The sequence below is a fragment of the Natrononativus sp. DTA114 genome, assembly GCF_059736515.1.
This window is the reverse complement of the sequence record NZ_JCASSN010000004.1, coordinates 170,841-227,196: the sequence shown is the minus strand read 5'-3', so window position 1 is coordinate 227,196 and position 56,356 is coordinate 170,841. Positions and strand designations below refer to the sequence as shown.

The following is a 56,356-nucleotide window of genomic DNA, read 5'->3' as shown; positions in this document are numbered from 1 at the left end:
ACCCACGATCTGCTCGTTTCTCAAACTGGTCTCACTAGACACTGACGGGCCAGCGGCACTGTCTAGCTCGGCCCCTCCGCCAGCATCTGTCCGTTGAGGGACTTATGTGGCCACCACGTGTTATAGTAGTTCCCAATCTACTCAAGATTCTTCAGGTAATACCCTGACTGCTCACTCACGAGTTATGGAAGCAGTCACCGCCAATCTTCAGCGTTTGAACCCTTGTTTCGATGAGGTTTCGGTCGCAGTAGTCGACCTGACCGCTCACCCCCAACCGGGTGAGGAAAGCCAAATAGCCGTAGCCATCGACGAGAAACACAGCGTCGGAGAGATCGTGTTTCTTGGTGATTCGATGCAGGAACACAGCGACAGAATCGGCACCTCGTCGTCCGAAGATTACGACATTGAAGATCAACTGTGAGTCATAATTATTGTGTAATTAGTACAATATAAACTACCGTGTATCTTGGCAGCGACCTTACCAAAAGCGACCTGGGACGACAAATCGTCCTCAGAACGATCCGCGTTCTGATGGCCGTACAAGAGCTTCGCTCTTGTGAACGTCGCAGTCCGCTCTCGCACCCAGTTCCGTTTCGAATTGCGAGTTGCGTTTCCCAGACGGCGATACTCCTCTCGGTCCCAGGCATCAACGGCCGACGGTCCTTGCCCCTGTTTTCCAGCGACCGAGCCACTATCTTTTTACTGAGAGATGTCGGTGATGAGGGCATGGGACGGTATCAACCGGGAAACCACGATTCGTATATCAAGTGTGAAGCGCCCAGATGTGGGGCAAACAACGCTCCGGAGGGGTCTCCCGAGTACGAGACCGAGTGTTGGCGGTGCGGGGAATCACTTGGTGGAAAACCACAGGTAGGCGATGAAGTAGTCGTCGACATCGTCGACGAGAAACCAGACGGAACCGCCGTGAGTAAGACAGACGGTGGGTTTGTGCTCTTTATCGATGAAGAAGTGTCGTCACTGCGAGCGACGGTTCGAGTGATCGACGTCGATGCGACACACGGGAAAGCGGAAGTAGTTACGTAGAGAGACGGGCTCAAGAAGGGTCTCGGTGCTGGTCCTGAACTGTATCCATCTTACACTGAACACAGAGATCGTCGAAAACACAGGCGATGTTGTCGTAGGGACAGTCGTGTTCTTCGACGGTGACGGACAGACTCCGCTTTGCGTTCTCCCACTCGAGGGCCCACTCTTCGATCCGCATATCCGCAGAGGTGAACACTACATCGCCGTCCCGATCGATGATCTTTACAGCGGTAACCGAGGGTTGCGTCTCTTTCACCAGGTCGATCGCCTCGTAGAACGACGAACAGCGAACTTCCTCGGTCCCGGAACGATCGTCCAGCAGTCGGACGATGATCGAACCATCGTACGTTTCGGTCGGGTCCAGGCCACCTGCCATTGTGCTGGCGTTGTGCTATCGGCCCAAAAGCACTGTGTCTCGCTGTCCCCTAGGACGGATTCCATATGCGGAATCCGCTGTCGTCCGCGATCGGCCTCTATCAGGAGTAGAAGACCGTGGGACGACGTTCGCCCCCGTACTCGTCCGGAAGGTGCGCTTCGAGCGCGTCTCGGTCACCGCGACCGAGGAGGTGCTCGAGGACGTCCACTGCGGATTCACGAAGCAGCGGCATATTGTCGTTCCCGCAGTTTTCGTCGAACGTACAGGCCGGACAGCCGTTGGGCTGCCCACACTGACAGTGTGCGAGCTGGTCGCGCGCTCGTTCAGCCAGCGCTTCGAAGTTCTGGTAGATGGCGCGTGCGAACCCGAGGCCGCCTTCGACACCGTCGTAGATGAACCACCCCGAGGAGGGCTGTCCGTCCAGCACCTGGGTCCGCTGCTCGAGCGCCGCCAGGGCGGCTTCGTAGGACTCACCCACTGAATCGGCGATCGAGTCGTACTCGTCGTGGGCGTAGTGGGTGTCCATCACGAGGGTCGCCAGCCCACCCAGGTCGTTCTTGTCGACTCTGAGCTCGAGCGGGGCGGTCTGGATCGTCGCGTGTTCTGCAGCGTGGAGCCCCGCGATGTAGCCCAGGTGTGCGATGGTCGTGTCCTCCGGATCGACGCCGGTTTCAATTCCGTACTCGCGGTATTTTCGGACCAGCGCCGCTTCGATGGCCTCCGGCACTTCGACCCAGCACAGTTGTGTGTCCATCAGGATGGGGGGCGTCTCCGTGGGGAGTCGCTGTTCTTTCGGGTCGCTGTTGCTGATGTACAGCTGATCGTAGGAGTGGTGATGAACGAGTACCGTTCCGCGACCGAAGTGGAGCGTGAAGCCGTTGACGTCGCGAGTTTCCTCGGACTCGGCGTCCAGCACGTTGACCCGGTTGCTGGTTCGGGTGTAGTACTCGCACTCGGTCGGCGCGAGTTCGATCACGGGTTGTGGCCGATTTTCGTCGAACGTGACGACCTCGAACTGCTGGCCGTTCTGGAGGCGAACGGCCCCTTCGTGGTAGTCTCGGTACGCCCGATTTCGCGCGACAGGCTCGAGGTCGAGGGTCTCGGGGAGATCCCAGCGCTCGCGGTCGACGTCGGGGGCGAGTCGCAACTGGAAGTCCATCTCCGTATTCCCGTAGAGGTTGACCCGAGTTTGGGGCCGCCCGGAACCACAGTAGTGGACTGCGCCCTCGAGATGACCGTCGACGAAGCCGGCCGCTCGCCACATCTCGACGGCCGCCCGGAGTCGGTCGGCTTCGGCGAACGTATCCAGGTCGGCCTCGTCGAGGGCGATTTCGTTGCTCGCACAGAGGACGTGGGTCGCGAAGACGGCGTTGTTCGACGTGTCGACGACGGCGTCCTCGACGTCGGTTTCGAGCAGGTACTCCGGGTGGGTGAGGACGTACTGATCGAGCGTGCGGTGATCGCCGACCATGACCGCGAGGCTGTGACTGGCCCCACGGCCCGCGCGACCGATCCGCTGCCAGAACGACTGGCGCTGGCCGGGATACCCCATGAGGACGGTCGCGTCCAGACTCCCGATGTCGATTCCGAGTTCGAGCGCCGACGTCGTCGCCAGCCCCGACAGCGCGCCCGTCTTGAACCCCTGTTCGCGTGTGTACCGCGTCCGCCGACCCAGCCCCGCGTTGTACGCTTTTCTGCCCGGCGTGCTGGAGCCGGCGTACTCCCGCCGATTACGCTGGTAGTGGTCGTCCGCTCGCTGGATACTCAACTCGGTGAGCTTGCGACTCGGACAGAACAGCAGCGTGCGGATATCGTGTGCAGTGAGGTGGTTGAACACCTTCGGTGCCTCGACGCTCGCCGGGACGCGGTCAGCGACCCCCTCGGAGTCGTCGCCAGCGTCGTCGTCCTTGTCGTCGGTCTCGAACGGGGCTTCGTCGGGGACGACTCGAGTCCTGTCCCGTGGCGGCGGGTTCCACAGCACGATATCGCGCGGTCCCCGCGGTGAGCCGTCGTCGTCGACCACCGTGACGGGGCCGTCGATAAGCGCCGTGGAGTGGTCGGCGGGATTGCCGATCGTCGCCGACGTCAGGATGTACTGGGGATCGCCGCCCCAGTAGTCGGCGACGCGGCGCATCCGTCGCAGGATCCACGCGACGTGCATCCCCTCGATGCCGGTGTAGGTGTGCGATTCGTCGATCGCGACGAGATCGAGGGCGCTGTAGAACCGACTCCACCTGTCGTGGTGCTGGAGGTAGACGTTCAGCCCGGCGAAGTTCGTGAGGACGACGTCCGCCTCCTCCCTGATCGCGCGCCGGTCGCCGGTCGTATCGCCGTCGTAGATCCGGACGCGGATCTGGAGCCCGAGTCGTTCGTACAGTTCCTCGAGTGACTCCCGCTGGTCGTTCGTCAGCGCCTTCATCGGGTAGACACAGAGCGCGGTCGACGCGTCGTTCTGGGCTGTGGCCCGGCTGCCGTCGGCGTTGAGCACCCCCGCATCGAGGAGGTTGCGGGCGATCTGCAGCCCGTAGATGTGGGTCTTCCCGCTCGAGGTCGACGTCGTAACCGCGACGTCGTCGTCGTCCGCGAGGGCCTCGAACGCCGCCGCCTGGTGGCTGTACAGCTCGTAGGGATAGGGGTCGGCGAGTTCGGGGCGCAGAACGTCAGTTGCGGGAACGCTCGCAGCCGGCCTCGCGGGCAACTGGATCGTTTCGACGTACTCGGAGTCGGACGTGAGCCCCGTTCGCGGGAACGTGTCGACGAGGCGCGGGCCGTCCAGGGCGATTCCACCGTCAGTGTTGTGAGGGTCGTTATCCGTCATGCTCAAAAGTCAGTGAGACCGGCCTGCTGGCCGTCGGCGCCACCGGCGCCGCTATCGGTCACGTCCCGTCGCGGCGCGTCGGTGACGGCTTCGTAGATGCACCAGAGCGCTCGACAGTCGTCTTCGCAGTAGCTCTCGTGTCGATCCCAGTCGGGTTCGCTTTCCGGCGTCTCCGGATTGCGCATGAACTCCCGGTAGGCGGCCGCCGTCTGGGCGCCGGTCAACCCGGTCCCCGCAGCGTCGTACCCGAGCGCACGGGCGACGTGATCGAGTTTGTTCGTCCGGCCCGGAAGAAGCGCGTTCCCGTCCCGAACCGCCCACTTGTACAGGTCGTACGTCCAGACGTCGTCCCACGCCTCGACGTACTCGGGCAGGTACTGCCGAAGGAACTGCTCGATACACGGATAGTCGAAGCCGTAGCCGTTCCAGGTGAGGACGGTTCGATCGCTGTGGGTGGCGAGAAACCAGGTCACGAACGCCTCGAGCACGGGCTTCGGGTCGTTCGGCGTTTGCCGCTCGATGAACGACTGGTGGCGATCAGTCGCGGGGTCGTACACACCGACCTGCCAGATGATCGTCGGGGTGAGCCCGTCCGTCTCGATATCCAGACAGAGCGGCGGCCGCCCGTCGCGGGTCTTGATCGGCGTCTTGTTCGTCAGGACGAGCGGGTCGCCCGAGTCAATGACGTCGGCGTGGGCGTGGATGGTTTCGGCTGTCGTCCGCCCGATACCGGGGAGGTCGGCGAGTTCACGAACGGCGATGTCCCGGACGTCGCTCGTCGTTCGACAGCCCGCCTCGCGGAGCCGGTCTGCAGTTGTTGCCCCGACCCCGGTCAGCGCTCGCAGCCCGAACTGATCGGCACGCACCGCCTCCGCAGCCACGGTTCCCTGCGGTGTGCAGGTGTACCGCGCGACCATCGGGTCGCCTCCACCGGTCGCCCCGAGTCCGGCGACCGGGACCGTGACCGACGAGTGGTCGGCGGGTAGGTCCCACTCGTGAGTGTACTCCACCGGCTGGCCGCCGGCGAGAACCGTAACCGGTTCCGGAACCGTCCGACAGATCCGCGCAAGGTGGTCGCTACAGGGAAGCGTCGCCGAGAGCGAGGTCGTATCCCACTCCACCGAAAGCTGTGGAACGATCAGAAACGTCGCCGCCTCGCGTCCAGTCGATCGCTCAGTGCTCTCGAGTTGTGCCTGCAGACGAGGGAGGATTTCGGTGTTCTGGACGGCGATGACGTCGATCGTCTCCGGCGGTGGCGCAGTGTCGGTCGTCTCGTGAACCCCTGTGTCTGCCCGGTACCGGTAGTGGCGAATCTGATCCCGGGTGCCGCCGAGTTGAGGATGTACGACCGGAATCTCTCGAGTCGCACTCCGGGCTGTGGCGTGGGCGACCGCACTTCGCGGGCCCGGAACGACGGCGAGGTGCGCCCCGAAATAGTGAGCGATATCGCGAATCGCCGACTGAGAGAGTCCCTCGAGGACCGGAGACGGAAGCGACAACAGCCCAAGCGTGTGCTCGTTTGCCATTCCTCTGTTCTGTTCGGAGTTGCGCCGGAGTTGGCATAAGAGTGGTCGTAGCACGGTGAAAGTGAAGCGGATCGCGAGCAGTTTGGAGACGTCGCGTGAGTACCCGGTGAGCCGTTCGAAGCCGACCTCGAGAAGCGGTGAATGTGGGGTCTTCGACGAGACGCCACTGATCGACCTCTCGAGAGCCAACACACTCCCCGTCACAGAGGCGCTCTACAGACAGTGCTCTATCTCCCAGCAAATCTACGACGAGATCGTGAGGGGGAGCCCGAACGAGACCGTGTCATCGAACGCGACGGGTTCGGGGGATTCGGCCCCGGTGTCGACAACGAAGAGCCCGGCGAGAAGTGCGACACAGACGGTCGCCACGGTTGCCTACCCAGGCGACGTCCGGATCACGCTCGTAACCTGAGCCAACCGCTGTAGACGGTCTGGGTTGGCTCTCGAAGAGGCAGCGTCGGCGGCCCGCCGAGACGAAACCCATTACCTCGTCGGGCCGATAGCTCGAGACAAGGATCGGATCATGGACCCCCTCACCCTCCTCGGCGTCGACGTGGCCCTGTTCCTCCTCATCGGTCTACTTGCCGGCGCACACTGCATCGGGATGTGTGGGCCGCTCGTGACCGTTTACGCCAGCCGGATGGATGAGGGCCCGTCGACCGGGAGACGCGAAACACATCTGACGACCTACGAGGTGCGCCAGCACGCGCTGTTCAACCTCGGTCGGACGGCCAGTTACACCCTGATCGGTGCCGTCTTCGGTGCGTTGGGCGGACTGCTGTTCGTCACGACCGAGTCGCTGACGCCTCTCGTCGAGCCGATCCGTGGCAGCGTCGGACTGCTCGTCGGCGGCTTCGTCATCACGACCGGCGTCTACTACCTGCTGGGCCGGACGACTGGCGGCGTTCATCTTCCCGGCCTCGAGCGCGTTACAGGCTGGCTCATGACCCACGTCGACCGGCTCGCGAACGGCCCCGGCATCGTCGGCCTCGGCGCGGTCCACGGACTGCTTCCGTGTCCGGTCCTCTACCCGGCGTTCCTCTACGCGTTCGCGACCGGCTCGCCGGCGGGTGGCGCACTCGCGCTGGCCGCACTCGGCGTCGGGACGATTCCCGCCGTCTTCGTCTACGGCACCCTCATCGAATCCGTCGACATCGTCCACCGCCAGCGGGTCCACCGCCTGCTCGGTGTCGCGTTCGTCGTACTGGGCTACGTCCTGTTCGCGCACGGGCTGATGAGCTTCGGGATCCACCTGCCACACCCCGAACTCCCGTTCTACGACGGGATCGACGCGCCGGGTGCGGGCGCCCACGATAGCCACTGACTATGTCCGACCACACCCAGACCGGCTGCACGCTGTGTGAACTCCCCGTCGAGGGCAGCGACGTCACCGACGGCGCGGGGAACCGCTTTTGCTGTATCGGCTGTCGCGACGTCCACGACGCACTCGGGGACGTCGACGACCTCGAGGCCGAAGACGTCCGTCGCGAGCGAAGCGCGGAGGCAGAGCGGGACGTTCCCGATCATCACGAGGCGACCTACCTCGAGGTCGACGGGATGCACTGTGCGACCTGCGAGACGTTCATCGAGGCGGCCGCGACTCGGACCGAGGGCGTCAGCGACGCCAGTTCGAGCTACGTGACCGACACGGTCCGGATCGACCACGATCCCGACGTCGTCTCGCAGGCCGCCCTCCAGGAGGCCATCAGCGGGTTAGGATACAGTGCCTACGACCGCGACGACATCTTCATGCGGCGCAAGGCCGACAACTGGATGATAGGGCGGATCATCGTCGGCGTCCTCATGGGGATGATGGTGATGATGCAGTACCTGCTCATTATCTACCCCACCTACTTCGGCGGACTGTTCTACGACGAGCGAACCACGGAGTTCTTCACCCAGGCGCTGGCGAGTGACCTCGCGACGCCGTTTTATCTGACGATCGCCGCGGTGACGACGATCATCCTCGGCGTCACGGGCAAGCCGATCCTCCAGGGGGCGTACGTCGCCGCGAAGACGCGGTCGCCGAACATGGACCTGCTCGTCGCCATCGCGGCCGTCAGCGCGTACCTCTACAGCACGCTGTCGATCGCCGTCGGCGGCGACCACATCTACTACGACGTCACCGTCGCCATCATCGTCATCGTCTCGGTCGGCAACTACTACGAGTCGACGATCAAGGACAAGGCCACCGAGCGGCTCTCGGATCTCACCGCCGTCCAGATCGACGAGGCCCGTCGCGTCCGCACGGACGGGAGCCACGAGGAGGTCGCCGTCGAAGACCTAGAAACCGACGATCGCGTCCTCGTCCGGGCCGGCGAACGGGTCCCCGTCGACGGCGAAGTGGTCGACGGCGAGGTCGCCGTCGACGAGGCGGTCGTCACCGGCGAGTCCCTTCCCGTCGGAAAGACACCCGGCGACACCGTCGTCGGCGGCTCGCTGGTCACTGACGGTGCCGTCACCGTCCGCGTCGGCGAGGACGCGACGAGCAGCCTCGATCGCGTCACCGAACTCGTCTGGGACCTCCAGAGTTCGAGTCACGGCATCCAGAAGCTCGCGGACAAGCTGGCGACGATCTTCGTTCCGCTCGTGCTCGCCCTCTCGATCGTCGTCACGGCGATCTACCTGCTCACTGGCGCCGGTCTCGCCGCCGCGTTACTCGTCGGGTTGACCGTCCTGATCGTCTCCTGTCCGTGTGCGCTTGGGCTGGCGACGCCGCTGGCCATCGCCGCGGGAATCCGCGACGCGCTGGACCAGTCGATCGTCGTCTTCGATGACACCGTTTTCGAGCGCATCCGCGACGCCGACACCGTCGTCTTCGACAAGACGGGAACGCTGACGACCGGCGAGATGACCGTCGTCGAGACCGACCTCGAGGACGGGCTGTTCGAGCAGGCGGCCAGACTCGAGCGCCGCTCGGCGCACCCTGTCGGCCGGGCGATCGCCGCCGAGCGGCCAGTCGCTGACGGCGGGTCGCTCGAATCCACACCGGAGGCCGCCACAGACGACGGCGTCGACTCGTTCGAGAGCCACCGCAACGGAGTCACCGGCGTCGTCGACGGCGAGGAGATCGTCGTCGGGCACCCGGACCTGTTCCGCGACCAGGGCTGGGCGGTTCCCGGCGACGTCGCCCGTCGCGTCGAAGAGGGCCGCGAAACGGGTCGCATCCCGGTCGCGGTCGGCCGGAACGGAACCGCCGAGGGCGTGATCGTCGTCGGCGACGACCTCCGCGAGGGGTGGGCCGAGACGCTGTCGGCCATCGCGGAGACGAACACCGAGGTCGTCGTCCTCACCGGCGACGACGCCCGCGCAGCCCGACAATTCCGCGAGAACCCGGCGGTCGACCGGGTGTTCGCCGGCGTCCCACCGGAGGGAAAAGCCGAAACCGTCGAGCGACTCAAGCGGACGGGACGAACGGTCATGATCGGCGACGGGACCAACGACGCGCCGGCGCTGGCCGCCGCGGACCTGGGCATCGCGCTCGGCGGCGGGACGGCGATGGCCGCGGACGCGGCCGACGTTGCCCTCATCGACGACGACCTCTCCTCGGTCGACACCGTCTTCGAACTCGCTCGAGCGACCGATCGACGCGTTAAGGGAAACATCGGCTGGGCGTTCTGTTACAACGGAATCGCGATCCCACTCGCGGTCACGGGGCTGCTCAACCCGCTGTTCGCCGCGCTCGCGATGGGCGCGAGTAGCCTGCTGGTCGTCACGAACTCCTCGCGCTCGCTGCTCGAGTAAGTTAAGAGGCCGTGGACAACGCGGTCGTGTCGGACAGAACTACTCGAGGATCGGGCGCGCGACCGCTGCCGTCTCCGGCGGCGACGGCAACACTTTCTCGACCGCTTTCTCAGTGACTTCTATCCGACAGTCGTAGTCGCCCTCGAGTGCATTCGTCGACTCTAACCGCTTCGAAATACCGCGCGAGAGCCAGGTGACCGACCCTGGACGGCCCCGTGGGACCGTATTCCGGAGGAGGCCTCCCTCAACGAACCACGGTAACGGTGGTCGGGGCGCGCCTGACAACGGCCTCGGCGACACTCCCCAGTAACACGCGGGAGGCGCCCTCCCGACCGTGACTGCCGATGATGATCTGGCTGACGTCGGTTTCCTCGGCGTACGAGACGATTTCGCGGGCGGGCTTGCCGATGACCGTTTCGATCCGGAATTCGACGGGTTCTGTCTCCAACAGCGTTTCGAGCTCTGCGGACAGCTCGGGTGTGTCCTCGTCGTCCCGCTCCGCCAGTTTCTCCTGGACGAGTTCGACGCCCGCTTCGAGCGAGCCGTCAGCCACTTCGATGACACGGAGTAGGACGACCTCCTCGCCGGTTGCGTGTTTAACCGCGTGCTCGACCGCTTTCTGTGCCGGGTGCGACCCATCGTAGGGGACGAGGACAGCCATAGCGCTAGTCAGCACCGGACGATGTTAAACGTCCACCCCTCACAGACCCCCGAGGATTCCTTGCGCGGGTCACGGACCCATCAGAACGATATCTGGTCGTCCCGGCGGTTCTCGCCGAGGGCTGGCGGCGTCCGATCCGAGTAGTACTTGCGGCCGATTGCCTTGCTGTCGACCGTATTGAAGAGTGCCTGACGAACCTCGGCGACCGACGCGTACGTCTCCCCGTCGATGAGCCCGAGTGCGTCACGTAGCGTCTCGGTCCCAGCGGGGAGGTCGAGCGTCACGTCACCGTGAGTTGCGACGAGTTCGTTACTCGTCACGGGGTACGAGTGATCGGCGAGTCGCTCCTCGAGGTCGCCGAAGTCGACGCCCTGTTCGCGTCTCGGGGGGGTCGCATGCGGATCAGTCATGGGTCTCTCGACCGTCGTACAGCCGCGAGCCATATACAGTTAGGGGGCCTCTTAGCCGCTGTACTGTCCAATTTGTCGAACACTCGCCGCCAACGAGGGGTGACGCACACGGACGTGAACCGACGAGTGGCGGGCGAGGGGTTCGGTCGTGACTCGCGCCGGAGGGGGAAAAGACAAAACGGGTTCCCCTCGTTGAACGACTGATGCCCACCGACCAACCGACGTACGTCAAAGACGTGATGTCGACGCCGCTGGAAACGATCTCGGCGAGCGCGTCCGTCAAAGAGGCCGCCGCACAGATGCGCGAGCACGATATCAACGCCCTCTGCATTCTGGGCGCGTCCGCGGGGATCATCACCACGACGGACGTGGTCGAAGCCGTCGTCGCAGGCGGAGACCTTTCGGCGGTCGACGTGTCCGAGGTCATGACCGCGCCAGTCGAGCGCATCACGACCGAAGAGGAGTTGCCCGAAGCCGCGGCGATGATGACGAACTTCAACATCAAGCACCTGCCCGTGGTCGACACCCACGGCGACTACGTCGGAATGGTCTCCACGACCGATCTCACGACCCAGCTCGTCTGAGATAATTCGACACAGAGTCTCGGACGTGATGGGAGGTGGTACTCTCTCGAAGCCCGGTCGCCGGTGGACGCCTCGCTCGTTTCCGGCGCTTGTGTGAGTATTGTATAGTACATATGCTTGTAGAATTCTTTATGAATTGACCGCCCGATGCCCTCGGTAGAGTGATGAGGGGGGACGAAACCACGCCGGAGACAGCGTACTGTCGAAACTGTGATCGAGACCAAGAGGTGGTCGCCACCGTGAGCTGGCAGGCCGATCTCTGTAAGGTATGTGGCCAGGACATTGAGTCCGAGGAATAGAACCGGAGAGGTTTGTTGAACCTTTAAACGGGGATAGGTTTCAAAGACCGTGCTGAGAGGAGAGGTTCGGGGCGACGGAGTCCTAATCGGATCACGGGAGTGGCGATTACACCGCCGACGACGTTTCGTCGGCAGACCGGGAGTCCACGGACAAGCCCACGACTTCAGTCGTGGGTCGATGACACCACAATGTATCAAAATCGGTGTGTAGAACCATTATGCCCATCGATCTGGTGTAATCGCCCAGTCTAATGGGGCCTACCAATCCACTCCGGCGACGGACGCTCCTGAGCGCGGTCGGCGGCGCAACCGCGCTCGCGACCGGGCTTACGACTGCATCAACGGCCGACGACTCCGACGAGTATCCGCCCACCGCGGGCGGACGCTACACCGACGGCCGCGTCCAGACCTATCCGTGTGGAACAGGCAAGCCCGTCGGCTGCGACACGGACGGCGTCTGCGACTGGGCGCCGTCGGCGATCACGTTCCAGAACTGCTCAGACTGCACCCGCGACGTCTACTTTGCCTCGAGCGGGAACGTCAGCCTCGAGCGCTACATGGTGTTCGAGGACACAGAGTCCCTCGACAGCGAGATCGCGTTCGAAATCGAAGGCGGCCAGCGCGTTAGCGTCTGGTTCACCGGCACCGTCCAGGGGCTGTCGACCGACCACTGCGACATCAACATCGCCATCAGCCAACGCTCCTCAGCGTACGCCGAACGCGACCCGTGCAAACAGCCCACGGGGCCGACGGTCGAACCCGCCCCGCCCGGGCGCGTCGCGAAGAAACGCCGCCCGCGGCCGATTGAACACCGCCACACCCATTACCACGAACACTACCACGAACACGAAGTGACCGTCCGCGTCGAAGACGACCCCGACGACGAGTACGACGAGTCGGGCAGCCGCGCACACGACCCGGACCACGAGTACGCCCCCGACGACGACTACGAGGTCACCCACGACCACCGGAACGACTACTACCGCGACGACGGCACCTTCGACATGGAGACGTGCATGGAAGAAGCCAGAACGTACACCGAGTTTTCTAGCTGCCGCGATCACTGCGTCCCCGACTGCTAAGCCCCGCGACGATTCCCGTCGACAGCGGCCGGCCCGACCTCGAGGCGGTCGTCCTCGAGGCGGCCGCAGCGACAGTCGGCGATTCGCTGGCCGTCGCCAACACCGGGGAACTACTCACCGACGGGATCTTGCCCGGCGATACGGCGTGAGAGGGCCTCGATGACCTCGCCGACCGCCGGTACGAGAACCTCGTCGGGAGATGGCCCGACGACGAGTGGCGGAGACGAGCTTTTGTAGGATATCTCGCTTCACGAGCGGCAATCTATTCACCATCGGTTGCTTTTCCTCCGGACATCGCGGGCAAATCGTTTGCGCGGTTGACCCAGCGGTCGACGTTGTTCGAGACGTACTCGGTGATTCCCAGTCCGACCGAGAGACCGTTGCCGAGGCCGATTGCGGCTGCGAGGCCCAGCGCCACGCCGCCGGTGAAGATCTACAGAATCTCGACGCCGACGCCCCTCGTCTCGAGGCCGTTGACCATCGCGATGAAGTAAAGGAAGACGCGGGCCCCGTTGGCAAAGACGATGTTGTCTGCACTCTGTGTGGCAGTCATGGTTCGCTCGATCAGATCGACGATGAAGTCGGCGAGGACAAATCCGAGCACGATGACCAGCAGGCCGCCGATGAACGCCGGCAGGTAGGTCACTGCGGTATCGACCCACTGGGAGAACACCGGGATCGCGAGGACGTTCGCCGCGGCCAGGACGGCTAGGAAGTAGACGTAGTACACCGCGAGCTTCCCGAAGGCCCTGGAGACGATCGCCTCGCTTCCGCCGAGAATCCGCCCTAGCGGCGTTCGCAACGTCATACGATCAAGTTCGACTCTGTCCGTGAGTGCGCGTACGACTCTGGCGACGAACCGGCCGATCACCCTTCCGGCGAGGAGAATAAGGAGTGCGCCGACTAACTTCACCGAAGCCCTCAGCAAGGTGTTGATAATGAACCTGGGGCTTGCACCAGCAACCCGAATCCGCGGCTTAGCCGCCTTCTCGGCGCAATATCGGCTTACCGAAGGATAGTCCAGCGGTAACTAACTGGTACCCTCAGAACGCCAGATTGGTTTTCGTGCGAACTGGTATTGCTTGAAACAGGGAAAGATGGCTGCAACGAGGCAAGCGAAGCAGTCGGTTTCACTCCGCGATAGGCGTTTCTGACCGAAACAACCGGCGCCGTTTATTCGCGTCTTGGTCCTGTGAATCGGTGATGGCACGCGATTCTACTGACCCGCGAGAGAGCCGTATCACGACGGACCGAACAACGATCCGCGAGTGGGCGGACGAACACGACACCCGTCCCGTCCGGCGAAAGGACCGAGCAGACGAGGTTCTCATCGTCAAGGAGGGATCCATCGAGGAAACCCACGATCCGATCGAGTGGGACGAGTTCTTCCAGACCGTCGATGAGCAGGACTACGTTGTCCGGTACTACGGCGCTGATGCCGGGGAACCATTCGACGTCAGCAGTCGCGAGGACGTCTTCGCGGCGAGCAACCTCGATGACGAGGAACTGCGCGAGCGGCTCCTTGCAGGAGAAACCGTCGAGAGCGTAATCACCGAAACAACCACTGTCGAAAGCGTGATCGTCGAGGAAGCGACAGTCGAGAGTCAGCTTGTCGGGAGCGACGTAATCGACCAACAAGTTGTCGATGTCGAACTCCTGAGCCAGGATTGCCTAAGCTGTTCGCTCTCTCCCGAAGAACCGACGTCGGGCGCTACTGAGCACGACGGTTGGTTCGACGAGGCCCGCTACCTCGAGTCGACGTCCGAAGGTGGGGCCACCACCGAGGAAACGATGGTTGAGGAGACGGACCCCGCCGACGAATCGGCGGTCGAAGACGAATCGACGGGCATGAACGCTCCCTACCGGGCCGAACTCGAGGTCGAAGAGCGATGGGCGGTGATGAGGGAGGTCCTCGAGCGGTTCACCGTCGAGAGTCGGCTTGAGGATACCGACATCACCGAGACTGATACGATCGAAGACCACGATATCGACATCAGCGGACTCCACCGGACGATCGCCGAGATGGGCATCCTCGGGAGCGAACTCTCCCCGGACGAGATGATGACCCACTATGACATCGAGACGGAGGTCGCCGCCGATGACCGGGTGCACACCTATTTCGAGCGGATGCGCACCGTCGAGGACGAAGTCGTCGGTCGACGTCGCCTCGAGACCGAGATCACGGACGGCGAACTCCTCGGGTTGGAAGTCGTCAGTTCGGCGGACATCGCAGCCGAAACTATGGCTGATGAAGGCGCTGACCAGGCTAGCGGGATGGGGGCGGCGGGTGAGTCGCTCAGCTCGTCCGCCATCTCCGACGACGAGGTCGGAAAGACCGTGGTCGATGCTAACAGCGAGGAGGTCGGGATGGTGACGAGCGTCGACGCGGGCCAGAACATGCTGTACGTCGAAGCACACCCGGGAATCACCGATCGAATCAAGGCCGCCCTCGACTGGGGGAGCGTCGAGGAGGACAACTACCCGGTCGAGGCCGCCCAAATTGAGGAGATTACCGATGACGAGGTCCGACTCAGGGGACGCGAGGAGCTTCGGAGCGGGGACGAGTCACGCTGAGGAGGTCACCTCGCGGACCATCGCCGTCACCGTCCGATCCGGACGGGCGGGACGTATCCCGCTGTCAGTCCCGTCTCTGATTGATCGCCACTACTGAAACTGCATCTCAATTCGAACTGCTGATCAGCCGATGATATCTGAGTACCTTGTACTGAGCGATCACCAGCTTTGTCCTCAACGGTGACTCTCTCGTCGTAGGTGAGGGCGTCTCGCGGTGCCCAGCGGGGATGATAGGGTCGTGAGGATCGGCTCTTAGAGCTCAATGCACGCCCACCTGGTGGTGTGTTCGTATCGTCTCGGTTACTCGGCGACAGACGAGTGTCCCCCAGATCGGGTGTCAGCTCGAGGCTCCTGTGGCTGGCTCTCGAGCGAGAGCAACAATCCAATCGTAATCCCCAGCATCACGGAGGAGACGCTGAGGCCACCGAGGAAGAGCGACTCGAAGGCCATGTACAGCAAGATGCCGACCGCGATCGCGAGGACGAACGCGCTCCAGGCCGTCCACCGGGCGTGGATTCCCCGCGCCAGGGTGTACCCGATCGAACCGAGGTAGAGGCCACCGGCGATGATGCCGGTATTCAACAGCACGTGGAGGTAGGAGTTGTGCGGGCCGTTACTTTCGCCGATTTCGGGGCCGGGATCGACGAAGCCAATCCCGAACAGCGGGTTCTGTGCAAGGCGCTCGAGCGAGGCCGCCCACCGGTCGACGCGGCTCATCAGCGTGGTCTCCATCACCTCGCCGACGTGACCGAGGCTGATCGCGGCATAAACACCGAAGAGGACGAGACCGAACCCGGCGAGAGCGAGTCGACGGTCGAATCCCGCCAGGAGGATGACGACCCCGACGGTAAAGCCGACAAAGGCGGCGTCACCCTCCGCGAGAACGAGGCCGACGAGACAGACGGCGAGTGCGCCGAGCCAGATCGCGCCACGCCGACGAAGGTAGGTGTAGAGCGCCGCTAGCGAGCCGATCATCATGAAGAAGCCGTAGGTGTTCGGGTTGTGGAAGATCGAGGTCGTCCGGACGCTCCCGACGCCCATCACCGGCTCGGCGACCCAGCGGTAGAGGTTCTCGTCGGTCACTCGTTCGTGTGCCAGCATGACCAGCCCGATGACGACGACCCCGACGGCGACCGCCGTGAGTCCCATCGCGAACGCCTCTCGATTCCCGTCGATCAGCCGCGGGACGACGACGACGGTCGTCCCGACGACCAGTGGGGTAACGAGGATGTAGGCGAGGATCTCGGGGTGGGGATGGTAGTAGTAATGGACCAACAGCCCGAACCAATAGCCCCCGAAGAGCAAGACGAACACGGCGTCCGTTCGGATACGAATCGCGGGGGAAACCACGCCATAGACCGCAGTCGCCGACACCACGGTGAGCGTAATCGCATAGCCCCAGTCGCGTGGGAACGCCCACATCGTGACGGTAAGGCTGGCGGCGATGACGGCCACGGCGAGAACCGCCTGTAGTCGTGGTACGATCGGTCGGTCGTGACTGCTTTCTCGAGCCCACCCCTGATTGAGTATTGACATACGGTCCGTGTTCCCCCGGTTTGCGGTCGCTATCACAGCGACCCATATACCTACCCGGCGCTTAATCGCCGCTCAACCGGCGAATTAGACGGTATTATGATATAGAGGATGGATCTGTATAGAGAAACAGAACGAGAGGTGCCACGGGACGGTCCGAGACGGTCGGCAAGTTCTAGCCGGAGGTGTCACAGAGAGGAGAGGTTACACGGAGGCGACCGGCCTTACGAGTCGCGCTCGGTCAGTTCGTCGAACGTCGCGCGTGCGTCGTTGCTACCCTGTGCGAGGTAGGCGATGTCCGCACCGGCGATCAGGAAGTCTACGCCGACGTCGACCCAGCGCCGGATGGCCTCCTGGTCGGTCGCGAGCATGCCGACAGGCGTGTCGACGTCGTGAGCTGTGGTCAGGATCGACTCGAGGGCCGTCTGGAAGCGCTCGTGATCCCACTCGCCGAAGACGCCCATCGAGGCCGAGAGATCGCCGTGGCCGACGATGACCGCGTCGACGCCGTCGGCTGCAACGATCTCGTCGGCGTTCTCGACGCCGCGTTCGGTCTCGATCTGAACGATCGTGGTGAGTTCTTCGTTTGCGGTCTCGAAGTATTCACTGAAGGTCCGTCCGTACTCGGAGGCCCGAGCCGGCGCAGCGCCACGGACGCCCTCTGGTGGGTACTGCATCGCTTCGACGGCCTGCTGGGCTTGGTCGGCGGTTTCGATCATCGGGATCATCAGCCCCGCGACACCCAGATCGAGCACGCGCTTGATTCGGACGGGGTCGTTCCACGGGACGCGGACGAAAGGGGCGACGTCCTCCTCGAGAGCCTCGACGGCGCGGATGGAGTTCTCGAGAGATTCGAGGCCCGTGGGCGTGTGTTCGGTGTCGATGATCACGAAGTCGAAGCCGCGGGCGCAGATCTCCGCGACCGTCGGGTGGCCGATCGAGATCCAGTTGCCGACCGCGTGGGTTTCCGTAGTCAGTAGGGATCGTGAGTGGCCGGTCATACGCTACCCTTTCATCGATCGTATTTGAATACGAGGATGCCGGAAGTTCGATTTCGATCCAATCGGTCACTCGAGGGCGCAAACACGGATGATCGTGGTCTACACCGAAGTCGCTTCAGATGCCATCGAAAACAGTGGGCGTCGGATCGTTCGTACCCCCAACTTCAGCAGACGAGCCATCTCATTCGTTGGCGGGGGAGACCGCCTCCGTGCTAAATTGACGCCACATCTCCTGGTAGTCGTAATCTGTATCCAGTGCGGTGTTGAGTCGGTTGTAGGAGGCAAAATCACTCACGAGATGCGTGAGTTGGACGATTCCCTTGTTACCGAGACCGACTTCTTGCAACGTGTTGATATCCTCGTCAGTGATAGCATGCGGATCATCGTTTACGGTAATCGCGTACTCTACAACCGCCTCCAGACGGTCGTCTTTAACAACGTCGGTGCCGTTTTCGGCGAACTCTTTCACGTATTTAGTATTGGCATCGAGCCCAAAATCGAGGATCGTACAGAAGGCACCTGTACAGTACTCACACCCGTTGGCAGTCGAAACAGCAATGCCGACATGCTGGATTTCTGGCATCGTCAGTTCTCCTTCTTCCCAGAGTGCTGCCGTCGACTGAAGCTTCGGCTTCATGTACTCAGGGAAGTTTAGTTCCAAATAGAAATGGTTTGGAATTGACCCTTCCATTTCGGTCACCCACTCAAAAATCTCTTCAACAGCTGGATCATCAACCTCCTCGGGCTGGATTATGGGGACTCGTGCCGTGACATCCTCCTCGCCGTAAACGGCGAGGCTTCCCCTACGAGGGGAATCCAGTTTGGCAGGTTTCAGTCCGAGTAGGCCCCGAGCGTCATCTGCGAGGATTTCTCGCTCGTCTCGCGGTGGACTGTGGCGCTGTCACTGGCGCTCCCGTTCCGAGGCGAGTCATTGCGTTCCGGTTCCCAGGGAACGCTCTCTCCCCACGGATTGACGCGACTGGCGATGTTCGCCGCCGCGTTGATGTCTGCGTGGAACTCTGTTAGGTGGCAGTCGTCGTGTGGACAGACGAACTCCGCCTGTTCGTCTCGGCGACCGAGGCGGTCGCACGCGTGGCACGTCTGCGAGGTGTACGCCGCGTTGACGTACTCGACTGGAATCCCGGCTTCGGTGGCCTTGTCTTCGAATCGCCCCTGAAGGCGGGCGAACGCCCACGCATGAAGCCGTCGGTTCATAAACTTGCCGTAGTCGAGCCGCTCGCGGATGTACGACAAGTCTTCGAGCACGATCACCGGGTCCTCAAAGCTTTCGGCGTATTCGACAGAACGTCGGGACACCTTCTCGACGAGATCGGTCAGTGCGTTTTGGTAGTAATCGAAGCGCTCGTCCACACGCCACTCGGCGGCGTCGCGCGCTTGGAGACGCTTGAGCGTCGTGAACATCCCCTTGCGGAGGTGTCGCGCCCGACTGCCACTTTCGAGCATCGGTTTCCGTGGTGCGTCGCGTTTGAGGGCACAGCCCGTAATCAACGCGCTCTCGCCGACGTCGAAACCGATGTACGTTGGATCGTCCGATTCGGTCGGTTCATCGACCGAGAACTCGACGATGACGTGCAACTCCCACGACGTCCGGTGACGCTGCAAGCGGAGTTCGCCGCTTTCGCGTCGTCGTTCAGAAGGTCGAACCAGAGGGATTCCTGTTCGGGGTTGATTCGAAGTGGAACCCAGAAGTTCGTCCCGCGTCCGGGTTGCGGAGCCTGCCAGACAAAGCCGTATTCGCGCTCGTCGGAGTAGTCGAACTTCGCGGCCCGGTTGACGAGTCGGAGCGGATGCTCGTCGTCGAGTTCGCGGGCAGTGTACGTTTTCCGAAGCTTCGGGACGTACGACTTGAGCGCGTCTTTGGCCTGATACGGCAGGTCGTAGGGCGTCACAACGTCGTTGACGGCAGACATCGTGTTCGCCCGAGCGTCGAATGCATCGTGGAGCGCGTCTCGGTAGGTGTCCAAGAGGCGCTGCAGGCGTTGCTCTTTGCCCGTGGTAGGCGTAGCGAGCGTGGCCTGCAGCGTTTTCGTCACCGTGTCGGACACACACTTAGATAAATGTTAGACAAACATAAGTGTGCCGGAGTGAAAAGCATGAGTAATGCCAAACATCAATTTCGAGGTAGACGGCGACCAGTACGAGCAGTTGAAAGAGACAAAGAAGCGCTACGGACTGACCTGGAAGGGAATGATGCTCTACGCGCAAGAGCAGTTGGATTCCGAGAGGGGCGACTGATCGGTGGACTGTGTAATCAAGTGATGCGATTCCCCACCCGGCCTAAAGGCCGGGGTTCCCTCGCTGATTAAAGATGGGACTCTCTGTGCCTACGACATGATAACTATTTGCCCAGATGTCAGTGTGACAATCACACTCATTTCGTTCATCCGGTACGACCATCTCGAGGCGGGCAACTCGCTGCCTCCAACGTGGTGACATCCTCGCCGCCCTGAAGGGCGACGCTTCCCGAGGTTCCTATGTTACTCCCGTCGATTCGGATGGTTGGGAATTTAAGGTTCGTGGACTGTCGACCACTGGCTTTGCCACGAAGCCGGTACTCGTACCCACGAGGGGGCTTCGAGTTGCCTGATTGTTTAACGACAGTCGGCGTGGTCGGCTTACATTGTGGTGAGGCAAACACCGAGTCAACTGCCAGTTTTCCACGCACATCCACCCAAACGATGCGGTGGGATGTGAACCTTCAGCGCACAGTGAAAGTAGACGATGACGGGCGCTGTATCCCCGCCGTGAACGGCGAGGTTTTAGGCCCTGCGCCGCCTTACATAACCCTCACAGCGTAAGCTAGCTCCCGCTACCGCCTTGCGATTTCGAACTCGTCGCCCTCGGCGCCGTCTTGGTAATCGATCTTCTCGTCGAGATTATCGTCTTCAGAAGTGGTCGGATCTACCTTCCCGGCGACTGCTCTGGCTTCCGCGAGACTGTGGGAATCGTTATTATCAATCTCATCAGCGTCAGCGAGACTCTCGCTGTCGGTGTCCTCGGAACATACTACCTCAGTATCCGATGACTCTTTGATCGACTCGCAGACAGTGTCCACCTCATCGGCCGTTACGTCGTACATCAACAGGCCGTCGTCGACATCGCGATCGTCGTTCGGTACAATCGCAATCCGGAACGCTTCGGGTTCGGGAATCTCGTCGTGGCCGTGGTCGTCGAACATGGTTTCAGGGACGAGCGGTTCGTAGACCCAAGACCAATCGTCTGTGAGCTTGTTCTTCGAACCGTACACTCGTTCGAGGTCGCCATCCATCTCGACGGCGTACCCTTCGCGGTCGACATCGTAGTAAGCTGTGGCTGGGGCGTCAGATGATTCTCGCTCACGGAACGCCTCGACGTCGCTAAATCGGATAAACGTCTCACCACCCCCACGTTCGCGGCAGATGATTCCTCCGCCGGGACGTTCGATCCACTCGGTCGAGACAGTGCCCGGAACGACGGCGAATCGATCTGGCTCCCGTTCGACCGATGTGGGATTCATCGTAATGCGATTACGAGTGTAGAACTTCCGTGAGGCATCGGTCGGCGTTCTCGAGGAGACGTACGAATCGGTGGCATCCACACCGAAGATCTTCGCGAGGCGCCTGGCGTTCTTAGTCAGACCGTCCGAACCCCCGTCTCCGACGACGAAAAGCAACTGATCCGGGCTTGGTGCTTTCGCCGCGTTCTTGATCGGACCACCCGGTTTCGTCAGTCCCTTCGATTCAACCTCAATGTACAGCGTCTCCGTCCCTGAGAGGTCCAAAATCTCCTCGTACTCGTTTTCGATGCGTGCTCGAAGTAGTTGCTCACGCTCGTCGTCTGCGAGCTCATCAAACCCACTGGGTGGGAGGACGTCTGGAGGGATTTTCCCGACAGCATCGGGGAGCTCGTCGCCATCCTGTGTTGGTAACTCCATACTGTAGCCAAGGCAGGTCCCCCACTCGTAGACCTGCCGGAGCATGTAGCGGTGCTCGTCGGAGCCACCAGAGCCACCGCTGCCGGTCTGGAGACCAATCGTCTCGCGTCCGTCGGGGGTGACCGATACCTCGAGACCATCCGCAGTACTGCGTTGGGTAATTGCGCCAACCGACTCGAGTCGTTCGATCATATTTGACGCCGGTGTCGGACCGAGTCCAGTCGCATCCATAACGTGCTCTCTCGCATCTGAAGTCGGCACGCTCGAGACCCCTTCGCCAGCCCGAATTGTCGCATCGTAGATCGCCTTTACCGCAGTACGTGCCGTCTCCGTGTCTGCAACCTCCATCGGTTCGTCAATGCTGTGTTCCGTGTTCTCGAGACCAACTGCTTTTGCACCCGCGGACTGTGTGGTATCAGCAAAGAACATTCCGTCCAGGATCTCACGTCCAGACTGACGTTCGACACCATAGTCACCAATCGACTGCTGGATCAACTCGAACGCGTCTTCAATCGAATGTAGGGGAGGATACGGCGGCGTGAGTTTTGCCATGAAGCTGTCGTCCTCGTGACGCAGTTTCGTCTGGGCGTGATAGTCGGGGATCTGCGTGAGATCTTCTGCGTTCTTGCCACCGAACCGCTTTGCGAGAGCGTGTGCTTCGTCGGGAAGTAGTGGATTCAGTGAGACGAGCGTGTTACAATTCGAGAGGATAGCCTGTTGGGCACTTTCGTCAAGTTGGTGGAGCGTCTGCGAGGCAAGCATCAACCCCAAACGTTTCGACCGGGCCTTCGTGAGCATCTTATCGATCTGTGATGCATCAGTAAGAACGTCGTCGCACTCATCAATCATCAAGAAGTACGGATCGTACTCGGCACCGAGATCGTCGACGCCAGCAAGTTCTCGGACTTTCCGTTCAGACTCGGAAACACGGTCGGTGACACAGGTCCAGATCCGTCGCATAACAGCTGTTGCAACCATGGTCTGGGCTTCGTCCGGCAGATTGTTCTTGACGATGACGACCTTGCCTTCATTGACTGCTTCGGCGATCGAGACGTTCGACTCGCGCTGGGCGATAATCTGTCGAGTCATCGGGTTCTCGACCCAGTCTTTGAGCCGACCGATCAGCGGATCGAGTTCGCTATCACCGAGTTCGTCGGCGATCCGTCGGGTGAATCCCTCGAGAAAAAGGATGTCATCGTCGTCGATTTGATCACCGATCAGATTCGCGTACTCGGCTCTGTTTTCTTCCTCGAGGAGCGTATAGTACATCTCGATCGGTGTGAAGTCACGCGGATGGCGAACCATTCCACGGACCATCGTCTTCATGATCCGATCCATTCGAGGCCCCCAGTACTCGCCGGCTGCGATTAGGTTCTTGAAGTCGTCAACGATGCCTTCGATCTCTTCGTCGAATCCCGGCTCATCGGGCTCGTGGAACGTCTCGAAGAGGTTGAATCCGATTGTTCGGTCCATGTAGTCGTCGCCCGGTGCAATGTAGATCACGTCGTCCCAGCGGTTACGAGGGACCCGACGAAGCAAGTCATAAATGTCATCCCCTTTAGGATCGATTATCGTGATCCCGTGGCCGGCGTACATTAGCGCTACGGCGTCGTTGTACATTTTCGTCGTCTTTCCGGTCCCCGTCGACCCACCGTAGAAGACATGCCGGAACAGCCGGTTGAATTCGATCGGAACCTCTCTGCCCGTGCCCTCGGAGACACCGATCCACAGCGGCTGTTCTGGTTCGGCTTTCGCGTTCTCGATCATCGCTCGAGGCCAGGCTCCGGCGAAAGACTCGACCTCCTCTTCGACCGGATCGTAGCGGTTGATCAGCCATTCTTTTCCATTTATCAAGACTGGTTTCGAGGGATCGTCCTCACCTTCGATCCGCGCACCGAATTTTTCAATCTCATCTGGCGTCTCTGAATCAGAAAACGGATTCAAGCTCATGGAGTCGCCTCCGGTTCCTTGCGATCAACCGTCTCTACTTCTGGCATCGTCTCAGCACTGTTTCCGTGGTTGTCCCCCCACGTTGAGGGGACTGCGTACTGCCAGTTATCATCGGATTGTTGCGAACGCTGTTCTGGTTCCCAGTTGACGACATTCGCATTGTGCCATTCAGAGAACCGGGTCGCATCAGCAGGGACGTCTCCGGCATGGGAAGTGAGCGACCAGTCGACGTCTTGAGTGTTGATCGACTCGTTCGGAATATGCATCAGGCCCGCAGCGGCGCGAACCCCCATGACTATCTTCCGGTTAGTACGGTTACGACCGAACGCTCGTCGGAGAGTTTTCTCGAGATTTACGCCCCGCTGTGGAACGATCTCGAAACCCTGCTCAGTTGCCGACTCGTAGTAGCCGTCGAACATCTGTGCTGTTTCCTCGACACGGTTGATCGCCGCATCCGAGTCGTCAGACACCGCAAGTACACGAAGGTTCAGCCAGAATCCCTTCTCGCCACGCTGTTCACGAACGATCTTCGACGCCTTTCGATCCTTCTCAGATGCTTCGCGCTGTTCGCCCTCCAGTGTGTTATCCTCTGGAAACGCTTCGTACTTGAGTGCGTCAACGAGTCCGAACTCCTTGGTCGGACTCTTTAGCTCGTCAGCGACGTCATCAATCGACGTCCCGAATAGGCCGCCCTTCCACCAATCCACTGATGCCGGTTCAAAAACGGTTTGGACGGCGATATCCGTGACAGTATCAGACTCCCGCTCGCCGATCATCTCTGCCGTGATCGAGCCGTATGGATCGTTCTCGAAACCCTCGATATCCATATGCCGAATCGGGTAGAGATGCTTTCCGTTCTCTCGCTTCCGAAGCCGAAGGACGGCAGCGGCGGCGTACTTACTCTCCTCGAGCGGGAGAAGCCCTGGATGGGGGTGCTCACTGACGTCGACGTGGGCGTCCGGGTAAAAGGTCTCGAGTTGGCGCTCTATCTGCTTCCGTGCCTTTTCTGTGCCCATCACGTACTGGAAGCCGATTCGACCGTTGATGTTCCGCATCTCGAAGGCGTGAGTCGGTGCCGAACTCGAGCCAATCAGTGGGAGTCCGCTCGATCCAGCCGTGTGGACGGCCGTAAGCAGATCGATTGCATTTGTGATTCCACCGCCGTCCTTGTTGGGTTGGATCGATACAGAGTGTTGCGGTGGCGTAGCCTCGTACAGCGTATCGATCGTTTCGGCAGTGAGTTCGAGTGATCCGTAGTCGGAGCCAATCCCGAGTTTTCGCTTCGTCGATCCAAGCGCCCGTTTTCCGAGGCTCATCAGGACCACCTCCAATCACAGACATCATCGTGTTTCAAGAGATACTCGCGGTAGTCCTCACCGTGAGTCGACGGATCGTACATCAACGCGATCGACTCGCGGGGGTTCATCTCGCGGTCCATCCGCACACGAGCTGGGAAGCAACCCTCGTCGTCGATACGGAGCAGTGCTTCAGAGAAGCCGTCGGCCTGGTTGCCTTTCTGGAGCCCACTGATGATCTCACCTTCCTGCTCAGAGAGACCGAGCTTCTCGGCCCATTTCGCGTTCATGCCTTCGACGAACTGGTAGATTTCCATCGAGGAGAGTTCAAACATCGTCTCGGCGTTGTCAGTCATGTGGACGTTGCCCTCACTGTCAGTCCCGAAGAAGTCCTTGTGTGACTGCGTGCCGGCACCGATCGAGAGATCCCAGTGGCGATGATGGCGGTACTTCTGTGAGAGGCTCTTGACGGTCATGTCGTCGCGCAGGAGGTAGTGGAACTCGTCACAGAAGATCATCCCCCGCTCTGGCCGGGACTTGACCTCGTTGTACAGCAAGTCAAGCAGTAGGTGCATCATCAGCCCGCCGCCCTCTTCGTCGCCTTCTTTCAGTTGCAAGTCTGCCCAGACGAAGTCGGTATCCGAGAGGTCAATCTCGGTCTGATGGGCCAGGTGCTCGAAGTGGCCACCCTCCTTGAACGGCTCCACCTGGTTGTTGATGATATCGATTGCCTTCTCCTCTCGCTCAGCCACCATCGTCTCGTTGCTCATATCGTCGACGAACGGACCTGCGTCGTGGGCCATTTCTCTGATTACGTCAACGACGTCGAGGACGGTTGGCGGGTCGCCATCGTAGCCGCTTTGGCGGCGATACTCTGGATCATGGGTCTTGGGATCCTTCTCGACCCCCATCCGCTCTCCGGCGATACGGATTCCCTGACTCCAGACGGCCCGTTTCGTCGAGAAATCGAAGTTCTGGATGTTGTAGTACAGCTCTAGGAAGTCGAGGTTGGAGTCGAGCCAGCCGGTGTAGGGGGCGTCCCAACCGATGACGTCGAGTTTGTCTTCGGGCGTTGGGGAGATTTCGAACGGGTTGAGGTGCGTCGATCCGACCACGATACGTTCTCCCTCAAAAATTTCCTGGAGGTTCGCAAACTCCTGAAGCGGGTCGATCACCGCCATGAACATCTCGGGATTGGTCGTTTTCTGGCGCCACAGCACTTCGCTCGAGGTGACGGTCTTCCCGGCCCCCGTTTTACCGACGATCATCCAGTTGTATCCGGCGTCGCGTTTGTAGATGTCGACGGACAGCGGTTCGTTTGTCGCCATGTTTTCACCGATCTCGATGCCGGTGGGATCGTACAGGTTCTTTGTCGTCCAGGCGTTCGTCGTTGCAAGGCCGTCGGCTCGCATCCGGACCTTCTGTCCGATCTTATCCTGGCAGGCCGGTGCGACCGTCTGGTGGCCTCGATCATGGTTTCTGTGAAGGACGGTTATGTCGGCGCCCTCGTCGGCCAGCTTCGAGCGAATGCTCCGAATCGCCCGTTCGATCGCCGCGGGGTCTCGAGACTGTACTTCGATATAGGTCTGGGCTTCAAACATATCGTGGCCGCTTGCGAGGAACGATTGCAGCATCGATTTGGCCTCCTGTTGGTTCTCGCGGTACCGCTCACCAAACATCGAGAGTTTCGAGTTCTCTACGCGCTCGGCTTTATCCTCCAGAGCGTCCTCGAGATCCGCGAGTTCGCGTTCGGCCTTTTCCTGATCGAGGACGTCGATGTGCGTTGAAACGTTCGTCGCGACCTCTGCGTCGTCGAACTGGAGGACGGTCTCGAGGATGCCTTGCGGTGGATCTTTCGGCCAGCTCGAGATGAACATCGTGGCTGAGTGAATCTTGCCGTCGATCGTGACGAAGGAGCTGTTACTCCGATCGAACGATTCTGGCGCGAGCAGTGATTGAAACTGGTCGTCGAGTTCTTCGTTGGTCGTTGCGATGTCGGCTACACCTGGTGAATTCGCTGGAAATCCGTCGCCCCACGAGGTCCCTTTTCGAGTGAGTGTCTCGTCACAGCCAGGTGCGCTCTCCGACGTCTGAGCGGTGGTTTCCGCCGACTCAGCTGTGTCTGATGGTAGTCTTTCAGAGGTTCGCTTACCTCTCGAGACTGCGAATTCGACATGCTTTTCGGCAGTCGCGAGCCTCGAGTGGGACCTCGAGAGTGTCGCCGTTGGATTACGCTCGGCTTCAGCGTCGAGGTGGGCGTACGTTAGTTCGTATTCGGGATCACTCGCGTAATCAGCGTCCGACATTGGATCTAGCGTCGAGCCGGACGCCGCTTTCGGCACCGGTACCGGGTTTTGACGGACAAGTGAGGTGTAGTCTGCGTGTGCGTAGACGTTTGCACTCTGGTAGTGGTCGGCTGCGACCTGTGCGAGACGTTCACTGGGAATTCCGTTCGCTTTGACGCCGTCAAGCCGCCGGATTGCCTCGGTGAGCGTCTCGAGACGATCCTCGAGCAGATCGATCATCTCGGGGACGTGCTCACCGGACTTTCGCAGTTGATGGACTTTGAAGTTCGTGTACAGCCGGCCGATAAACGGAATCGAAGTCAGGCCACCATCGACATCATCGCTCGAGACGACATCGGATGGTTTGACCTCTGCAATCACATAGGGATCGACGACCAACGTGCTCAGGTCATACATTGAAACGACGTCCGATCGCTCCTGACAGAGGTCAGCGTGAACCTGCATCCCGAACGGCAGGTCCTCGTAGGAGATTTCGCCGGGTGGCGCCATTCCATCACCAGTTGCGATGATCGTCTCGTGACGCTGGTGGTAGCGTTCGATCCGTGGGGTGTAATCAACCATGCGCATATACTCGGAGATTTGGATGCTCCCCGAAAGGGCGGTGTTCAGGACCTTCGCGTAGAGTTCTGATTGACGCTTCCAGGCGTCGTCGCTCGCCGTGACCATGTTTGCAGGCGACACTGCTATCGCTCCAACAACGGTTCCGCTGTCGGTTTCAAGGGCTGGAGTGCCGCTGTATGCGCGTTCGAACTGGACGATATCCTGTGAGCGAAGCGGGCGGTCCTCGGACTTGTCCTCCGGACTTCCAGAGCCGCCGATAAACGGGATCGCCTCGAGTCCAGGAAGGGGGGCAAGCCGACCGAAGAGTGAATCGTTTTCCGGCTGTTCGATGCCTGACCGCTCTGGGTATCTATCGTATAGCATGATCTCTTGTTGGGTTGCGAAGCGAACGATGGTCTCAGTGTACTCGAGTGCCGACTGCCAGGGTTCCTTTGCGCTGATGAACCCCAGACCGATTACCGCCCAGGCGAATGCGAGCAGGTAGAAGGGAAGCCGAGTCCCCGGTGGGACCGCCTGTCGAGTCACGAACCAGATCACCGCTGTCGGAAGCAGTGCCGCTCCGATTTCGAGTTTGCTAACTCCCAGAATCACCTGATCGCCCGAGACGCCGCCGAATACTTTGAAATCAGTTCCGTTCGAGTCGTCTGTAGACGCATTGCTCATAGTGTATTACTCGCTTCTGTTCTGGCGCACTCGGGATCGAACTGCGCGCCGACGTTGAGTCGGTGAGAGCGATCTGGATCGACGTCTCTGCGATTTCGAGGACGTGATCGTGGGCCCGTCGCCGATCTTGTTGTTCGGGTTCCAGTTCTTCGGTTTACTCGAACGTGGATGTGCGGTCGCTGTTGACGAACTCCTCCATCGCGACCGCTCGTATACTGCTCTCGCTCGGTCCGTTGTAGAAATGCCTGCGTACGTACCACCGCGTTTGAGCCGACCCACTGCACTGCGGGCACGTGAATATCTGCCGCTCGTAACTGCAGGAGCGGCCGTTCGAGCACTGCCGACTGCGCTGGTCGCAGTCGCAACCGCTGCACCTTGCATCGAGATGCCGATCAGCGTAAACGAACCACTGATTGCAAGCGGTACTACCAGTGCGATAAAGAACACCGCCATCGTCATTCCGAGGTTGATTACCTCGACATCGTGGAACGTCCAGTTGAGTTCGTAGGCTACCCGAAGCAGCAGTGCGGTCGGCCAATTCCATACCAGCAGGGCGTAGTACTGCCAGATGAAAACGGAGCCGACCTGTTTCACGCGTCGGTTCCCGCCCCAGTAAGCGAGTAAAATCAAAACCGGGAGCATGATCGGTGCGATGTAGAGGAGCATATGTCGAACCGTGTGTATCGTGAGGAGAGCGATTCCAGCAATCCAGCCCTGGAAATAGAGACCGATCACCACTGCGAGTGGACCGCTGATCATTGCCCGTTCAGATTCAGCGATCTCATCCCCTCTCGGAAGGAAGAACTGTGTCACTGCGTCAGAAAAGGCGTGTAACAGTGCTGCATACTCCCACGAAGCGACGATCAGAAAGACCGCGAGTGTCGCCGAACCAAGCGTGGCAAACATCTGTCGTTTCGTGAACGCCGAGATCGCCGGCCCGATCAAAACGAGTAACGCCATCAGGGTGACGACGCCTCCAACGAGGGGCATGATGAACGGTAGATAGACCGATTCGTGCAAATCGTTGTAGATGCCGCCTGAGACGCTCCCGTCGTCGACGGGTGTTCCGGTGATCCCATGGATTCCGTCGTTTTCGATCGTGGGCGTCCCCAACATATTGTTGAAGACGCTATCGACGAAATACACCATCGCCTCGTGGAATCGCTCACTCGCCCATTCCCAGATCGCTGCGATTGCGTCTACAGGTGATGGGACACCGGTTATGGGATTCAGTGAATCTACGCCGTCCGAAGCTGTAGTACCGTCCCCAGTACCCCCACTGCCTGTGTTCGCCTCTGTATCAGTAGACGCATTTGTTGGGTCAGTACTCGGATCAGTATCGCTCTCAGAGGAGTTCCAGCGGCTATCTGGTTCATCTGAGCTGTTGTCAGTGTCTTGGGAGTAGGTGCTGTGGCCAACTCCACCTACCGCGGCCCCCGTGGTCGTTAGTAGTACCACGGTAATGATGAGCAAAACCACCGCAACAACCTGGACGAGGCGACGAAAATCCATTTCACTCCCTCAGAGGAACGGCGAGCACCCTTCACCGACGCCCGGTCCGCTGACGTAGTCGAATGCCACGTCGATGAACGTGAGGATGAAAACGAATCCGATGACGCCAACGATCACACCAACGATCATCAGGTTCCCCATCGCTGTCGCCCCAGCAAAGAGCGGGAACGCCCGGAGGACTAACCCCAGCAATGCGATCACGACCAGCAAGCCGACAATGAATTGCCAGAGCATAATCTGTGTGTCCGCGATCAACAATCCGATTCCGTCGTTACAGTACTGCGCGCTGGCTGATTGACTCGCAGCCGTGACTACGATGACGATTACGAGAAGTCCTTTTGTGAGTGGCGCTAAACGGTCGCCTATTCGTTCGTACACTGATTGCTCGAGGCACGTCCCGAAACGGAATCTCGAGCATCCGTTCACCCTCACCGAGAGCGCCCACAACAGGGCTTTCAAAATCAGTGGTCGGTCCGATTTGCTAGCTTCGGTCTCGCCTGCGGATGGCTCATTCCCCATGGTTGTGAGTGGTTTGATTAACCTTATTCCGATTGTACCGATATTGCCCCAGTACAATATTAGAATGAGGTTATAGTGAGCCCTTACTACTACACCCCTAATAAAACTGTTGTCGTAGAACCATCGTTCCGAATCGGCTATGTTTAAGACGACTGCGTAAACTCACTCAAACGTGAGACACCCCTCCTCCAAAGCTGAGACTCCTGATCAAACGGCGATCACCTGCCTCCGCTATGAGTGACGAAGAGTCCGCTGATCAAACGGAGAAAGCAATCAACATCGAAGTCCCTGAAGGGGACAAGACTAGATACGTCTCAGTAGAGATGCCGCTTGACCAGTACGAGTCACTGGACGACCTGAAAGATGAATTTGGGATGACGTGGCGCGGTCTGCTTATTCATTCACGGCGGCAATTGGACGGAATCCCTCAGCCGGAGAGCGACGAAGCAGAAACCAGCCAGTACGAACTGCTCAACGAAACACGGCAACGGCACGGGTTTACGTGGAAAGGCATGTTGCTGTTTGCTGAGCGTGATCTGCGATCCGATGCCTCTTGATTCTCTTCTGTAATCCACTGGCTTTGGTCAACTACCCCACCCTACTTCGCTCGGCCTGACGGCCTCGCTCGTGGAGGGTGGGGCTTGTCCGTGAACTCGGCCTCGAACCCATCGGGGTAGCCGGTAAATCCGGCGTTCGGCGTCACCGTTCCAGACGTTAGGGCGAGCTGACTGTCGCCGGTCCGCCGAGACGACTGTTGGCCTCGACGGACGTACCGCAATCCGATGTTTTTCGCCGCGTTGTAGTCCGCGTTCGCTTCCGACTCGCACTTCTCGCATTGGAAGTCGTTACGCGACGACCGATTCTCGTCCGCCGTGAATCCGCACCCGGAACACCGTTTGGACGTGTACGCCGACCCGACTTGCTTCACCGAGATCCCGACCGATTCGGCTTTGTACTCGACCTGTTCGTAGAGCGTTCGGAATGCCCACTTGTGACCCCACGACGCACCGGTTCGGTCACGGATATGGGTTAGTCTGCGGACTGCTCCTCTGGCATGGGTTGTGTCGCTGCAACGGTCTCTCGATGCGAACGAGCTTTCCCGATGAGTACTGCGATGATATAGATTGCAACGGCGACGAGAACAATAGTCCCGCCAGCGGTCATCTCGTACTGATACGACAATGTGATCCCTACCAGCACAGCAATCTCTGCGAGTACGATTGATGCAAGCAACGCTTCCCGAAATCCACGGGCGAGTTGGGTAGCGCCGGCGACGGGAACAACGAGCATCGCTGCGACGAGGATTACACCCATGATCTGCATTGCCCCGACGACCACCATCGCTGTCAGCATCGCCATCGTCCGGTTGTACCATGGGACGTTCAGGCCTGCGACGCGGGCAGCCGTCTCGTCAAACGTCACGTACACGAGCTGCTTATACGTAATCCCGACGACGAGGACGATAATGGTGAACAATCCGATGAGAAGGATCGCGTTCTGCTTCGACACCGTTGAAAGATTTCCGAAGAGATACTGATTGACACCGACCGCCAGCCCACCTGCATTGAGACTAATGAGCACGGCGCCGAGCGCGAAACCGGTTGACAGGACAATTGCCATCGATACGTCGTTGTACGCGTCGGTCACTTCCGAAATCAACTCGATACAAAGAGCAGCAATCATCGCCACCACGACCGCGGTGAGATACGGTGAGATGCCAGTTCCTAAGATCGCATTAACGAACAGTCCGACTGCAACTCCCGCGAAGGCAGTGTGCGCCAGCGCATCACCGATCAACGCGAGTTGGCGGTGAACAAGGAACGTGCCGATCAACGGGGCCATCACGCCGATCAAGATGCCGACGAGGAACGCCCGGTGCATGAACGCGTAATCGAGCATTTCGATTCCAAGTTGGTCGCCGATAGTCCAGAGGAGGTCGCTCCATCGGTCGAGCAACCAGAGCATCAAGTCGTACACCACACTCAGTGACGGTCCTGTGAGCCCCATCAGACACTTACCTCCTCATGGCGATGGAGATTGGTCCCATACGCCCTGGAGAGCGCGTCGGTCTCGACGAATTCGTCAGGCGAGCCATCGAAATACACCTCGCGGTTAAGACAAATCACCCGTGACGTGTGTTCGAGCACGGCACCAATGTCGTGTTCGACCAACAGAATCGTCATACCATCGTCGTTGAGCTGGTCGAGCAGTTCGAAGAACACTTCGACGGATTCGGCGTCGACACCGACAGTTGGCTCGTCGAGAATGAGTAACTCGGCTTCGGAGGCCAGTGCTCGAGCGATGTACGCACGCTGCCGTTGCCCGCCAGACAATCGAGTGATCCGTCTATCAGCCAGATGGCTGATACCTACTGTCTGAAGTGCGTCACGCGCCCGTTCCCGGTCAGCTGTCTGAACCCGTCTGAACCCTGCGTGGGGGTATCGACCCATCAGGACGACTTCCTTGACGGTGATCGGCATCTCTTTAGTGTTCTCGGTGACGTCTTGAGCGACGTAGCCGACCCGTTCGCGGTCCTCAAACGCGCGTGCGGGATGACCAAGCAGGCTGATCTCTCCCTTGTCAGTCCTGTGTAAGCCCAAGATCAATTTGAGGAGAGTGCTTTTGCCCGAGCCGTTCGGTCCAATCACCCCAACGTATTCACCGGGTGCAATCGTGAACGAGATATCGCGGACGACAGGGCTCGCTGTGTAGCCGAACGAGACATCATCAACGTCAACAAGGTGTGTGGGTGTAGCCATTATTCGAAGTTGCGCCAGTCGCCATCGAGCGGTGTTTCTCCGGGTTCGGAAACCCCGAGGACTATTTCGAACGTCGGCATGTTGATATTCCGAGCGATTTCGAAGTATCCCCAGCCGCGATCGGCCCATTCTTCGGTTGTTCCTGCGTATGGTGTCACCGGAAAATACGCCTCGACATCCGTTTCTTCGAGGAGTTGCTGGGCAGGTCGCCTCGGTTCGAAGACCGCAGCACCCATATAGCGGATATCATGATCGCCAATCGTCTCACGAGCCCGACGCATATCCGCCGGGCGAATATCGTCGGTGGCCGCGAGGTTCGTGACGAGCGGCTGAACGGTCGCCCCATAGTGGTCACCGATGTATTCGAAGGCGTTGTGCGCAGCCAAGAAGACGACATCGCGCTCGGCAGCGTCGAAAATTGCTTGCCACTCCCCGTCAATCACCTCGAGTTCGCTCCGGAGTGTGTCAGCGTTGTCAGCGAGTGTTGCTTCGGAATCTGGCACGACCTCGACTAGCCCGGCGGCTATGTTGTCAACAGCCTGTTTTGCCAAGGTCGGATTGAGCCAGAAGTGCGGGTCCTTCCCATCGCCCACCTCTTCTTCCTCGTCAATAGTCTTGGCAAGATCGAGCAGGTCGATTCCTTCGCGGACGTTGATAAGGTGGGTGTCGGCGTCATCGTCGTGGACCGTCTGAATTGCGCGGTCGGCCCACGGTTGAAAGTCCTCGCCGACGTGGAGGAATGCATCTGCATCGATGATATCACGGGTAATCGAGGGATCCGGCTCCCAGCCGTGGCCGTGCATCCCCACGGGAACGAGGTTCTCGACTTCGACAGGTGTCCCATCCGCGATCTGGCGGGCGAAATCGTAGAACGTGAAGAACGATGCGACCGCAACGGAGGATTCCTCATCATTTTTCTCTCCTCCTGACGCGGTGTCGCCGATACACCCAGCCAACCCAATCAGCCCAGCCCCAGCCGCCGATGATAAAATAGTTCGACGCGTGGGGCGACTCATATCCGAATTGAGTTCGGAATTCATGGGAGGATTTAGATGGGGCTAAACTAATAGTTTATCGGTTCGAATTTCCGATGGGGTCTAATCCCCCCTTCAATAGTTTTGAAACCTGCCAAGAATAGGCGCCTATGGGTCCGCAGAGACAATGTGAACAGACTGCGCTATCTCTTCAAGAAGAAATAGGTTTATCACCATCGACAGGGACCAGTGTGTGAAGTACCGCAGGGACAAGCCCTAAGGCACTCTCGCTGTATCACTGTAGAGTGCCTTAAGACAGTCTCCATGACTGTGTTAAACATCATTGCTCTGTATTAGGGGCACCTAATATCTAAATTCGTCTCCGGTACATCAGCGAGAGTAGTGCTGCATACCGCCGTGTACTCTGAATGAGTTCAAGAACAATGATTGAAACTGCGAGGGAATTAACGTCAGCAATCATACCTATTAATCGGATAGGTTAGCACCAACCTCTTGGGAGAAACGATGCCAATTTGTTGTATTTAACAGGGGTTCGTCTAAACATCATCAATTTAGGGATTCAACAGAGCCAATCCACCCGAATCAACTTCCGGTGCACCTTCCACCAGAATATCAGATAAACCATTAAATAGAATAAGGTTAAAATAACATCTAGCCATGGGATTACTCACACAGTCCAACGTAGCAGCGGTTCGGTGGTTCGCGATCGGTACCGTTGCTATGGCGTTTGTAATGTACCCCACATGGAGCCTAGTATCCGCGTTAGTCGTGAGCGCCGCTGGTGCATTCATCTATTTCGTGGGTGGAAACGAGAACGCACATGGCCCGATACGAAGAATCGTGGCGGGAGCCGGCTATATGGTGTTACTCTTCCTCGGGGTTGGGCTTGGTGTCTAACCACGAGTTGTTCCGCCTCGAGTACCACTCAACTTCTCTCGAGTGCTCGAACCATATCGATAACCCTCTCGACGTCGCGGGTCAGTGCTTCGAAATCTTCGTGAAGATCGTCAATACGCCGTTCGAGGTCGTCTGATTGATCCTGGTCGTCGGTATCCTGTAGTTCCTCTTCGACCGCACGAAGACGTCCATCGAGTTCATCAAGACGGTTACGGACAACACCCTCCTCGAGAGGGTTCATTCCGTAGTCCTCTTGGGCTGCCGAGAGCACGTCTCGACCTCTGTCTGTTATCCGATAGCCGTACCCTCGTGACGGCGGTGATGATCTTCGATCGCGATCCTCGTCGATCTCCTCGAGCAGGTCGGCTGCGATCATCTTCTGGAAGTGATTGTTCACCAGCTCATTGTAGAGTGCATCCGAACTCGAGGTGACATCGGCTGTCCTGGCTTCGCCACCACTGTTCCAAATGGCCGCCAGTGTTAGATACTGCTTTCTCGTCATATCGCGCGCGATTTCCCACGGTTCAGCAGTTGGATCCATACATAGAGATCACCGGGGCTGCTAAAAAATTTGGTGCGAAAATTGTGCTAAGCAGTAGACTATCGACTGTATATAGCCCTGCCACTCCCCTCACTGTCATAGCTCGAGTCCCAGCCAGGGTCTCTAAGACTGTGGTGGTGTCCCACATCCTCGAGGAGAAGGGAAAATCCCTGCGTCTAGACAGCTCAGATATGAACACTGCGGGGTGTGTCCACCAGGAGGGATATCCACCTCATAGCGTGATGAAATACTGCACGAGCGACGCCAGTGGGACAGCTGAGCGTCTTCCACCCACCTCGAGGCAGCCTCGAGAGACAACGGGAAGACAGTGTGCGATAGCCAGGCCAGCCTCTGGATCTGGAGGGCCAAATGCTCCTGCCTGCGACATGCGAGTCCAGCGTATCTCGAGGTCCACCTCCAGTTCAATCTCAATCTCGAGTTCAAGCGATTTCAAGCGATCTCTCCGGGACAATCAAGGGGAGTACCCCTCTCTGAAACACCCCACCATCCACAGAGCGAGCGCGGAGCGAAGCGAAGCGCGAGCGGCAGTCGGGAGTCGAACGGTCACAAGAGCCTCGAGAACCGTGTGAACCGGTCACGCAGCCCCCAATATATTGAAAGCAGCGGCAGCCGTCTCGACAGCTATGGAGTGCCCTGCGTGTGGCGGCCCCGTCACGATGGAGGTGGGGCCGGACCAGCCGTTCTCAGCATCAGTGGCGGAGACACTGTTCACCGTCGCCGAAGACGAGCAGATTATCATCGCCCGAGATTGCTGGGCATGTGGGTGGAGTGAGGAACGGTCAGTGTTGATCGACTCGATCGAGACAACCGAGGGTGATGCCCAAGCGATCGAGCGAGCTGCTCTTCTCGACGGCATAATGGGTGAGGCTACAGCGATCGATAGTCTCGCGACGCTCAAAGACGCCTTCGCAGAGATTCGCCGTCAGCGTCGTCTCGAGACTGCTGCATCTGGCTCGACTGAAGACCTCGACGGTGAATAGGTGCTACTCACGGGCGATACCGACGCCCGCTACGATGTTCAAGAACGGACGGGGAATCCGTCCCACGCGTCGGTCGACGACGTAATCGGCGCTTCCGCCGGTCCTTCATCCGTGGCGTCGTCCAAGCGAGCAACCTTGATGACTTAAAATAAGCACGCCCGTCCTTTCAATTGAGGACGAGGTCTTATGGTGTTGGCCCGGCTTCTACTACGACATGGATCGCTTGACCCGCCAGCGTGCACGGGAATCGGAACCGGAACAACAGGCGGAGTCAGTAGATGAGCGAACGTGTGATGAGTGCGGGTTAACCAATCTGGTCAAGAGTGAGGATCAAGGTGAACTCGTCTGTGAGGACTGTGGCCTGGTCGCCGAAGGAACCAATATTGATCGGGGACCAGAGTGGCGAGCGTTCAACCAGTCCGAACGCGATAGCAAGTCTCGTGTCGGGGCGCCGACGACCCAAACGATGCACGACAAGGGGTTGACGACATCGATCGACTGGAAAGATCAGGACGCATACGGCCGGTCGTTGTCCGCAGACAAACGAAGCCAAATGAATCGGCTCCGGAAATGGCAAGAGCGGATCCGAACGAAAGACGCTGGGGAACGGAACCTCCAATTTGCACTGAGCGAAATCGACCGAATGGCGAGTGCGCTTGGTGTCCCACGTTCTGTTCGCGAAGTCGCGTCTGTCATCTACAGACGAGCCCTCTCTGAAGACCTTATCCGTGGCCGGTCGATCGAAGGTGTTGCGACAAGTTGTCTGTATGCAGCCTGTCGCCAAGACGGAATCCCACGCAGTTTAGAAGAAGTCAGTGACGTGTCTCGAGTCGACCAGAAAGAAATCGGTCGCACGTATCGATATATCGCACAGGAACTCGGCCTCGAAATGAAGCCAGTCGATCCAAAAGAGTACGTCCCGCGGTTTTGCTCTGCCCTCGGCGTCAGTGAAGAAGTCGAAGTGAAGGCTCGAGAGATAATTGATGTGACCGCCGAGCAGGGATTGCTCTCAGGAAAATCACCGACTGGATACGCTGCCGCTGCAATCTATGCGTCTTCACTGCTGTGTAACGAAAAGAAAACACAAAGAGAGGTCGCAGACGTTGCGCAGGTGACTGAGGTTACTATTCGAAACCGATATCAAGAGTAAATCGAGGCAATGGGTATACACTAGTTTAGGCCTCGAGCCGGACGGGGAGTGACGGTGCGGAGAGGTCACTCAGGACAGACACAGTCGTGGCAGAGAGGCGGACTCCAGTACGTACTGGTGGACTGCGTCGGCGAGCGAGAGCATCGCGTCGGCCTGTTCGGCACTGGCGACGGTTTCGCGATAGGCCGTGCCGTCGGTCCGACTCGACTCATCCGATCCGCTCAATTGACTCAAGGCCAGGGACCTCGGCGAGCCGTCTCCTCACCTGCGCATCGGTCATTGTCGTGGTCCAACGAATGGTGATGCCGACAGTGATGGTCGTTGCCGAAAGCTTCGGATCGATACCGTGCAGATCGTCAATCGTGACGGTATCGATGTCCTCGGTCCGCGAGAGGCGCTCTTCGGCGTCGGTGACGAGATCGCTGTCTGCGCCACATGGGATGCGGATCGTAACGACAGCAGTTGTCGTCGGTTTAAGATCGTTGTCTCTGGTGAGTGCCATGATGTCACCTCTGTTGAAGAGCGTCGCTCGGGCCATCTGATTCACGAGCTGCGCTCCGAGTGCGCGGGGGGCGATTCGAACGCCCGTCTCGGTCGTGGCACGACCGCGTGATACCGAACTACACTACTCGCGCTTGACGGAGAAAGACGAGAGGACACGCTATACAGGCTCGAACGCGTCGATTTGATCGATGACCTGCTTCGGGTTTTCGGCGTGTTCGATGAACGCGAGGACGTTCTCCGACCAACCGGAGACGTTGTAGACGTTCTCATATCCCTCCGGCGTCACGAGGTCGCCGTAGGACGCAAGATCGACGAGATACAGCGAGGTATCGGTGGAGACCTCGTTCCGATACGCATCGAACGCTGCTTTGACCGTCTGATTATCGCGCGCCGTGAATGGCGTGCTGTCCCAGATCTGCATGTCGGTGAAGACGACGATTCGCTCGACGGGTTCGCCTCGATCACGGAGATACTCCAGTGCCTTCCAGCCGTTCGTCGAGTTCCCAACATCCTCGTCGATGGCCAGCACCGCATCTTGACGCTGCAGTACTGGCGTGTCCACGTGCATCGGAACTGCCTGGAGGTCGTCACCGAACCCGCCAACATCGGCACCTTGGTCGGCCAAGATCGCCCCGAACAACGCACCGATCTCCTTCAGCCTGAGCGTGCTGTTCTGAGACAGCGCCATGTCCATCGACCCTGAGAGGTCCACGGCGACGAACGTGTCTCCGAGTCCGTCAGGCACCGTCTCGACAGCGACGGCGATTGCCTCCTCCAGCCACCGCTCGACCGCCGATGCCTGAACGTCAGCATACTGGAGCGCGGTGTACGCCTGGTAGTACCGGAACGGATACAGCGGCGCGTGCCGCACCGCGTCCAAGTCGAGGTGGCCTATGATGGTGTCCTCGTCGACGCCGGCTTCGAGCATGTTCCGGAGGTTCCGGATCGACGCGAAGATCGGCAGCGAGTACTCCTCGCTCTCGATTAGCGTCTCCCACGCGTCTCGAGTGTTGCCGCGCTCGGAGATAACCGTCTCCCAGGTGTTGGGCGACGGCAGAGGTTCGACGTCGGGATAGTCATCAAGATCGCCACGCATGAACCGCTCGAACAGCACCTCCTGGTCGGCGTCGACCGGCTTCGGGTGGACGCGATTAAACACGTCGTGCAGCGTCACCTCACGCCGCGACAGCTCGTACTTGCCCAGCGTGTAGGCGTCGGCCATCGAGACGAGCGCGTCTTCGATGCCGCGTCGAAGCGGCCACGGGGCAGTCCCGCCGAACAGCTGGTCGTGGATAGCGAGCACGGTTGCCGTCTCGTCCATTCGCTGGATGATATCCGGGGCCCACTCTCGGATGAGCGACTCGGGAGAGTCGTCCTTGAACCGGTCGTCGTTGGCTGCCAGTACGAGCAGGACCTGTGGGATGTCCCGCAGGTAGAGTTCCTGGCGTGTGTACGCGGCGAGCTTCAGGACGAACTCCGGGTCTTCGTCAGCCGCGGCGTCGAACCGCCGGACGACAGCGGCGAGTTGCTCGTCATCGGTTTCGTAGAACGAGTCCTCCAGCAGTTGGTTGATCGTGCGCTTGTACAGTGCGAGTCGAGGGTCGGCAGGCTCGAACGCTTCTCCACCTTCGTAGTTGGTGGTTCGCGTCGCCTCCACGACCGTTTGCTTTGGCTTGTTGAATTCCATACTATCACTCGGAGCCGCAACAGGCGACTCCGATACCGGTGCTGCTCACACACGGTGCGAGCAGCGAACGTCCCCGACACGGTTCGAACGTGCGACTCCCGGCTTCGAAGGCCGGTGTCCTCGTGGGGGTCGAAGACCCGAACGAGGGCTCGTCAGAGTTGCTCTGACGGTGCTCTGTCCTGGCTGAGCTACGGAGACAAGGACGGGGCCGGGAAACTGCTGGAGCCAGAACGGTGTGCTCCCAGGTTACACTACGGTGGATCTCGAGAGTTCCACCGCCGGGATTCGAACCCGGACTTCCGGCTCCTGAAGCGAAGTACGGCTCCAACTCGACGGCCACGTGAGTGCGACCGGAACACTGTCAAGGCGGGACCGGTGTCGAGAGCACGTGAGTGCGCTCTTTGTCCGGGATGTTCTCGATGGACGAGGCCACCGACAGGATTTGAACCTGCGAGTTCCTGGCGAAGCAACGCCCCGACTCGACGGTCGCCACGGGCGGTCGGAAAACGGGCGGTGCGACGGGCTATGACTCCCGTTGGTGTGCTTTGCGGGCGAAGGAATGCACCATCTCGACGACCACCCGCAGGGGGGAATTGACGGTGACAGCGCCACAGATCCGTGCCTGCCCGTGATGTCCGACACGGGAAAGCGCTGTCATGGCCAGCCCCCCGAGTGCTCCCGAGGGGAATCGAACCCCTGACCTCCAGCTCGAAAGGCTGGCGTCTCTCGCCAACGGAGACTCCGGGAGCATCACTGCTATGGAACTAGTGGTTCCGAGCGCCTGGGGAAGGACTCGAACCTCCCGCGATCGGGGTAACAGCCCGACACCCCCACCAGGGGGGTCTCCCAGGCACCGAGAGGGCCCGACGGGATTCGAACCCGCTATCCTGCGGTTAAAAGCCGCTTGCCTGTCCTCATAGGCTCCGGGCCCACATGCTCCAGCCCGGATTCGAACAGGGGGTTCGGCCGTGAGAGGACCGTGAGTTTGGCCGCTACTCCACTGGAGCGGGTTGGCCTCTCCTGGAAAGGGTCATCGGCCCGTGGGACGGGCAGGATTCGAACCTGCGTGTTCTCATTAACAGTGAGTCGAAGGAACTCTCGCCGTCGCACCGGTTCTCCGGTGAAAACTCGGCGAGAGTGTGTGAATGCCAGGCTCTTCCACCGTCCCGCAGTCTCCCCGGCACGACTCGAACGTGCGTCTCCTCCTCTACAGGGAGGGATCGTAGCCGCTAGACCACAGGGAGAAATGCCGCCACCAGGATTCGAACCTGGGAAGGACTAACCACACGGTCCTCGACCGTGTCCGTTTGACCACTCTGGCATGGCGGCACAATTCGATAATCGCCAACGACTCTGCGACTCACTTCGGCACGCAGCGGCGGGAGACCGATTTGAACGCTCGTGTCCTCGCGGACGCCGCGCTTCCAACGCAGTCCCTACCAAGCTAGGGAAATCCCGCCACCGGTGAGACGGAGAGTCGAACATCGGACAAGGGAACCTCCTCCGTGCTCGCGTCTCCGAGGAAACGCGAACTCTGAAGCCTCGCGGCTCTCGATTTCAAACGAGCGCGGTCGCCTATCCGCATGTCTCACCATCACCGTTGGAGCTTGCTCCGACGAGCCCGCCTCGCGTTGCTCACCGGGACGCCGGAAGACCTACATCGCTCATCTTCTGACCCCTGATTCGCTCACGCTCAGCAAAGCACCGTGACCCGGAGTTGAACCGGGAGACCATATTTCAGACCCTCTCCTTCGAGGTGAGTGAGTTCACCAGTACCAGTCACGGCAGGAACGAAGGGCAGTTACCTCGTTCCGTGGAAGTACGTGCCATCGTCGGTAACGCAGATTCTCACACTTCCAATCGTGTCGATGGACGTTGTTTCACCGAGTGGGACGTGGCAGAACGCTTCCTCCTCGCAGTCAGGGCAGACATTCTTTGGCATCACGCCGTGTCCCGGAGTCGAACCGGGAACCCGTTGCCGGGGCTGGCGTAGCAGGCCAGTGGGGTCACCGTTCCCCAGACACGGCACGCTGAGCCGGCGAGGATTCGAACCTCGGTCCTGTGCGCCCAAGGCACAGATCGTCGTCCGCTGGACCATCGGCTCACGGGACTGCCGGGTATCCGGCAGTTGGTTGTCTATCTGTACGACTGGTTCCAACTGCGCAACCGCGACCGAGTGGTCGTGATTGCGCGTCTCATCGCAGGGGCGTACTTCGGGTACTCCCGGGAATACCACACCGGCTCATGTAGGTTGCAGACCCTGCTGGGCCCAGCATCGCGGGGACGATCCAGCTGATCGCACCAACGGGCTGCCTACCTCAATGGGTATCCCCACGTGGGTTGTCCACGCGTCCACGCCGACGCCGGGATTTGAACCCGGATCACGGCCGTGACAGGACCGTATGCTCGCCGAATTACACCACGTCGGCATGTCGCCCCGGCCGGAATCGAACCGGCGACCTCCGGATTCAAAGTCCGGTGTCCCTCGCCAGCGGAGACTCCGGGGCTCGACGTAGCCGCAGCTAACGCTGCGGGGATGCATACCAGCGACTCCGAGTACGCTCAGCACGCACGGAATCGCTCGTTCGTTCCACTGTCAGGAACGAACGCAGACCAAACTGCCGCGAGCCTCAGTCGCTGCACTCGCGTGACGCTGTGAGCCAAGCGAGTACTAGGTGAAAGCAGGCGGCAATCCCGTGTTCCCCAGCCCCTGACGGGTAGTCCGCGTGGGAGCCGGGTTATGCGGGTGAGAGTGTCCGGAGATCGCCGGAGTGCGTCACACTTTCGCGTTCGATGGCGACGCAAGCCCAGTGATTCCCGGCCGATCTCTTCGCACGCTGGTCTTGGAGATACTCGCCGAACACGCGACCCGCGGCTAAGCGAGAACGAGCACGCCGCGGTTTGAAGCGAGTATCGACCATGTTGCGAAATTCTCCGTTTTCGAGATTTGTATTGGACGTCAATTACGGGATATTGTGGCAACTGTATTAAATTTAATTGGGGTGTGCTAACCAGAGTCGCGGCCTTGACATCCTCCCCGCCCTGAAGGGCGAGGATTCCCACGTTGGGATATTGTGGTTTACGACGTGACCTGTTCTCGCGGTGCGAAGCATCCGCTCTCTGAATCGAACAGGTACATCAAAGGCTGTGCCAACCAGCCGTTACTCCTATCTCCCCCATCACAGGTGAGACTCGGAGATACTTTCTGTCGAATGTTCTCAGCGCCGTTCACATCAGCGTTCGCCACCGTCCTGCATTCATCGCAGATATACAACCCATGTTCAACACGGTTCGCATCACGCTTGCGACCACAACACGAACACGACTTTGAGGTGTCACGCTCAGACACCTGTTCAACCGTGATGCCCCCCCATCTCGGCCTTGTACTCGAGCAGGTCGGTGAAGCGGTCGAACGCCCACGAGTGCAGGTCGAGGTTGCCATGTTTACCCCAGTTCTTCGCCTTGCCGTTCTCCTCGTCCTCACGGATGCCGGAGAGGTCGCCAATCTCGATGGTTCTAACCTCTTCGTCAACACACCGCTCAACCATGTGTTCACCGCTCAGCCATGTGTTTAGCTCCAAATAGAAATGGGTAAGAGACAGTCCTTCAGGGGTGGGAGGATGTCACCTGTTGCTAGATTCCTCCTGCGTCAGTTTTCGGTTCCACTCTCGAGAACGGCAACAATATCGGAGAGATCGAAGAGACGGAGGTCATCACGCTCTTTTGCAGCTTCCTCGACCGAGCGTTTGAACCCAGAACGGCTGAATAAGGCGAATTCATACGTCGGCTCACCACCTGTGGATGGCGTCCAGTCGATGTGCTCCACGTCGTCTTCGAGATCCGAAAGCACATCATAGCCGAGGGGGGCGCTGGTGAATTTCGCTTCGCCAGCGATCAGCGTTGACTCGTCGGTTGGTGCGACGACGTCCACCTCTCGCTCCCTGTACCACCACTGGCTTGGCACCTGCGTGAGCTGGTAGTCTGCATAGAGCGCCGGCACCGCCTGGTGACAGAGCGATTCGAACGTCTCGCTGACGAAGTCGGGTAGTTCCGGTTCGATAAGGTCCCCGTAGGCGTTCTCGCCGTAGAGTTCGTACTGCCCTCCGCGACCGTAGAGATACCGGAAGTAAAACCGGAATACGGGATCCCGAATCTGGTACCGAGTTCGCTTGCTGCGCGTCGGATCCGCGAGCGCCGGATGGTGTTTCTCGATAATCTGGAGTGTTTCTAGCCGGTCGAAGTAGTACGACGTGTTGGTGCTCTCGATGCCGGCTCCCTGGGCGATCTCGTTTCGACTGCGGTTCCCGCTGGCCATCGATTCCAGCACGGAGAAATACGTGTTCACTTCGTTGAGCTCCATCTGAAGGACGGTTTCGGGCTCGTCGTGGAGTGGGCCATCAGGGTCGCACAGCAGCCGCGTGATGTTCTCTCCGAGGCTTTGTGATGGATCGAGAGGACTGAGATATCGGGGTGTGCCGCCGAAGACGCCATAGACGAACACCCGTTCTTCGGGGTCGTACGTCGGCACGAACTCTTGGATGGAACGAAACGGCAGCTGGGTGAGTTCGAGGCGGCCATTCGGTGTCGGTGACACGCGGCCGTAAAGTGGCGCACCGCCATCGAGGACATGGGTATGAATCATGCCGATTGCAGAGCCTGTGAGTACGAGCGTTGCCTGGCTCTCGCCGACGGCCGTATCCAACAGGTGTTGAATTACCGACGGGATCCCCTCGTTCGATTCGATGAGGTACGGGAATTCGTCGATGACGATGATGGCGTCTCTGTCGGTGAGGTACGTTAAGAGCGGTTCCCATTCCTCTTTGACGGCCGTGATGTCCGAATAGGTCGTCGCTGCGGCCTCGACGAACCGCCTGAGTTGTGTCGTCGCTGTTCCTTGGACTGCCTGATAGTACACGGCATCGTCGCGGTCGGCAATCGATTGGCGGACGAGTTCACTCTTGCCGATCTGCCGGCGCCCATAGACGATTGCGAGTTCTGCATCGCCACTCTCGTAGAGAGTCTGCAACCGATCGAGTTCCTCGATACGATTGACGAACTGGTCCATACCCCCAGTCGTCGTGGGAGATACATATGTGCTCCGAAGTTAGGAACCAGACTATTATATTCTGAACTATAATATTTTGGGCCCTAAAAGGGTGGCCAGCAGCCCGCCGAGAGTGATGAGTGTCTCGTCATTCATCAAAATCGCCACAACAACTCCTAGGACGTCGGTATACGCCAGAATTTCCTAACTAGACAGTGCCGAGTGTTGCTTTTGATCAGTACCGTCAGAAAGAGAGGGTTTCAACAGAGCCACCCGATAGTATAAGGGTGAGAGGCTCTGGTAACTCACCGGACTGCATCGATTTAGTCCGTTAGAACTAGGAAGGTGAAGCGGCAAACAGAGGATGCTCTATGTCTGAAATTTCCCGCTTCACTCGGAAAGTAGTGGCGTTGACTCAAAGTCTACAGTTCGAGAGCACTGTCTGATACCGCCTTTTCGATAATTAGACGCACGCTCGGCGATGCCGTGCGTGCGCGAAGCTTGGATCGAGAGTTCCGTAAAATCTTTCTGATGTGTTCCCCTACAACAGTAAGCGTGCCGCCAAACAGGGAAATCAATCGCGGTATAGCGATTCTCCACGGCCGCTGAAAAGCAATCCGATCTCGAAGGTTAGAACCTATTCAGCAACTTCGACCGCAGCGGTCGTGTGCTCACGCAGATGGCGTTCAACAGCAGGGTAGTTACCAGCGAGCTTACTCAGTGTTCGTCGCCAAATCGGCTTTTGACTTTTCCCGAGAACGACGATATCAGCGTCAGAAAATGTAGCTTCCTCCACAATTGTCTCTTCAATGAGCAGGCCACTACGAACGATGATGCTTGGGACACAGGTGTCAAAAAGTGGGGCAACCGCACGAGCGATATCTGCACGCTGCGTGTTGTCTCCATTCTGGAAGAGATTCACGTGTAAAACGAAGAGCTCTACTGTTTCATATTGTTTAGAGAGTGTTTCTGCAAATGTTAGAGTTCGCATACTATCAGCTGTCAAAGGATATCGAATAGGGACGAGAATTGTTGTTTTATCAGTCATGATATATAATGTGTTAAATCCATTTGAATGGAATTTGAGCCTATAAGAGTAAATATGTTCTGGTCAGTGGTAATAGCCAACATGAGGATCCCTGGCGAATGACAACCTCTAACTCCGTCGCACCGTCCATCGTCTGTAAGCTCCCGACCATCCGCACTCTCGAGTACGAACTCCTTTCCGTCGACCGTGTACACCTGACGTATTTCATTAGGCAGTTCCGGGAGAGGATATTCTGCCTCTGAGCTGTCGCACCACCCATTACAGGTGGTAATACCAGACATCGCGCTCGAGACGCACCGTCTTACCGGAGACCGACAGCTCGTAGCGAATCGCTTCGCAGATCGACTCGCGAAGCTCTTTCTCGACGTCACCGCTGCGACGTCTACTTCAACAACCGCTCCGCTCTCAAGTGGATGCTCGACCTGTCCTGCTCTCTTCTCATGAATGCGGTCAATTTCGAGACTCGATACCGAATCCTGTGTCAGACTATGGATCAAGCAAGTGATGGAAAATTTATATAAATGTCCAGATGGCGTTCGATACCATAATGACGTGAATACACGATTAATATGGAGAATTATATTTATTTGTGAGTGTGTCGAATGCGAATGTGGATCGGTAATTAGCTACTACACCCTCACTCCTGGATTCACGAACCATGAGCCTGGATTCACCCCACCACGCTACAGAGACAGAGTCAAACCACGAATCAACAGAGTTGTTAGCGGAGGTGAAACTGTCACACCCAAAACTTGCGCTCCAACCCACTTTACGTAACTGTCCGGACGTTCGAGTGAGGCCGAACTACGAATCGGTCGATCGAAACACATCCACGGAAACGGTATTTTTCACAGCACATGGTCCAGAGGACCAGCTTTCTGAGTTTGAGGAATTCCTCACTGATGATCCCACAGTAACGAACACTACTCGAGTAGCGGTCTATTCCGATCGGCGGGTTTACCAAACCGAATTGACGGATGACGTCATCCATTTTATTCCAATTACCGTGACCGCACTCGGTCGCGTTTTGAATAGAGAATGCAGCGTTGAGGGGTGGACACTATCGATTCGGTTTCCTAGCCGGGATGAATTATTATATTTTAATGAACTCTGTGGCGCAGAAGGAATCTCCGTTCACGTGCTTGCACTTTTGGAAACTAATGCGGGAACGGAAGATGACGTGCTCGGGTTGACCACGAAACAGCAGTCACTCCTTGCAAAAGCGTACGAAAGCGGCTATTTTGAAAACCCTCGAAGGATTTCACAACTGGACTTAGCCGAAGAGGTCGGTGTCTCAAAGTCGGCCATCTCGCAGCGATTACGACGTTCATTGGGAGCTCTCTGTAACTCAACCCTGCCGAATGTGACACCACCCGATGATACTTTTCAGAGAAGATAATCCCGCTACGCGACACCAGTTTGGCTTGCTCACACTGGGGGTGGGACTATTTGCCTGGCTGTAATTCATTGGATCATTATGAGTTCGGAGGAGTTAGACCGGGTAGACAAAGGAATACTGCACATGTTGCAGGAAAACGCTCGGAATGTTACGAACGAAGAGATAGGAGAGCGAGTCGGCGTTTCTCAAAGTACCGTTCGAAACCGTATCCAGAACATGGAAGAAAACGGGATCATCCGAGGCTACGGCACGGTCTAGTTGAGGTGGATTAAGAAGCGAGCAGGTCGTAGTGAGTAGTGCTCATGACACTCGCAGACCTGCTCAAACAGACGTTAGACGTGGATTGTGAAGACGTTTGGGAGAACGAGTGCACCCCGACATCCATCAGGGTGTTCGGGGTGCGCCTGCACTCGATGGGGTTGTCACTTCGAGAGGTCGTTGCTGTCTTGGACTGGCTCGGCGTTGACCGGTCTCATGGGGCGGTTTGGAACTGGACGCATCGGCTCTCGGAAACCCAAGAAGACCCGCCGACGGCAGAGCCGTCGCGGGTCGCCGTCGATGAGAAACAAATTCTCGTTGGCGGGGAGAAAAAGTGGCTCTACGGTTTTGTATGGTGGGTCACAAATTTGCATTGACTACGAATCAAGTCACCAGAGACAAAGCCCCCACCCCGAGGATTCGTGAAGTGGACCAAAGCCGACTTGGGACGCATCACGTGGCGATTTTTGTTTGTTTTCCATCCTCATTCGCTAGGGATGTATTGACCTTGGTTGAGTTGGATATACGCGATATCGACGAATTTCTGCGATCAACGTTGACCGAAGTTTCGATACCATCATGTAGAAAGTATCTCCATTCAACTCAGCGTCGTGTTGTTGAACCTGTAATACCCGACCGCGAGCGGAACCGCGATCCAGGCGACGACGAACACCCAGGCGAACCACGTCTCAAGGTAGAACGGGACCGCACCCTCCAGCCGATCGGCAGTCGGGACGGTCTCCACGCCGGCGATGTCGACGTATTGGACCGCGATGACGTGCAGCGGCTCCCAGACACCGAGCCGCTCGACGAATACGTACCACGTTGGGAGTTCGGTGGTACCGGGAAGCTCTCGCTGGAGGAGCCAGTAAATCGCCATCGGGACGGTCCACCAGAGCAGGTCGAAAACAAGCCAGAAGCTGACGACGCCGGCAACGGCCTTGGAGCGCGTGCTGACGGCCGCGGAGATGGCGACGGCGACCGAGACGTACACCAGCCCGAGGAGGATCGAGAACGCCAGGAGGCCGACGTAGGTCCCGATGTCGAAGCCGTCGTAAAGGATGATGATAACGACCCCGCCGACCACGAACCCGATAACCGTTGGGACGGCAACGACAGCCGCTCGCCCGAGCACCTTCCCGAGGATCACATCGAAACGGGTGTTCGGGAGTCCGAGCAGGAATCGAATGCTCCCCCGCTCGCGTTCGCCGACGATCGCCTGATAGCCGACGACGAGCGCCATCACCGTGATGAATACCGTCGCCACCGTAAACAGAAAGCTCATTGCCACGTCGAACCCCGGAGCCGGTCCCGATTCAGGGACGTGGATGAGATGGGGAATCGCCGAGATGCCACCGACGATCAGAATCATCAGGACGGAGAGTGCCCAGAGTACCATCGATCGGCTCGCGTCCTGAAAGTCCTTGCGAGCGACATGGACCCAGGTCATGCGTCCACCTCTGCCTGGTCGGGCGAGTCGTCCACTGGTTCCTCACCCGACGAGGGCGCGTCGGTCGTCAGGGCGGCGAATAGATCCTCGAGCGATGGCTCATTCGTCGTGATGTCGTCGATTTCCGCACCGGCGTCCTCGATAACGTTTGGAATCAAAGCCTTTCGACTGGAATCGGATAGCAAGACGACGACGTCCGAGCCCGCGACGTGGACACCGGAGGCACCCTCGAGTTCTTCGATCGTTGCGAGCAATCCCTCCGGAATGGCGTCGACGGTCAGGACGAGCTGTGACTCCGCCGAGAAGTCGTCCTTCAGCGCGTCGATGGTGTCTTCGACGACGAGTCTTCCGTCGCGCATGATGCCTACGCGGTCACAGATCGCCTCGACCTGTCCCATGATGTGGCTCGAAAAGAAGACGGTCGCGCCGCGGTCCACCTCCTCGCGAATGATCGATCGCATCCCCCGGACGCCGTTCGGGTCGAGTCCCGACGACGGTTCGTCGAGAATCAACAGTCCGGACTCGCCGACGAGTGCCATCGCGAACGCGAGGCGCTGTTTCATCCCCGTCGAGAAGCCACCTACTTTGCGGTCGGCGACGTCTGCGAGTCCGACGCGTTCGAGGAGGGCGTCGGGATCGTCGGCCGCCCCCTTTACGTCGATCGCGAACCGGACGTGCTTTCTCGCGGTCAGCCGCTCGTACATACCGAAGTTCTCGGGCAAGACGCCGATCTGCTGCCGGATCGTCAGCGATTCGTTCACGATATCGTGGCCCAGAACAGTCGCGGAACCGGCAGTTGGGGGCGTAAATCCGAGCAGCATGTTGATCGTCGTCGACTTCCCGGCACCGCTCGGCCCGAGAAAGCCGTAGACCTCGCCGTCTTCGACCGTCAGGCAGAGTTCGTCAACAGCGACGACGTCGCCGAAGTGCCGGGTCAGACCCTCGATTTTGATAGGTGGCATGTGTTAGTTCTGCGAAGCCAACACACGTAATTAGGAAAGGTGTTGTGTTGTGAAAGGCTCTATTGAGATTCTATTCTTCATATAGAAGATAGTATGAAATAGCCATTGGCTGATGATTGTGAAGGGATCACAGCTTATGTGCCAACTCCCAAACACTCCATGGAGCTTGTGCGAGATACACGCTCTACATCGACCGATTCGCTCATTCTTGAGTAGAGGTGTGAAAGATCATTCATCTATGACATGTTTAGATATAGTAGGAAAGAATACGCTTTGTTACGCGACACAGCGATCTGTTTTTCGAGACTCCCGAGAGGGCGAAGGCTCGTACATGAGTCTTCATCCAGAGGTGACCTTCTGTGAGTCAACAACGTATGAACAACGTTTCAGTCGATGAGATTACGATCGATATCTCGAACACACAGTCCAAGGAGATCGAGCCGGCCGAAGTGCCCCCAGAAATCAAATCAATCACTCTCGGATTAGCGAGCGAAGAGCCGCCAACGAATCCGCTCGTCGTTCTCAAAGCGGCTCGCTGGTGGTACATTCACGGCAAGGGGGGGAATAGATCCCACCTTCCGATGGGCCATCGAATGGGTGTGTCACCTTGCAACCGACACGCCTAGTGACGTCGAACGGTTCGACGAGTTTCTCGAGTACTTCGTCACAGTCGGTTTCGCGAATGAAAAACAGTCACTGCAGGCTGTTTAACCACTTATAATTCGGGGAGTTCACGTGAACTACCTCTGCCTACTCACTCACGGCTTGCGCCGTTCGTTCCTTGAGGCAGGGGCTTCCTGTTTCAACGACGCGACTTGCAGACACGGAAAACGAGTCCACAGCGGTCGCAGTCTTCACAGGCGTTACTTTGGACTAACCCACGCCGCTGAATTCGGCGTGACGGGTTTGAATCATCCCCGAAGGGATTGCCGCATAGAGGTGCGAAGGGAATCTATGAGTGGATGTTGCTGTCGTTGAGGAAAGTGTTATTCGGCGACGAACTACGGGGTTGTGCTGACATCAGCGGCGTCGAGATCGGGCTCCTCGAACTCAAGCGCGTCCGCAACAGCGTCCGGAAGCTCCGGGCGCGGTGCTGTTTCGTGGCGTTCGATTTTCTCGGTCTTGCGCGTGTTTTCGTAGAGTGCACGAGCGACCGGGAGTCCACGAAGATACTTGTAGTCGTGGAGGACCTCGACACCTCGCTCTGTGAATCCGTAGAACTGTGAGGGGAGATCACGTTTGTCCACACTCGGTTCGTACGTGTAGCGGTCGAGGATCCCCGCTTCGATCAGCGTTTCCAGTTGGTCTTTGATGGCCGCCTGGCTCTTGCCAGTCATATACTCGAGTTCGGCGAGCGACATGAGGTGTGCAGGGTGGCCCAGAAGCTCCTGGATGATAAGGTGGCGCGTATCCTGGGACAGCAGCTTGAACAGTCGCTGCTGTTCCGCGAACGGCCCCGCATCAGCCGCGCCAGTGTGTGTTTCGCTCATATGTGACGGTACGAGGGGCGACGCTATAACAGTTAGGGCCATCCAAGTTGGTTAATCGAGAAAATACCAAAGTTATTGAGAAGCGATAAGGTGTTGTGGCTTGAACCAGCTCTCATGAGCGATCCCAGTCCCCCACCCGACGCTGCGGCCATTATGGCGGTAGTCCACGAGGCTGTCGGAAGTATCGAACTCGAACCAGCGGAAAAGCGAGAGATCTGGCGGTTCACACAGCGGGAGTTACCGTATCTCTGGAGTCAGCGGACGTCGTACTTCATCCTTGGCAGCTATCGTGATCCCTACATCCGCCGTCTCCGTGCCGTGCAAAACGAACTCACGAAACAACTCGGCGCCTATCCGTTCATCATGGGTGATCTCCTCGAGCTGCCGACTGAGCGGCTCAATACATTCGATATTATGTTCACCTTGTTGGCGACGTACAGTGACTACATCGTCGGTGTCTTCGAGAAGGAAAGCGGTGGTGAAGCGCCGGAATTAGGCGAGATCGATGACCCGCCGTATTTCGACAAATCGTACGTATTCCCACGCGACTACGCGTGGGTGACTGACGCAAATCTCGAATCGAAACACCATGTCATCCAAGCCGCCCTTGAAATTGCGTTCACGGACGATTTGACCGAAGATGAGGCTCAATCAAAAATCGAATCACTCGTTGACCGAGCACAAGATTCCGACATCGACGTCGTTGAAGACGAGGTCTGGGACGTGCTTGACGACCGGATGGACGAAGGGGTGGAACCAGCGACATATAGTTGGGTTCATCTCAACAAGTTCCGCAAATTCGAATTACATGATCGGCGTTTCCCGTGGACAACGGAAGAGGAACTGCGACCCGCAGTTGATGAACTCCCGTCGCCGACACCACGTCCAGAGTGGGAAGAGAGTGACGAACCCTGAGCAGCCGAAGCGCATATTCACCAGTTGTAAATTCCATCTCAAGGAGTGTCCGCACACTGAATTGTCACCGATCGAGTAGGATGACCGGCGGGATGTGTACTTCACGTGAGAACATTATTCCACCAGAGGGCAAGCGGGTCAATGGATTTCCGGACTATGAGTTGGAATTCCCCTGGTAGCTCCTCACTCATTATCTACACGCTCACGTATTCGCTCGAACGTGGCTTCGTATCGCTCTTCACAAGAGGGGCAACAGAACTGTTTGATTTCACCGTTAATTCTCGTAACAACTCCTTCGCTGGTAACGGTGTTCCCACACTCTGCACATGAGAGGGCGAACTCTGCCCCGCTAAGTGTAAACGAGCGCTCGGTATCTGCAAGAAGTTTAACTTCATAATCAACGATCATTGACGGGTCGAGTTGCTCGAGGATCCACTCTCGTGGGTTCGTTTCGGGAGCGTTTGCGTGGAAGACGAGGTTCGATTCAATCGTCGTATACACGTATTCAACTTCAGGGGTACTAACGAGTTGCTGGCGGATCAAATCAAGGCATTCGGGGCGAACATCCACGGTCGCTAATAACGGAAGACTCCGGCGCAGCTGTGTGCGATCGATATCGATAGTAAACTGTCGAATGATACCCTGTTTTTCGAGTTTGCTGACACGCTCGGAAACGGCAGGAGCAGAAAGGTCAACCATTTCGGCTACTTCTTTGAAGGGGCGTCGCCCATCTTTCGCCAGGAGTCGAAGAATTTCGAGATCCGTTTCATCGAAATTGTGCATACCCGCCGAGTTGATAGGCATACATAATAAACATTGCTTGTGATTCGATATGAGTTCGATAGTAAGGCGCTCTGAGTGAGGAGATTAGTATCCTTTTCTAATCGTACTCCGTGTACCGATAGACATCTGCAACTAGAAGGGCGTACGCACCAAAATAACATTACCCACGATATTTACAAAATCTTCCCAGAAAAACATATGCCATTACAGCCATAATACATAAGATGGTAAGTGGATATAAATGTAAATGCAAATATTGCCTTGGATTACAAACCGTATCTCGAGATCAGTCTTATAGAGACTATATATCGTCCCTTAATCTAATAAATTAACTATTTCCACCTCAGATTCGCGCTCACTTATAAATGTGGGAGCCTATGGAGGGTGTGGTTTTATATACTACCGATCCAGTTCTGTTGATATCAGTACCCAAGTGAGAAAGAATGGCACACAACAGAATTTCAGCTAGTCGCCGGGGGATGTTGAAAGGCTTTGGGGGGGTAAGTGCAGTTGCACTCGCTGGATGCCTTGGTGGATCCGACAGTTCCGACGATGACGATCAGTCGAGTGAACCGGATCGAGACGAACAGGAGCAGTTACCGAGTGCAACGATCGCTCTTGACGACGATCCAACGAGGGATGACTGGAACTACTATGGCGGAGTAACACCGTACTGGACGAACATCCTTGAGCCACTCGTGTGGGTCTCGAACGATATGGAGCTCGAGCCGTGGCTCGCAACTGAATGGGAACAGGTCGAGGAAACAGTCTGGGAGTTCTCGCTTAGAGAAGGTGTTCAGTTCCACAACGGAGAAGAAATGGTCGCCGATCACGTCGTGTTTTCGGTCGAAGCCATCCTCGAAGAACACGCATGGGCGCCAGGGTGGCTCCATATCGAATCAGGGAGCACAGTTGCACTCGACGATTACACGGTCGAGTTCACCACAACTGATCCGTTCCCAACGTTCCCGGGAACAATTGCCCATAATATGGTCGCGATACAACACCCTGATCGCGATCACACTGAGGATAACGTGATCGGGACCGGGCCGTTCATGGTCGATGCGATCGACCAACAACAAGAGGTCCAAACAGTTGCCTTCGAGGATTACTGGAACGAGGCACCCGTTCTTGATGAGCTCGTCTTCCGCGTCATCGAAGATCCAAACACGCGAGCATTGTCACTCGAAAACCGAGAGATCGACATTGCGCTTTCCCCACCACGGAGTCGAATCGGATCGATCGAAGAGGACGACTCGATGTCCCTCGAGCGTCAAAGTCGACCTGGTGCGGGCTACGTCGGAATCAACCTTCACAAATCCCCAACAGATGACGTGACGCTGCGACGCGCCTTGAACCACGCAATTTCACAGGAGACAATCGTAGACACCGTTCTTGAGGGGGTCGGCGAGCCTGCTCGAGGGCCGATTTCACCGATCATCTACTGGTCGGCGCACGACGAAATCGAGACCTACGAGAAGGATGATGACCGAGCGGCTGAACTCGTTGATGAGTCCAACTACGACGGTGAGACTCTCACCATCCTTGTGGCAAACGACATGGTAGACGGCAGCGAAATGGCGCAGGTGCTCGAAGGCTCGTTCAGTAGTATCGGTGTCGAAACAGAGATCCAAGTACTCGAGCGTGCGGCATACTCGGAAGCCGAGCGCGACGGAGAAGCCCACCTGATACTGAAAGAGAGCGGATCGAACAGTGGGGACGCTGATTACATCATCTACGAAGGATTCCACTCAGATGGTGACGTAAATCAGCGTCTCTATCGCGACGAAGGAACCGGCCTGCACAACTTGGGCGGAGAGGTCGATGAGTTGATCGAAACCGGATTCCAGACGGCAGACGAAGATACGAAAACCGACGCGTACGTGGAAGCACAACAGCATATCGCGGACGAGGCGGTCACGATCCCACTGTACTACAGTGAGTTCATCGCCGCGCGCCACGAGAACATTGACGGGTTGGAACTCGGCGCAATCCCACAGTTCTCGCGCTGGACGTCACTCGAACACTGGGAATAATTTTTCTGCCATGTGGAAATTTGTTCTTCGCCGCGCGGGCACATCCGGGTTCGTCCTGGCCGGGGTTTCGATCATCACGTTCTTATTGATGTTCTTCACACCTGGCGATCCTGCTGAAACGATATTGCGACAACAGATGGGCGGTCGAACACCGTCTACGGAAGCAATCGAGCAGTTTCGCGATGCCCAGGGGTTAGATGAGCCAATTCTGCTACAGTACCTCGACTGGATAGCTGGGGTTCTGCAAGGGGATCTTGGGAACTCCTACTACAGTGACACAGCCGTCTCCCAGCTCATCATTGACAACCTCTGGCCGACACTCGAATTGGCCGTCGCTGGCATGGTCGTCGCATTACTCATTGCGGTTCCGACCGGTGTCATTAGCGCCGTTCACAAGGGCAGTTCACTTGACTACGGCAGCCAGCTTGCCGCACTCCTCGGCCTCTCCATGCCGAATTTCTGGCTCGGGTACCTCCTTATGCTTGTCTTCGCTATTCAGCTGAGCCTCTTACCGACGTCCGGTTATGGGAGTTTCGACCAACTGATCCTGCCGGCGATCACGCTCGGTACGGGAATGGCTGCAATCATCACGCGGTTACTCCGATCATCCATGCTTGAAGTCCTCGACGAAGAATACATCCAAACCGCTCGGTCAAAAGGTCTCCGTGAACGCATCGTCGTATACAAACATACCCTCCGGAACGCACTGATCCCGGTTATCACGATCGTTGGATTGCAGTTCGGGTACCTGCTGAACGGCGCGGTTATCGTCGAGATCGTTTTTCAACGTCCTGGTCTCGGTCGCCTACTTATCGATTCGATCTTCGCACGTGATTATCCTATTGTTCAGGGTCTCGTGTTGGTTATCGCGGTATTCTTCGTCGTAACGAACTTTCTCGTCGACGTCACCTATCGATACGTCGATCCCCGAATCTCCTTCGAAGGTGGTGACCGATGAGCGAGGAATCCGTCCGCGGGGATACATCGCCGGTTGAACCAACGCGCCGTGAGCGACTACAATCGCTCTATCACTCGCGGAAAGCGC

The 56,356-nt window shown here is 58.5% G+C and carries 45 protein-coding genes, 13 tRNA genes and 9 pseudogenes (1 of these 67 running past the window's edge); 21 read left to right on the top strand and 46 right to left on the bottom strand.

From position 1 onward, the window contains the following. Positions 1-178 precede the first annotated feature (178 nt). Positions 179-415 (bottom strand): annotated as a pseudogene (locus tag AC6I6S_RS16895) (IS6 family transposase); the annotation flags it as partial. A 311-nt stretch (positions 416-726) separates the two neighbouring features. On the opposite strand from AC6I6S_RS16895, the gene AC6I6S_RS16890 reads away from it, so the two are divergent. Continuing rightward, on the top strand, positions 727-1,044 hold the full coding sequence (locus AC6I6S_RS16890; RefSeq protein WP_497951769.1) for a TRAM domain-containing protein: 318 nt from the start codon (positions 727-729) through the stop codon (positions 1,042-1,044). 10 nt (positions 1,045-1,054) lie between these two features. Here AC6I6S_RS16890 and AC6I6S_RS16885 read toward each other — a convergent pair whose 3' ends face one another. From AC6I6S_RS16885 to AC6I6S_RS16875, 3 genes are all read right to left on the bottom strand, one after another. Continuing rightward, a complete protein-coding gene (locus AC6I6S_RS16885) occupies positions 1,055-1,420 on the bottom strand; it encodes a hypothetical protein (protein ID WP_497951768.1) in 366 nt (121 codons plus the stop codon). A 100-nt stretch (positions 1,421-1,520) separates the two neighbouring features. Next, complete coding sequence (locus AC6I6S_RS16880; RefSeq protein WP_497951767.1) at positions 1,521-4,238, bottom strand: DEAD/DEAH box helicase; 2,718 nt, start codon at positions 4,236-4,238, stop codon at positions 1,521-1,523. 2 nt (positions 4,239-4,240) lie between these two features. Beyond that, entirely contained in the window at positions 4,241-5,764 is a 1,524-nt protein-coding gene (locus tag AC6I6S_RS16875; RefSeq protein WP_497951766.1) for a ribonuclease H-like domain-containing protein, read from the bottom strand. A gap of 106 nt (positions 5,765-5,870) precedes the next feature. On the opposite strand from AC6I6S_RS16875, the gene AC6I6S_RS16870 reads away from it, so the two are divergent. From AC6I6S_RS16870 to AC6I6S_RS16860, 3 genes are all read left to right on the top strand, one after another. Then, positions 5,871-6,176, top strand: coding sequence for a PIN domain-containing protein (locus tag AC6I6S_RS16870; protein WP_497951764.1), 306 nt, complete (start codon positions 5,871-5,873; stop codon positions 6,174-6,176). A 111-nt stretch (positions 6,177-6,287) separates the two neighbouring features. After that, entirely contained in the window at positions 6,288-7,088 is an 801-nt protein-coding gene (locus AC6I6S_RS16865; protein WP_497951763.1) for a sulfite exporter TauE/SafE family protein, read from the top strand. A gap of 2 nt (positions 7,089-7,090) precedes the next feature. After that, positions 7,091-9,508, top strand: a complete 2,418-nt coding sequence (locus tag AC6I6S_RS16860) for a heavy metal translocating P-type ATPase (RefSeq protein ID WP_497951762.1) — start codon at positions 7,091-7,093, stop codon at positions 9,506-9,508. 244 nt (positions 9,509-9,752) lie between these two features. Here AC6I6S_RS16860 and AC6I6S_RS16855 read toward each other — a convergent pair whose 3' ends face one another. Both AC6I6S_RS16855 and AC6I6S_RS16850 read right to left on the bottom strand, forming a co-directional pair. Then, positions 9,753-10,169: a universal stress protein gene (locus tag AC6I6S_RS16855; RefSeq protein ID WP_497951761.1), complete on the bottom strand. Its 417-nt coding sequence runs from the start codon at positions 10,167-10,169 to the stop codon at positions 9,753-9,755. Positions 10,170-10,249: 80 nt separating this feature from the next. Beyond that, complete coding sequence (locus AC6I6S_RS16850) at positions 10,250-10,579, bottom strand: DUF5789 family protein (RefSeq protein ID WP_497951760.1); 330 nt, start codon at positions 10,577-10,579, stop codon at positions 10,250-10,252. A 203-nt stretch (positions 10,580-10,782) separates the two neighbouring features. Between AC6I6S_RS16850 and AC6I6S_RS16845 the strand changes: the two genes are divergently transcribed. Together AC6I6S_RS16845 and AC6I6S_RS16840 are read left to right on the top strand one after the other, a co-directional pair. Then, on the top strand, positions 10,783-11,163 hold the full coding sequence (locus AC6I6S_RS16845; RefSeq protein ID WP_497951758.1) for a CBS domain-containing protein: 381 nt from the start codon (positions 10,783-10,785) through the stop codon (positions 11,161-11,163). A gap of 550 nt (positions 11,164-11,713) precedes the next feature. Then, entirely contained in the window at positions 11,714-12,544 is an 831-nt protein-coding gene (locus AC6I6S_RS16840) for a hypothetical protein (RefSeq protein WP_497951757.1), read from the top strand. Positions 12,545-12,977: 433 nt separating this feature from the next. Here AC6I6S_RS16840 and AC6I6S_RS16835 read toward each other — a convergent pair whose 3' ends face one another. After that, a complete protein-coding gene (locus AC6I6S_RS16835; protein ID WP_497951967.1) occupies positions 12,978-13,352 on the bottom strand; it encodes a mechanosensitive ion channel family protein in 375 nt (124 codons plus the stop codon). Positions 13,353-13,364: 12 nt separating this feature from the next. Beyond that, positions 13,365-13,472, bottom strand: a pseudogene (locus AC6I6S_RS16830) (mechanosensitive ion channel family protein); the annotation flags it as partial. 275 nt (positions 13,473-13,747) lie between these two features. Here AC6I6S_RS16830 and AC6I6S_RS16825 point away from each other — a divergent pair. Next, positions 13,748-15,118 (top strand): DUF8593 domain-containing protein, encoded by a 1,371-nt coding sequence (locus tag AC6I6S_RS16825; protein ID WP_497951756.1) that lies wholly within the window; start codon positions 13,748-13,750, stop codon positions 15,116-15,118. 300 nt (positions 15,119-15,418) lie between these two features. On the opposite strand, the gene AC6I6S_RS16820 is transcribed toward AC6I6S_RS16825, so the two are convergent. The 4 genes and pseudogenes from AC6I6S_RS16820 to AC6I6S_RS16805 all read right to left on the bottom strand — a co-directional run bounded on the left by AC6I6S_RS16820 (position 15,419) and on the right by AC6I6S_RS16805 (position 19,718). Continuing rightward, on the bottom strand, positions 15,419-16,654 hold the full coding sequence (locus AC6I6S_RS16820) for an O-antigen ligase family protein (protein ID WP_497951755.1): 1,236 nt from the start codon (positions 16,652-16,654) through the stop codon (positions 15,419-15,421). A gap of 221 nt (positions 16,655-16,875) precedes the next feature. Beyond that, entirely contained in the window at positions 16,876-17,652 is a 777-nt protein-coding gene (locus tag AC6I6S_RS16815; RefSeq protein ID WP_497951754.1) for an HpcH/HpaI aldolase family protein, read from the bottom strand. A 181-nt stretch (positions 17,653-17,833) separates the two neighbouring features. Further along, positions 17,834-18,289, bottom strand: a complete 456-nt coding sequence (locus AC6I6S_RS16810) for a carboxymuconolactone decarboxylase family protein (RefSeq protein ID WP_497951752.1) — start codon at positions 18,287-18,289, stop codon at positions 17,834-17,836. A 194-nt stretch (positions 18,290-18,483) separates the two neighbouring features. Then, positions 18,484-19,718 (bottom strand): annotated as a pseudogene (locus AC6I6S_RS16805) (RNA-guided endonuclease TnpB family protein). 55 nt (positions 19,719-19,773) lie between these two features. Here AC6I6S_RS16805 and AC6I6S_RS16800 point away from each other — a divergent pair. Continuing rightward, complete coding sequence (locus AC6I6S_RS16800) at positions 19,774-19,908, top strand: hypothetical protein (protein WP_497951751.1); 135 nt, start codon at positions 19,774-19,776, stop codon at positions 19,906-19,908. A gap of 574 nt (positions 19,909-20,482) precedes the next feature. Here the strand turns inward: AC6I6S_RS16800 and AC6I6S_RS16795 are convergent. The 5 genes from AC6I6S_RS16795 to AC6I6S_RS16775 are packed head-to-tail and all read right to left on the bottom strand — an operon-like array spanning position 20,483 to position 30,107. Then, entirely contained in the window at positions 20,483-23,536 is a 3,054-nt protein-coding gene (locus AC6I6S_RS16795) for a type IV secretory system conjugative DNA transfer family protein (RefSeq protein WP_497951750.1), read from the bottom strand. Beyond that, positions 23,533-24,852: a DUF8128 domain-containing protein gene (locus AC6I6S_RS16790; RefSeq protein ID WP_497951749.1), complete on the bottom strand. Its 1,320-nt coding sequence runs from the start codon at positions 24,850-24,852 to the stop codon at positions 23,533-23,535. Before AC6I6S_RS16790 ends, AC6I6S_RS16795 begins: the two co-directional genes overlap by 4 nt. Continuing rightward, positions 24,852-28,361: a VirB4 family type IV secretion system protein gene (locus tag AC6I6S_RS16785; protein WP_497951747.1), complete on the bottom strand. Its 3,510-nt coding sequence runs from the start codon at positions 28,359-28,361 to the stop codon at positions 24,852-24,854. Before AC6I6S_RS16785 ends, AC6I6S_RS16790 begins: the two co-directional genes overlap by 1 nt. Positions 28,362-28,367: 6 nt before the next feature. Continuing rightward, complete coding sequence (locus AC6I6S_RS16780) at positions 28,368-29,840, bottom strand: TrbL/VirB6 family protein (protein WP_497951746.1); 1,473 nt, start codon at positions 29,838-29,840, stop codon at positions 28,368-28,370. A gap of 42 nt (positions 29,841-29,882) precedes the next feature. Further along, positions 29,883-30,107, bottom strand: a complete 225-nt coding sequence (locus tag AC6I6S_RS16775; RefSeq protein WP_497951745.1) for a hypothetical protein — start codon at positions 30,105-30,107, stop codon at positions 29,883-29,885. 518 nt (positions 30,108-30,625) lie between these two features. Here AC6I6S_RS16775 and AC6I6S_RS16770 point away from each other — a divergent pair. Beyond that, positions 30,626-30,949 carry a hypothetical protein gene (locus AC6I6S_RS16770; protein WP_497951743.1) on the top strand — a complete coding sequence of 108 codons (324 nt, stop codon included), beginning with the start codon at positions 30,626-30,628 and terminating at the stop codon, positions 30,947-30,949. A 41-nt stretch (positions 30,950-30,990) separates the two neighbouring features. Here AC6I6S_RS16770 and AC6I6S_RS16765 read toward each other — a convergent pair. The 5 genes and pseudogenes from AC6I6S_RS16765 to AC6I6S_RS16745 form a co-directional block, all read right to left on the bottom strand. After that, positions 30,991-31,431, bottom strand: a pseudogene (locus AC6I6S_RS16765) (zinc ribbon domain-containing protein); the annotation flags it as partial. Then, positions 31,422-32,399, bottom strand: a complete 978-nt coding sequence (locus tag AC6I6S_RS16760) for a metal ABC transporter permease (RefSeq protein ID WP_497951741.1) — start codon at positions 32,397-32,399, stop codon at positions 31,422-31,424. The gene AC6I6S_RS16760 and the pseudogene AC6I6S_RS16765, both read right to left, overlap by 10 nt. After that, a complete protein-coding gene (locus AC6I6S_RS16755) occupies positions 32,399-33,151 on the bottom strand; it encodes a metal ABC transporter ATP-binding protein (protein ID WP_497951740.1) in 753 nt (250 codons plus the stop codon). Before AC6I6S_RS16755 ends, AC6I6S_RS16760 begins: the two co-directional genes overlap by 1 nt. After that, on the bottom strand, positions 33,151-34,191 hold the full coding sequence (locus AC6I6S_RS16750) for a metal ABC transporter substrate-binding protein (protein ID WP_497951739.1): 1,041 nt from the start codon (positions 34,189-34,191) through the stop codon (positions 33,151-33,153). Before AC6I6S_RS16750 ends, AC6I6S_RS16755 begins: the two co-directional genes overlap by 1 nt. Before the next feature lie 880 nt (positions 34,192-35,071). Beyond that, on the bottom strand, positions 35,072-35,584 hold the full coding sequence (locus tag AC6I6S_RS16745) for a hypothetical protein (RefSeq protein WP_497951737.1): 513 nt from the start codon (positions 35,582-35,584) through the stop codon (positions 35,072-35,074). Between the two features lie 644 nt (positions 35,585-36,228). Between AC6I6S_RS16745 and AC6I6S_RS16740 the strand changes: the two genes are divergently transcribed. The 3 genes from AC6I6S_RS16740 (at position 36,229) to AC6I6S_RS16730 (ending at position 37,735) form a co-directional block, all read left to right on the top strand. Further along, positions 36,229-36,585, top strand: coding sequence for a DUF8105 family protein (locus AC6I6S_RS16740; protein ID WP_497951736.1), 357 nt, complete (start codon positions 36,229-36,231; stop codon positions 36,583-36,585). Further along, on the top strand, positions 36,586-36,732 hold the full coding sequence (locus AC6I6S_RS16735; protein ID WP_497951735.1) for a DUF8158 family protein: 147 nt from the start codon (positions 36,586-36,588) through the stop codon (positions 36,730-36,732). It begins immediately after the preceding gene. A 67-nt stretch (positions 36,733-36,799) separates the two neighbouring features. Beyond that, complete coding sequence (locus tag AC6I6S_RS16730; protein ID WP_497951733.1) at positions 36,800-37,735, top strand: transcription initiation factor IIB; 936 nt, start codon at positions 36,800-36,802, stop codon at positions 37,733-37,735. 69 nt (positions 37,736-37,804) lie between these two features. On the opposite strand, the gene AC6I6S_RS16725 is transcribed toward AC6I6S_RS16730, so the two are convergent. From AC6I6S_RS16725 to AC6I6S_RS16640, 18 genes and pseudogenes are all read right to left on the bottom strand, one after another. Further along, positions 37,805-37,879 (bottom strand): hypothetical protein, encoded by a 75-nt coding sequence (locus tag AC6I6S_RS16725; RefSeq protein WP_497951966.1) that lies wholly within the window; start codon positions 37,877-37,879, stop codon positions 37,805-37,807. Between the two features lie 64 nt (positions 37,880-37,943). After that, positions 37,944-38,237 (bottom strand): hypothetical protein, encoded by a 294-nt coding sequence (locus tag AC6I6S_RS16720; RefSeq protein WP_497951732.1) that lies wholly within the window; start codon positions 38,235-38,237, stop codon positions 37,944-37,946. A gap of 60 nt (positions 38,238-38,297) precedes the next feature. Then, positions 38,298-38,370: transfer RNA gene (locus AC6I6S_RS16715), tRNA-Gly, on the bottom strand. 26 nt (positions 38,371-38,396) lie between these two features. Beyond that, complete coding sequence (locus AC6I6S_RS16710; protein WP_497951731.1) at positions 38,397-39,926, bottom strand: TROVE domain-containing protein; 1,530 nt, start codon at positions 39,924-39,926, stop codon at positions 38,397-38,399. 68 nt (positions 39,927-39,994) lie between these two features. After that, a tRNA-Arg gene (locus AC6I6S_RS16705) sits at positions 39,995-40,124 on the bottom strand. A 475-nt stretch (positions 40,125-40,599) separates the two neighbouring features. Continuing rightward, positions 40,600-40,675 (bottom strand) — tRNA-Glu (locus tag AC6I6S_RS16700). Between the two features lie 109 nt (positions 40,676-40,784). Continuing rightward, a tRNA-Lys gene (locus AC6I6S_RS16695) sits at positions 40,785-40,857 on the bottom strand. Positions 40,858-40,860: 3 nt separating this feature from the next. Then, positions 40,861-40,933 (bottom strand) — tRNA-Glu (locus AC6I6S_RS16690). A gap of 34 nt (positions 40,934-40,967) precedes the next feature. Beyond that, a tRNA-Asn gene (locus AC6I6S_RS16685) sits at positions 40,968-41,094 on the bottom strand. A gap of 4 nt (positions 41,095-41,098) precedes the next feature. Then, positions 41,099-41,170: transfer RNA gene (locus AC6I6S_RS16680), tRNA-Tyr, on the bottom strand. A gap of 3 nt (positions 41,171-41,173) precedes the next feature. Further along, positions 41,174-41,255 (bottom strand) — tRNA-Leu (locus tag AC6I6S_RS16675). Positions 41,256-41,302: 47 nt separating this feature from the next. After that, positions 41,303-41,386, bottom strand: a tRNA-Ser gene (locus AC6I6S_RS16670). A gap of 484 nt (positions 41,387-41,870) precedes the next feature. Then, a tRNA-Ser gene (locus AC6I6S_RS16665) sits at positions 41,871-41,953 on the bottom strand. A gap of 4 nt (positions 41,954-41,957) precedes the next feature. Beyond that, positions 41,958-42,030, bottom strand: a tRNA-Pro gene (locus tag AC6I6S_RS16660). 251 nt (positions 42,031-42,281) lie between these two features. Beyond that, positions 42,282-42,355 (bottom strand) — tRNA-Asp (locus AC6I6S_RS16655). A gap of 3 nt (positions 42,356-42,358) precedes the next feature. After that, a tRNA-Gln gene (locus AC6I6S_RS16650) sits at positions 42,359-42,434 on the bottom strand. Positions 42,435-43,005: 571 nt separating this feature from the next. Next, positions 43,006-43,477 (bottom strand): annotated as a pseudogene (locus tag AC6I6S_RS16645) (zinc ribbon domain-containing protein); the annotation flags it as partial. 98 nt (positions 43,478-43,575) lie between these two features. Continuing rightward, positions 43,576-44,991, bottom strand: a complete 1,416-nt coding sequence (locus tag AC6I6S_RS16640) for an ATP-binding protein (protein WP_497951729.1) — start codon at positions 44,989-44,991, stop codon at positions 43,576-43,578. Positions 44,992-45,393: 402 nt separating this feature from the next. On the opposite strand from AC6I6S_RS16640, the pseudogene AC6I6S_RS16635 reads away from it, so the two are divergent. After that, positions 45,394-45,510, top strand: a pseudogene (locus AC6I6S_RS16635) (IS5/IS1182 family transposase); the annotation flags it as partial. Between the two features lie 97 nt (positions 45,511-45,607). Here AC6I6S_RS16635 and AC6I6S_RS16630 read toward each other — a convergent pair. Then, on the bottom strand, positions 45,608-46,018 hold the full coding sequence (locus AC6I6S_RS16630) for a universal stress protein (protein WP_497951727.1): 411 nt from the start codon (positions 46,016-46,018) through the stop codon (positions 45,608-45,610). 658 nt (positions 46,019-46,676) lie between these two features. Between AC6I6S_RS16630 and AC6I6S_RS16625 the strand changes: the two genes are divergently transcribed. The 3 genes and pseudogenes from AC6I6S_RS16625 to AC6I6S_RS16615 all read left to right on the top strand — a co-directional run. Next, positions 46,677-47,417, top strand: coding sequence for a helix-turn-helix domain-containing protein (locus tag AC6I6S_RS16625; RefSeq protein ID WP_497951726.1), 741 nt, complete (start codon positions 46,677-46,679; stop codon positions 47,415-47,417). Positions 47,418-47,495: 78 nt separating this feature from the next. After that, positions 47,496-47,675: an Lrp/AsnC family transcriptional regulator gene (locus AC6I6S_RS16620; protein WP_497951724.1), complete on the top strand. Its 180-nt coding sequence runs from the start codon at positions 47,496-47,498 to the stop codon at positions 47,673-47,675. Positions 47,676-47,719: 44 nt separating this feature from the next. Continuing rightward, positions 47,720-48,028, top strand: a pseudogene (locus AC6I6S_RS16615) (transposase domain-containing protein); the annotation flags it as partial. A 245-nt stretch (positions 48,029-48,273) separates the two neighbouring features. Here the strand turns inward: AC6I6S_RS16615 and AC6I6S_RS16610 are convergent. Both AC6I6S_RS16610 and AC6I6S_RS16605 read right to left on the bottom strand, forming a co-directional pair. After that, positions 48,274-49,125 carry an ABC transporter permease subunit gene (locus AC6I6S_RS16610; protein ID WP_497951723.1) on the bottom strand — a complete coding sequence of 284 codons (852 nt, stop codon included), beginning with the start codon at positions 49,123-49,125 and terminating at the stop codon, positions 48,274-48,276. Then, positions 49,122-50,087, bottom strand: coding sequence for an ABC transporter ATP-binding protein (locus tag AC6I6S_RS16605; protein ID WP_497951722.1), 966 nt, complete (start codon positions 50,085-50,087; stop codon positions 49,122-49,124). The genes AC6I6S_RS16610 and AC6I6S_RS16605 overlap by 4 nt, the downstream gene beginning before the upstream one ends. A gap of 374 nt (positions 50,088-50,461) precedes the next feature. Here AC6I6S_RS16605 and AC6I6S_RS16600 point away from each other — a divergent pair. Next, positions 50,462-50,798 (top strand): annotated as a pseudogene (locus AC6I6S_RS16600) (DUF8013 domain-containing protein). A gap of 39 nt (positions 50,799-50,837) precedes the next feature. Here AC6I6S_RS16600 and AC6I6S_RS16595 read toward each other — a convergent pair. Both AC6I6S_RS16595 and AC6I6S_RS16590 read right to left on the bottom strand, forming a co-directional pair. Further along, positions 50,838-50,960: pseudogene (locus AC6I6S_RS16595) on the bottom strand (RNA-guided endonuclease TnpB family protein); the annotation flags it as partial. A 128-nt stretch (positions 50,961-51,088) separates the two neighbouring features. Then, entirely contained in the window at positions 51,089-51,577 is a 489-nt protein-coding gene (locus tag AC6I6S_RS16590; RefSeq protein WP_497951720.1) for an ArsR family transcriptional regulator, read from the bottom strand. A 114-nt stretch (positions 51,578-51,691) separates the two neighbouring features. Between AC6I6S_RS16590 and AC6I6S_RS16585 the strand changes: the two genes are divergently transcribed. After that, a complete protein-coding gene (locus tag AC6I6S_RS16585; protein WP_497951719.1) occupies positions 51,692-52,492 on the top strand; it encodes a DUF8170 family protein in 801 nt (266 codons plus the stop codon). A gap of 183 nt (positions 52,493-52,675) precedes the next feature. On the opposite strand, the gene AC6I6S_RS16580 is transcribed toward AC6I6S_RS16585, so the two are convergent. Next, on the bottom strand, positions 52,676-53,275 hold the full coding sequence (locus AC6I6S_RS16580) for a winged helix-turn-helix transcriptional regulator (protein WP_497951718.1): 600 nt from the start codon (positions 53,273-53,275) through the stop codon (positions 52,676-52,678). A 443-nt stretch (positions 53,276-53,718) separates the two neighbouring features. Between AC6I6S_RS16580 and AC6I6S_RS16575 the strand changes: the two genes are divergently transcribed. The 3 genes in view from AC6I6S_RS16575 to nikC are tightly spaced (at most 10 nt apart) and all read left to right on the top strand, a layout consistent with a single transcriptional unit that may run on beyond the window. After that, a complete protein-coding gene (locus tag AC6I6S_RS16575) occupies positions 53,719-55,311 on the top strand; it encodes an ABC transporter substrate-binding protein (RefSeq protein WP_497951717.1) in 1,593 nt (530 codons plus the stop codon). Between the two features lie 10 nt (positions 55,312-55,321). Further along, positions 55,322-56,269, top strand: a complete 948-nt coding sequence (gene nikB, locus AC6I6S_RS16570; RefSeq protein ID WP_497951715.1) for a nickel ABC transporter permease — start codon at positions 55,322-55,324, stop codon at positions 56,267-56,269. Next, positions 56,266-56,356, top strand: partial view of a nickel transporter permease gene (nikC, locus tag AC6I6S_RS16565; protein ID WP_497951714.1) — the 5' portion only. 836 nt of this gene lie beyond the right edge of the window; only the first 91 of its 927 coding nucleotides appear in the window; it begins with the start codon at positions 56,266-56,268; the stop codon falls past the right edge of the window. Before nikB ends, nikC begins: the two co-directional genes overlap by 4 nt.

Coding starts and splice junctions, on each gene's coding strand:
- AC6I6S_RS16890 (WP_497951769.1), top strand. CDS start 727: ATGGGACGGTATCAACCGGGAAACCACGATTCGTATATCAAGTGTGAA.
- AC6I6S_RS16885 (WP_497951768.1), bottom strand. CDS start 1,420: ATGGCAGGTGGCCTGGACCCGACCGAAACGTACGATGGTTCGATCATC.
- AC6I6S_RS16880 (WP_497951767.1), bottom strand. CDS start 4,238: ATGACGGATAACGACCCTCACAACACTGACGGTGGAATCGCCCTGGAC.
- AC6I6S_RS16875 (WP_497951766.1), bottom strand. CDS start 5,764: ATGGCAAACGAGCACACGCTTGGGCTGTTGTCGCTTCCGTCTCCGGTC.
- AC6I6S_RS16865 (WP_497951763.1), top strand. CDS start 6,288: ATGGACCCCCTCACCCTCCTCGGCGTCGACGTGGCCCTGTTCCTCCTC.
- AC6I6S_RS16860 (WP_497951762.1), top strand. CDS start 7,091: ATGTCCGACCACACCCAGACCGGCTGCACGCTGTGTGAACTCCCCGTC.
- AC6I6S_RS16855 (WP_497951761.1), bottom strand. CDS start 10,169: ATGGCTGTCCTCGTCCCCTACGATGGGTCGCACCCGGCACAGAAAGCG.
- AC6I6S_RS16850 (WP_497951760.1), bottom strand. CDS start 10,579: ATGACTGATCCGCATGCGACCCCCCCGAGACGCGAACAGGGCGTCGAC.
- AC6I6S_RS16845 (WP_497951758.1), top strand. CDS start 10,783: ATGCCCACCGACCAACCGACGTACGTCAAAGACGTGATGTCGACGCCG.
- AC6I6S_RS16840 (WP_497951757.1), top strand. CDS start 11,714: ATGGGGCCTACCAATCCACTCCGGCGACGGACGCTCCTGAGCGCGGTC.
- AC6I6S_RS16835 (WP_497951967.1), bottom strand. CDS start 13,352: ATGACGTTGCGAACGCCGCTAGGGCGGATTCTCGGCGGAAGCGAGGCG.
- AC6I6S_RS16825 (WP_497951756.1), top strand. CDS start 13,748: ATGGCACGCGATTCTACTGACCCGCGAGAGAGCCGTATCACGACGGAC.
- AC6I6S_RS16820 (WP_497951755.1), bottom strand. CDS start 16,654: ATGTCAATACTCAATCAGGGGTGGGCTCGAGAAAGCAGTCACGACCGA.
- AC6I6S_RS16815 (WP_497951754.1), bottom strand. CDS start 17,652: ATGACCGGCCACTCACGATCCCTACTGACTACGGAAACCCACGCGGTC.
- AC6I6S_RS16810 (WP_497951752.1), bottom strand. CDS start 18,289: ATGAAGCCGAAGCTTCAGTCGACGGCAGCACTCTGGGAAGAAGGAGAA.
- AC6I6S_RS16800 (WP_497951751.1), top strand. CDS start 19,774: ATGCCAAACATCAATTTCGAGGTAGACGGCGACCAGTACGAGCAGTTG.
- AC6I6S_RS16795 (WP_497951750.1), bottom strand. CDS start 23,536: ATGAGCTTGAATCCGTTTTCTGATTCAGAGACGCCAGATGAGATTGAA.
- AC6I6S_RS16790 (WP_497951749.1), bottom strand. CDS start 24,852: ATGAGCCTCGGAAAACGGGCGCTTGGATCGACGAAGCGAAAACTCGGG.
- AC6I6S_RS16785 (WP_497951747.1), bottom strand. CDS start 28,361: ATGAGCAATGCGTCTACAGACGACTCGAACGGAACTGATTTCAAAGTA.
- AC6I6S_RS16775 (WP_497951745.1), bottom strand. CDS start 30,107: ATGCTCTGGCAATTCATTGTCGGCTTGCTGGTCGTGATCGCATTGCTG.
- AC6I6S_RS16770 (WP_497951743.1), top strand. CDS start 30,626: ATGAGTGACGAAGAGTCCGCTGATCAAACGGAGAAAGCAATCAACATC.
- AC6I6S_RS16760 (WP_497951741.1), bottom strand. CDS start 32,399: ATGGGGCTCACAGGACCGTCACTGAGTGTGGTGTACGACTTGATGCTC.
- AC6I6S_RS16755 (WP_497951740.1), bottom strand. CDS start 33,151: ATGGCTACACCCACACACCTTGTTGACGTTGATGATGTCTCGTTCGGC.
- AC6I6S_RS16750 (WP_497951739.1), bottom strand. CDS start 34,191: ATGAATTCCGAACTCAATTCGGATATGAGTCGCCCCACGCGTCGAACT.
- AC6I6S_RS16745 (WP_497951737.1), bottom strand. CDS start 35,584: ATGGATCCAACTGCTGAACCGTGGGAAATCGCGCGCGATATGACGAGA.
- AC6I6S_RS16740 (WP_497951736.1), top strand. CDS start 36,229: ATGGAGTGCCCTGCGTGTGGCGGCCCCGTCACGATGGAGGTGGGGCCG.
- AC6I6S_RS16730 (WP_497951733.1), top strand. CDS start 36,800: ATGGATCGCTTGACCCGCCAGCGTGCACGGGAATCGGAACCGGAACAA.
- AC6I6S_RS16720 (WP_497951732.1), bottom strand. CDS start 38,237: ATGGCACTCACCAGAGACAACGATCTTAAACCGACGACAACTGCTGTC.
- AC6I6S_RS16710 (WP_497951731.1), bottom strand. CDS start 39,926: ATGGAATTCAACAAGCCAAAGCAAACGGTCGTGGAGGCGACGCGAACC.
- AC6I6S_RS16640 (WP_497951729.1), bottom strand. CDS start 44,991: ATGGACCAGTTCGTCAATCGTATCGAGGAACTCGATCGGTTGCAGACT.
- AC6I6S_RS16630 (WP_497951727.1), bottom strand. CDS start 46,018: ATGACTGATAAAACAACAATTCTCGTCCCTATTCGATATCCTTTGACA.
- AC6I6S_RS16625 (WP_497951726.1), top strand. CDS start 46,677: ATGAGCCTGGATTCACCCCACCACGCTACAGAGACAGAGTCAAACCAC.
- AC6I6S_RS16620 (WP_497951724.1), top strand. CDS start 47,496: ATGAGTTCGGAGGAGTTAGACCGGGTAGACAAAGGAATACTGCACATG.
- AC6I6S_RS16610 (WP_497951723.1), bottom strand. CDS start 49,125: ATGACCTGGGTCCATGTCGCTCGCAAGGACTTTCAGGACGCGAGCCGA.
- AC6I6S_RS16605 (WP_497951722.1), bottom strand. CDS start 50,087: ATGCCACCTATCAAAATCGAGGGTCTGACCCGGCACTTCGGCGACGTC.
- AC6I6S_RS16590 (WP_497951720.1), bottom strand. CDS start 51,577: ATGAGCGAAACACACACTGGCGCGGCTGATGCGGGGCCGTTCGCGGAA.
- AC6I6S_RS16585 (WP_497951719.1), top strand. CDS start 51,692: ATGAGCGATCCCAGTCCCCCACCCGACGCTGCGGCCATTATGGCGGTA.
- AC6I6S_RS16580 (WP_497951718.1), bottom strand. CDS start 53,275: ATGCACAATTTCGATGAAACGGATCTCGAAATTCTTCGACTCCTGGCG.
- AC6I6S_RS16575 (WP_497951717.1), top strand. CDS start 53,719: ATGGCACACAACAGAATTTCAGCTAGTCGCCGGGGGATGTTGAAAGGC.
- nikB (WP_497951715.1), top strand. CDS start 55,322: ATGTGGAAATTTGTTCTTCGCCGCGCGGGCACATCCGGGTTCGTCCTG.